We start from the raw sequence: 45,355 nt of genomic DNA on the forward strand, positions 1-45,355 counted from the left end.
ACCTCACTCATTACTGATATGAGCCAGTTATTTCTTAATACTGAGAGAATGAATTTCAGTGGTATTGAAAACTGGAATGTTAGTAATGTAAAGAATATGTGTGGAATGTTTCGTAATTGTGATCGTTTCACTTCAGATTTATCTAGGTGGAATGTCAGCAATGTAGAAAATATGGCATTTATGTTCTGCTTGTGCAATAACTTCACTTCAGATCTCTCCAAATGGGATACTAGCAATGTGAAGGATATGCAAAGTATGTTTTATCGTTGCAATAACTTCACTTCAGATTTATCTAAATGGAATGTCAGCAAGGTAGGGGATATGTCTTATATGTTCTATGATTGCTATGGCTTTAATGCTGATTTATCTAGGTGGAATGTTAGCAATGTAAGAGATATGCATAGTATGTTTTCTAATTGCTATAGCTTCAATGCTGATCTTTCTAAATGGAATGTCAGCAATGTAAAGACTATGGCTTATATGTTCTGTGATTGCAATAACTTCACTTCAGATTTATCTAAGTGGAATGTGAGTAATGCAGAGAATATGCAAGGAATGTTTTGTAATTGCGATAGTTTCACTTCTGATTTATCTAAGTGGAATGTCAGCAAGGTAGTGGATATGTCTTATATGTTCTATGAGTGCAAAAATTTCACTTCAGATTTATCTAGGTGGAATGTTGGCTATGTAGAGAATATGCGTGGAATGTTTCATCGTTGCGATAACTTCACTTCAGATTTATCTAGGTGGAATGTTGGTAATGTAAGAGATATGGCATTTATGTTCTGTGATTGCGATAACTTCACTTCAGATTTATCTAGGTGGAATGTGAGTAATACAGAGGATATGGAAAGAATGTTTTATCGTTGCGATAACTTCACTTCTGATTTATCTATGTGGAATGTTGGTAATGTAGAGAATATGCAAGAAATGTTTTCTAATTGCAATAATTTCAATACTGATCTTTCTAAATGGAATGTCAGCAAGGTAGAGAATATGCAAGAAATGTTTTTTGGTTGCAAAAATTTCACTTCGGATTTATCTAGGTGGGACACTAGCAAGGTAGGGGATACGCGTGGAATGTTTGATGATATTCCAGGATATATCAAGCCAAATTGGTGTAAATATTAAATCCTTTAAAAAGGACAGATTGAGCTTTAAGTTGAGTGCTTAGACACTTTAATGACTATTGGAAAGCAATAGATGAGTTTTCCAATAGGGAAGCTCTCTTTGTTTTCGCACATATAAAGGATAGAAAATGGGAAATAGATGTGTAATTTACAAAGAAAATGAAGAAAAAGGAATTTTTTTGCATTGGAATGGTGGTAGAGATACAGTAGAGCCAGTATTAGAAGTAGCAAAAGAATTAGGATTAAAATATGATGAAATCAAAACATTATTTAGATTTTTCGTAGAACCTGATTTTTCTGATTATTCAATATTAGACAAAGATAATGGCGATAATGGTGTTTATATCATCAATGATGATTTTAAAATAGTTGAAAGGCTTTATAACAAATACTCTGAGCAAAAATCGCACGATCCTAAAAGAATAAAACTTCTTGTAAAAGAATATTATCTTTTGACAAAAGCGATAATTGAACATATTCAAAGTAACGGTTATATAGTTAAAACAATTAAAGCGAGTATTTGTGGGAAAGAGGCTTCAATAAGGATTGATACTGAATGGGATTGTAATACAAATTCTCACAGTTATACTTTTTCGATTGAAGGAAATGTTTTTGGACAATTACCAATAAAGGACATTTCGGATAGATCTCCTATTGATATTTCGCATTTTCTTGCACATAAAATAATAAATGTTTTTTATGAAAAAACAGAAATAATAAAAAGCAAGATTAAAAAAATTCCAAAAGAACAGATCGACAAAAAAAGAATACTAGAAGAGATCATTTCTGATGAGGATTGTTTGTTTTATTGTCAGAATACAAATATTTTGTATTCAATGGTAGAAACTGCAGGAGTAATTAAAATGGTTTCTGAACAAGGTATCCACAATAATGAGATTTTTGAAAAAATAATCATAGACAAAATTGCCTATGAAAAAGATCACATTATTGTTAATGATTTAAAAGGTTTTGTTTATCTGTTTTTAATTCTAAAAAAATATTAATTTGTTAATCCGCTGTAGGTGGGAAGATTTTTGTTTTTCTGCCTACGCAGATTAACTCATAAAATCTTCCTTATTTTATTTTGAAAAATAATTAAGGAAAAATAATGAAAAAGTTAGAAAAAGTTAGAAATATATTAATTAAGGGCAATATTTACGCATTAGCACCATATGCAAAATGCCAAATTAAAGATAATACTTTATTCGTTAAAATAAATCACACTAACTATACAAAAGACTTAAGTTGTGTAGGAATTGATTGGAGATCTATGGAAAGTTTGATGGAAGATGTCGCAGAACATTTCTATTTATTACAAGAAAATGATTTCCGTTTTGATGATGATGAATTTAATGAAATATGGCGTCCTTTAGATCAATATATTAAGAGAGTTGATACACCATATTATTATAATTCCTCAGAATTAGAAAGTTATTTTGATTACATATATTCTTTGTTTAAAGAACAAATTTTGAGTATGGCTTCAAAAGAAAACTTAGCTATTTCTAGTAGGAAAGAAAAAAGTTTTTTCATTACTCCTAAAACGATTTATCCAGAAATCTCTTCTTTGAATTTCTGTAATGAAGAGGCAGAAAAGGCTTTTTTTAAAAAAATCTCTAACACTAAAGATTTAAAGAATATCATATATGATAATGCTGATACAGATGATAATACCCCATTTTTTGCTATACCGAATAATATTTTTTATCTCAATAAAAAGCAAAGAAAGGCGGTTAAAGATGTAGAAAGCTATATTGTAGATGAAAATTTTGATCTGAATGTAAGAGGATTAGTCTGTGATGTGCTAAATAATATAGGTATTGATGATCTTGATGACAGAATATTTTTATCAGAGGAAATGGTTTCTTATGTCTATAAGAATAAGAAAAAGTTTTCAAGTATTTTTAGATTAAAAGATTATTTATTAGAAAAATTGCTCCAAAAACATATTAAGTATAATAAAAAAGAACAATATGTTTATTTTGTCTGGAACGATTATAAAAAAATGATTTTTGATTTTAAAGCCGATGTTTTAGATGAGCTTAATGAAGCAGGAACTAGATTTAGAATTAGAAATTTGAAGGATTTTAATGGAAAAATAGATTTTGTTTTTGAGTTAGAATTAGCTCATACTTTGTTAGATGTTGAACAAAAAGAAAACATCTATCATTTTTCAATCAAGAAAAATTTTATAATTCCATTATTAGAAAAAGATGAATTTGATAGTTCCAGCAATTGTGATTTAATGCGTTCAGTGATTGATATTCTTCTAAGAAGAGAACGCACTAAATTAAATGGTTTTGATTATGCAATTAAACCTCATTTGAAAGAATTCTTTGTTGATGTAAAAGATTCTTACAATGCTGGAAATTGTGTTATTGGAACAGAGCAATTTATGCAAAAGTTTGGCTTAAAAGAGCAGAAAGAAATCAGAGCAGATAAGCTATTCGCTTTGGATTCAAGTAACGCTTTTGTGCGAAGAGCCATCATTGCAGCGTATCAAAAATTTAAAGAAAATGAGCAGAGTGTTTATTAAACACCATTTCATTTCGCCCCTCTGGGGTTTTTTATATTTATACCAAAGCTTATTATGGTAGGTTTTTGTATAAATATTTTTGTGTGTAGCAAAATAATACTAATCTTTTTATATGTATTATGCGTATAGATTTATACATAGTATGTGTGTAAATTAGAATATATTATGTGTTCATTATTGCATATATTATCCATTTGAAATATCTTAGTAAATGAGATAGAATACAGGAAAATAAAAGGATTGCGATGAAATACACACCAAAAACAAAAAAAGAATTAAAAACATTGTGCAATGATCTATCAATCAATCTTGGAGATATTGATACCTCACTCATTACTGATATGAGCCAGTTATTTCTTAATACTGAGAGAATGAATTTCAGTGGTATTGAAAACTGGAATGTTAGTAATGTAGAGGATATGCGTGGAATGTTCTATGGGTGCAATAGTTTCACTTCAGATCTCTCTAAGTGGGATACTAACAAGGTAATTGATATGGCATTTATGTTTTGTGATTGCAATAGTTTCAATGCTGACCTTTCCAATTGGAATGTTAGTAATGTAGAGGATATGTCTTATATGTTCTTTCATTGCAAAAACTTTACTTCAGATTTATCTAGGTGGAATGTTAGTAATGTAGAGAATATGCGTGGAATGTTTGATGATATTCCAGGATATATCAAGCCAAATTGGTGTGAATAATATTTGCAAAAGACAAAGGATTAAAAATGACACAAGAACAATTTAACGATATAAAAGACAAACTAAGAGTTTGTAGAGAAGAGAGAGGTTTAAATAAAGAAGACCAAAAGAGAAACTTTAGAGTCGATTATACAAAAGAGTTAGCTAAGTTTTTTGAGGCAGAGCGTGATAACAATCAGTATGAGATGATTAAAGCTTTATGTAATATGATAGTGGTAGCTATCAATGCAGGAGCTATTAGAAACACTTTATGTTTCAAAATCTCAAATAACTTTTTTAGCTTTGGGTTAGAGAATTCAATAAATACTATTTTTTGCACTTTTGATATTCTCGGCTACGACCCTTACAAATGCTTACTTGAAACTATCAAAGAGCTAAACTCCCGCACTGGTTCTTGGAATGAAGAAGAGGGTAAGTGGGTTGAGGATTTAGGAGCTTATACTGAGGAAGAGGCTTGGATTAAGGCAAAAAGAATAGAAAGTAAATGTGTGCTTGTATGCAGACCAAATGAAATGCTTGGAGTTCCTGAAGATACTTGGGTGTTTGAGGGAAGAGATTTAATTGAAATCAAAAAGTGGTATAAAGCAGATTATGCAAGTTGTAAATTGGAGAGTGTAAAATGAATAGTGTAGAATGTCCTTATTGTGGAGCTTATATAGATTATTCTGAATTTGACTATTTGGAAATGGAAGATGATGATTCCAGAGATTATGAATGTGGTAATTGCAACAAAGAGTTTGAATTATATTCTCATTTAGTGATGGAATATGAAGCGTATGAAAAATGAATGAATAATTAAGCAAAAAACCAAATCAAGGCTATTGTAATTTATATAGATATTTGTTTTTAAAACTAAGAGATTATATAATTGTAGTAGAGGTTGCCCTAAAGAGGTGGCTGCCTCCTTAGGGTTACCTACTTTCAAATGAAAGGAGGTAATCAAATGAAGATATTAACGGATATCTTGATAGTGATTATATTAGTTTTAATGCTAATAAGTCAAGCCTATTAAGATAAAACCTCTTAGCTCATCTCATAAGCGTGGGCTAGGAGAATATCTTCAACCTCTAGCTTATGTTTCAAAAATACTACAAAATACATACAAAATAATCATCATTATGCTTTGTAATCTACAATTAAAATGCTTATAAAAGAATATGCAATATACTCATATTTTATTACTTAATATATGTTTTAATCTAAATATATTATGCGTTATAAATTATAAATATTATTCATTTGAAAATCCATAAAATAGCCTATAAGATTACATTACAAAAAAGTTTTGATTATTAAAACTTTTTATATTTAATTAAAGGAGCAAGAATGTTACTTGATTTTTTTATCAATAATTTTAGCGTATTTTTCTATAATGAATGGGGAGTTGGGATTTATTATTGTTTTGCATTAATCCAAATATTACTTTGCATTTTTTTAATAGTATTGTTTTTCGCTTATGAAAGGTGTAAGAAAAGTAAGTATTTTATTTTTAAACATCTTATTTCGGCATTTGGTTTAATCTTTTTTGTATTCTTTACAATGTTACTGTATTCTACTGCTAGAGATAAGTCTTTAATGTATGAAAATTATTCTATAGAAAAGCTTTATTCTGAAGGACTAATTAGCAAGAAAACCTTTGATCATTTTTATCCTAAAGTTATGAAAGAGAGATTAGAGGCAGAGAAAGAAGCAGAAGCTAAGGCAAAGGAAGAGGAAGAGAGAAAAGAAAAGTGGAATAAACTAAGTGAAGAACAAAAATTAGAAAAAATCGCACAAACAAGGACAAAAGTTTTTTTGATAATTCCTTGTATGATGATGATTGTTTTTTTTGTTTATAAAATATCAGATTTTATGTGGTCTCAACATCTAGCTAATAAAATAACAAGAAAAAAAACAATAATTTCTAATATTGCTATGACATTTTTGCTTGTTATAACATTTTTACTAGCTTATTATGGATGGACATTGATCTTTCCATAGTCTCAACAGACCATTCGGGTGCTTTATTAAGCACTGACTGAGTGGTGCTCTTCAATATCATAACCTTTACCCCACTTATTTTTCATTTGAAAACATCAAAAAAATAACTTATAATTTCTAAAAATTCAAGAAGGATTAAATATGAATTTACTTGGTGCATTAACACTTGCTCCTTTTTTACAAGGTGATAATAACTATTCTAATGAGCGATCAATGACTAGGAGTCAGTTTGCAATAGAAATGGATAACATTCGCTATCAATTTTTGCAAAATATGTTAGAAGTTAAAAAAAAAGCAATTCTTTGGAAAAAAACAATCACACCAGATGAACACCCTAATAAATTATGGGAGGAATATGTATTAGAACCACCTATTTTTGATGGTGATGGCATTCGCTCCTTGATAATTCACGATAAACAGTATTTTAAAGAAGTATTAGACTATCTAAAAGAAGAAAATGCTCCAACTTCAGGTAGTTTTCCTTTTCCTAGATTTTATACAGCTGAAAAATTAGAGAGTGGAGAGATTAATTTAATTATTTTTCAAGATTCCTATGGTTACAAATGGAATGATCCTGAACGCTTTGAGGCTAAAGATCCTAATTATCTAGCTTATTTAGAGAGAAATCTCAAAGATGAGTATTGGTATGAGATTGGAATAGATACTTTTAAATTCTATAAAAAACATTTTCCAAATGATTATGAGGAATGCTATAGCACTTATGATCCATTAGAGCAAACAAGATAATCTTAGATAGGCTTTTGCCTATCCTCTTTACCGCTCCAAGTTTTTCATTCCTTGCAAGTAATTATTCGCAGCACCTTTTCCAAAATTACTATCATAAATATCTTTTTCTACTGAAAGCTTACTTCCTAAATTATTAAGAGTGTTGTATTGTTTATCAATTGTTAGTCTTAATGGGTGATTTTTTTCAATAACTTTACCCTCCTCTTCTGCTTTCTTTAATGCTTCATTTAATTTGAAATTTGACATTTTAATATCGTATGTTGTATTCTTTATGTTAGTTTCAATATCAGATAAACCTTGACCACTTCTCTTAGCAATTGCACTAGCTCTTGAAACTCCCACAGCATAAGCACTATCTGCACCAATCGCACCAAATCTTGATAATGCACTACCTACTGCACCACCTGGAGCTAAAGCCATTGCTACACCAGTTACTTGTCCTGCCATTTCAATACCAGAAGCAATATTTGCATAAGTTTCCATATTCATACCCATTTTACTTGCCACTTTAGCCATATAACTACCACCACTAGCATTTACGCCATAGCTATAGTTTCTACTCTCATTGTGAGAATAACTCACACCACTACTCATACCACCAGTGGCGTGTCCTCCTGCACCACCAGTGATATTAAAGCTATCACCATTTAGCATACCAGTGATATTTGAAGAAGAAGTTTTATAGAAGAAGTCAGATTGAGAACCACCAGCGAGTTTTGTTAATTCACCAGAGACAGATCTAATGCCAGCGTCTAATGCGATAGCTTTGTTTTGATTGATTTTATTTAGGTTAAAATCGTATCCTAAGAAGCCACTTGTTTCACCAGTTATATTCAAATTTTCTCCAGTGAGTTTTTTATATTCATCTTTACCATATTGCATTAATTTTTGCTTAGCTTGGTTGCTTAAATGCTCATAATCTCCTCTTCGTAATTTTGAAACATCATCTTGACTTAAACCTAAATTTTTAAATGTTTCTGAGTTAGCTATCGCAGATCTAATTCCTGCTTCAGTATTGCTAATATAATTTAATGTTTCCCCAGCACTTCTAGCACCCTCATTATATCCTTGTGCAATAATATTTCCTCTAGCTTCATTACTCAACACTCCACCATTGCCATAAACGCCTCTTTTGATTTCCTCATTAAAAGAAGCTAGATTTTTTGTATTATCTCTTGCCTGTTGAGAAGTATATGTGTGTTGTAGCATTGAAACAGTATCATCAAAGTTTTTTCTAGCATTGGTTGCGGTTTTGTTAATAGCTTCAATTGGAGCAGCTACAGAGCTTTGTGTAACTCTAGCAATTTTATCAATGCCATCTCCATTTCCATTGATTTCATTAAATCCTGCGGCATTACCAATAGTTTTTGCAGTTTGTAAGGAAGCATTTCCTTTTGCAACCTGCTGATAATCTCTACTTCCAAAACCACCACTAAGATCCCCAAAATTCTCTCTATTAACTTCTGCACTAGCATTGCTATCCATAATATTTTTACTTGTATTTGTAGCTGCATTATCTCTAATACCCTCTACCCCAATACGAGAAATATTTTCTCCTTGAGCTTTAGCCATACCAAGATTTTCTGCAAGTTGATGTGTGCTAGATTGTTTGATACTATCAAAATAAGCCTTGTTGTCCATACCAAGAGTTCTTTTGTTTGCATTGAAACCTGAAGAAGTAGCGGCATTAGATAAATTTTGTAAATCAGCAAGATCTTTAGCAATGCTTTTAAAGTCAGAACCAACGCTACCACCACCGCTTAAGTTATTTCCATAAGCTTCTCTCAAAGATTGACCACTTGCAATTTGGCTTTGAATACCTGCTTGTGCATTATATTGGATTGCATTCATTTCTTCATTTGTAAATCTACCTTCTTTACCAGCACCTTGCACTTGATTTGTAGAAATTCTCGCATTGTTTTCCAATCCCTGCGTATAATTTTTTCCTTGTGAAGTATTTGCAATATTACCACCTGAATCAAAAGCACCGCTAGCTACTAATCCTTTAGCACCGCCTATTTGATTTAACGCCCCACTTGTTCCTAGTGTTTTTGCCATACTTTCGCCACTAACAGAACCTAAGAAATTTCCATTTTTATCAAAAAGATTTTGTGAGTGGTTCATCTCAGCACCAAGAGTTTTGATTGAGCTTGAGGCTTGAATACCTTGAAATCTTCCACCATCATACATCATATCTAAATCTTTTTGATTGATTATGCTAGAACCAAACCCTGCGACATTGCCTGCACTTGCGATACCACTTCCAATGTATCCCCTAGAATAACTATCAATATCCCTACTTATACCCATTTTTGCAATTGCACTCTCATTATTTGCATTGATTGCGTCTATTAATGCTTTATTAGCCGCTGCATTTTCTAATCCTCTATTGACTGCATCTTGTGCTTGTGTCATTTCCCTTATTGATCCTTCCACTCCTTGTGTTCTGCCAAGAGAAGCGGTAGATTGTGCCATTCCAAAAAACATATAACCAGCACTACCTGTTAAAACTAAAGCAGGGAAGCCTAAGGCAATTATTAAGCCGACATTTGAAGCCAATTCTGCATTGGTAGCCATAAACTGATAATATTCATAATTATGGACATAATCAGTGCCTATTTTTAAAAGGTGCGTAAGAGCATTCTCTTTTGTGTAATTCAAAATAATAGAGTGTGCCAATGCTAAACCGCTTGGTATTAAAGCTACAGATAAAAAGCTAATTACATAAACTGATAGAACTTTAAATATCCTATTAAAACCGCCAAGTGCAGAGAAGAAAATCACAAAAGGAAAAGAAAATATAAAGACACAATTTATAATTGTAATTATAATAGGCATTGTTTCTAATGAGAAGAAAAATTTTGATTGATTGATGGTGTCGTGTAATTTTAAGAATGCAGAATTTGTAGCCTGATTAACAGAATCGCTAGCAATACCTGCACCCATTCCTAATGCTTTTGCAGCTATAGCCCTATCATTCATTATATCTAATTGCCCTCGCACCATATATTGCATATAAGAGCTTAGATTTCCCATATTTGCGTCTAATACCTCTTGACTTCCTGCCATTAAGCCATTATTCAAGCCATCTGAAATATTCATTTCAAATGCGTCGTTTATGTTTAATGAAGTTAGTAAATATTTTTTGTAAATATCCATTGCTGGAGAAACCGTAGGAACAAGATGGTTATTCCAATATTGATTGCAGCTCACATTCTTACCATCTACAAAAATAGTTGAAAAGAAGTCATTCCCCAATGCTTGTTGTGATCCAGGTAGTTTAGCTACCAAATTTGCTGGGCTAACATTTTTAATACTTCCTTTTCCCAATCCCAAAACATCAGGAACAGAGTCTTTAAAATTGCTCTTAAATGGTAAAAAGCAAGATTGAATGTAATTATCGTAACTTGACAAAAAAGCAGTTATCTCTGGCTCTTGCAAGTCTCTTATTGAAACCATCTTTTTTCTATCAATCAAAGAGAAATACTTGAATGCCCCTATATCTGTGTATTTTGTTCCATTGATTGGTGTAGAAGTCTCTTCAACGATTTTTACAAAACTACTAGAAAGATAATTTGTTAAACTAGCAATTATTGCTATAGAGATTGGGATATTTCCCACTGTTCTCAAATTTTGACCACCATTTGTATAGGTTTTATATAAAGATCTTCCATCAGCAATAGTCATTGTTACTTTTAAAGCTTGATTATTCATCGTGGCAAGCAATAAAACCACACCTAAAATATAAGCAGGTATTTTTGTTAAGAATATTCCATTGGGAGCAAAACCACTTCCAAAAGAAGCTTTTATAATCAAAACTACACAAAAGCATAGAATAATAATATCTACCATATTATTCCAAGCAGTGCTATGGTTAAAAATCATTCCAACGCTATCAAAAGCATCTACAGTAGATCTAATATCGTCATATACTACATAGGGGAAGCAGGTTCTCAAGAAAGTATCTGGATTACAAATACTTTCAGGAGTATAAGCTAGCAAAAAAGCACTAAAAGTAAAAAATACGAATAAAGTTTTCTTCATTTTCTCTTATCTTTTTTATTTTCAAGTATAATTGTATCAAAAAAAGATAAGCTTTTTTTGCGTGCATAAAGTCACTTCGCAAAAAAGAAAAGAAAAGGGAAAATATGAAAATTTCAAGTTTTATTAACAAAACAAGTATTCTATCTTTCACATTAGGTTCTTTTATCTCTGGTTATGCTATTTATTCTATGTATCAAAAATATTGTGATCAGATTTTATTAGAAAGCAATATTGAAATTAAGAAAATGCAAGAGGAATTAGATTCGCAAAAAAATTCTTTGCTTGAAAAAGAAAAAAATGTAGAAGCTACACTCCAAGAAAAAATCAATCAACAGCAAAATTCCTTTTCTGACAAAGATAATTTGTTAAAGGCTTATATTAAAGCCTTTAGCTTAAATGAACTATTAGATAAATTATTAGATCTAAAGTTTGAAATTGAAAAAGAATACGACAACGCAGTCAAGGAGATTGAAAACTCTTCAAGTTTTTCTAAATTAGGGAAAACTAGTGATTTTTTAGAACAAATTAAACAAGAAAATAGCGTTAAACAAAGAGGGATTGAAGATTCAATAAGAATAGTCAAAGAAATCAAAGAAAGAAGAAGCAATAACAGTATTTCACAAGAAGGCAATGAACAAAAAGCTCAAGATTTAAAAATTAATGATTAAGAAAAAATCTTATGAAATTAACACAAGAGCAAAAAAAGATCATAGAGAGTAATGCAGAAATTACCCTTATCAATGCCTTTGCAGGTTGCGGAAAAACTTCTACTCTGATAAATTTTTATAAACAACGACCGCAGAATACTTTTTTATATCTTTGCTATAACACATCTATGAAAAAAGAAGCCGATAAAAAATTCACAGGTAGTAATATAGATGTTAAGACCTTTCACTCTTTGGCATATTCTGCCATAGGACATAAATTTAAGGAAAAAATAGAAAGGAATGAGAAGCTCAGAGTTTCTAACTTGAAAGACTTTTTTCCAGAATTGGAACAATATGAAATAGATCTTTTATTAAAGTCTTTTACTTACTTTATTAACTCTAATCTTGGTGAAAATGAATTTCATAAAATTAGTTTCAATATTGGAGGTTTTTACACAAAATATCTCCAAAAACTTTGGAATCTAGTGTGCAATGAAAATAGCTCTATTCCATTTGAACAAGATTTTTACCTGAAAATTTACGAGCAATGCAATTATAAGTTAAATTACGATTATATTTTGGTAGATGAGGCTCAAGACTTAAACCCTGTAATGCTATCTTTAGTGATGAAACAAAAGGCTAGAAAAGTATTTGTGGGAGATACTTATCAAAAAATTTATGGTTTTAGAAATTGTATTGACGCACTCAGTGATTTAAAGAACTTAGAGAATGCAGAAAGTTTTTTTCTAACACAGACTTTTAGATGTCCTCAAGACATCGTTGATTTAGCAAATCAATATTTATTTTTGGCTAATTCTCAAAAGAAATTAATAACACAAAAAGAAAAAACCAATGAAACTTGGAGTGAAACAGAAAGATATACATTTATCGCAAGAAATAATTCCACTATTTTTCTCTTTTTAGCAGAAAATCCTCATCTAAAGATCCATTTTTTTGGTGGAGTAAAAAAATATAATCTAACTGATATTGCCGATATTGCTAGAGTTTTTTCAACAAACGAAAAAAGCAAGGAAAAGATTGTTAATCCTCTTTTTAAAGAGAAATTGAATACTAAAGAGAAATTATTAAATTTTATAAAAGAAAATCCTGATGAAATAGACATATCCTCAAAGTTATCTGCATTTTATATTGCAGTTTCAAATGAAATCAATATTTTTAAAGTGATTAGATCAATCCATCATTACAAAGAAAACGAGTGCGATGTGATTGTTACCACAGCACATAAATCAAAAGGTGCAGAATGGGATAGAGTAGTATTGGCTAATGATCTTTTAAAGGTTTCAATGAGAGACAAAATCCCAAGCGAAGAAATAAATCTTCTTTATGTGGCAATTACAAGAGCAAAAAGTCTTTTGAAAAACTCTGAGCCTTATGATATATTTTCTTTACTATCAGATAAGCCAAATCAAAAAGAAGTTTTAGAAGAAATTAAAAATAATATTTATCAGATTTAAGCGAGGAACTATGAATACAGAAGATAATCCGCAATACAATGAAAGAGAGGCTGAGAAAAAAGAGCAATCCGCCTACAATATCAATAATCAAAAGAAAAAACATCTAAGATTTATTATTAGGATTCTTATCTTTATAGTCATTCTTGCTTTCATTAGTTTTTGTGTAGCAGTTTGGAATAGAATGAATGCACTTTATCAAGAAAATTTAGAGTTTGCACAACAAGAGAAAGCTCAAGAGGCAACAGAAACTTCAAATTTTGATAATTTTAATTTATACAGCACAGCCACAGACGCAAAAATAGATAAATTAGAAACGAAACAAGAAGAGCTTAGCAAGCTCATAAAAGATAGCACAAATGACATCAAAAATAATTTTAAAAAGCTTGAAGACAATGTTACAAAAAATATTGAAGACATTAAGAACAAAACAGAAAAAAGGCTAGATAGGCAAGAAAAAAATATTAATGACTTCATTCAAGATCAAGAGAAAAAAAATCAAGATCATAATAAAGATATGAATAAAATTGAAGAAATAGAAAAAAAGATTGTTCAAATGTTTAATGATCTTGCATTAAAAAAATCAGACAAAAAAACAAATGATAATAAGCAAGGTGGGAAACCATCATCAGGAGATTTTACCGATACAGATCAAAATGATGAAAATGAAAGAACAGCCTCTTTTAGAATTCCTATAGAAGTAGAGGATATACCATTAGATCAAAATTCTATAGAGGAAATCAAACAAAAAACAACACATTCTATTAATATATTTGCTTCTACTGCACAAGGAATTACAATTACTGGTGGAAGTGCCACTGTTATTGGAATGGGGAGACAGCAAGATTTACCAATTCAAATCAAATTGACACAAGATATGATCGCTGCCAATGATAATACAAAGAAATCAAAAGGTTGTTATGTCTATGCTTCTGGCGTAGGAAATATGACTGATAACACAGTAAATATACGACTTACTAAAATCTCTTGTATTTTTGAAGATAAAAGCGGACAGCAATATATTGCAGAAGGACCAATAAAAGGTTGGGTTACCGATGAAAATGGAAATAATGGTATAGGTGGTATTCTTGTTACAAAAGAGCAAAAGATTTTTCAAGCTGCATTACCTCTAGCACTCTATCAATCAGGACTAGACGCATTATCAAAATTAGGCTCTACCACTTTACTTAGTGGATATAGCACTACTAGCTCTAATTTATTATCCTCTGTAAATACAGGACTAACATCAAGTGGTAATACTACGATTAATCGACTTACCACTATTTATGAGAAATACCTCCAAGCAATGAATCCAGTTGTAAATATCAAAGCAGGAAGAGTTATTAGTATTCATTTTGTAGGTGGAGAAATTCTTCAGCTTGTTCCATTTAAGGCTCAAGAGGAAGAAAGCAATGGGGTTAATATTGATAAAAAAGAATACTCTACAATGGGTGATAAATATAATTACGATGATTATGATTATATTTTTAATAAAAATAGCAAGAGAATAGACAAAGAAGCTTCTCAAGAATATTATTATGATGACGAGGAGGAATAATGAAAAAACTAACTTTTCTTTTTTTAAGCCTTTTGTTTGCTTTATTTTTTAATGCCTGTTCTATTGGAGATATGGCTACAGATTGTGATAGTAATGGTTGTAATTATAGAAGAGCTGGATTATGCACCGATGCTTTTTCATTATTAAATGAAGATCCAGATGAAATTGAAAAACGAGCTTACAAAGGGGTTAAATGCAAAGACAGATAATTTTTTTATTTATATTGTTTTTTACTGGCTGTTCTACAAAAACAATCATAGTTGATAAACAAGACTATCAGAATAGATACAAACCAGTGATTGGCACAAGAAATAACGACGCAAGAACAGCTATTGATTTTGGAATTGTGCAAAAGATATGGATTGCACCTTATAAAACATCTAATGGTTCTTTAATTGGTTCTCACGACATCTATATCTGGATTAAGCGACCTGATTTTATTCCTGGAACTGCCATACCAAGCTCAAAAATAAGAAAGGGTGTTCCTACAGAAACAAATACATTGCCATTTACTCTACATAGCGGAGAGATTGAATACAAAAATAATTTAAAAGATGATAAGACAATTTCTGATTTTGTTAATTATGAGAATAAAAACACGACAAAAAGCATAATGAAAAGAGTAAGAGAACAAGAGGAAAAAATCAATAAATCTATGATGACAAAGGAAAAAACAAAATGAAAAATATTTTTTTTACAGCCCTTTTAATTGGAAATATCTTGTTTGCAAGCGATGAGAATGTCATTGGAATGGCTGAGATTAAAGAAGCGATAGGAAAGCTAATAGAACAACAAAAAAAGCTTCAAGACAAAAATGAGGAAATTGCAGACTTATTGAATGAATTTAAAAAAGAAAAAGAGAAGCAAGATGATGAATTTAGAGCCTTTAAAAGTATATTTCTGAAAGAAAAAGAGAAGCTTATTAGCAATAACCAAAAAAATCAAGAAGCGATAAAAAAGCTTAGCAATGCAATAGAAAAAGTGCAAAAAGAGCTAGAAAAAAATGCTGATGAAATCAGGGATTTTGGACAAAAAATACCTAGAGAAATTCAAAACAAGATAGATAACATCAGGGAACTAGAAAAAACAAAAATACAAGAGGAAAAATACAGCAAAGATCCTCAATTAAAAAATGAAAAAGAAAAGATTATGCTTTTTAATAATGATGATACAAAAGAATATTTTTTAGAAAGAATAAGAAAGCTAGAAAATCAAGTGTTTGATTTAGCAGAAAAGCAAAAAAACTGCGAATGTTATATAAAAAGCGAGAATGATAAATGACTGAATATATAGTATTAGCAGTTGTAGGAGTTATTGTATTCTTTATTCTAAGAAATCCAAAAAACATAGAAAAGATTAAAAAAATATTTACAGAAATTATTTTGGATAAATTTTTATTACCAGAATTCAAACTTGACCACAATGCAATCAAGAAAAGCTCTATTCAATTATTGAAAGATACCTCTACTTTTTCTGACAAAATTTTATTGAGAAGCTATTCAAAACCAGAGAATTGTGATATAGATGATTTTGGTATCTTTTTCTTATGCACTGGTAGAATGGGCATTGGTTTTGAATTAACAATGCCTCCAGTGGCAACAAACTCAATCACAGATAATATTAGAGATACGATCCAGAGATTTGATGATATTAAGGATTTGGTAGTTGAAATTAAAACTATTTCCTCAAAAAATGTAGATTGGTTTTGTAATAATATTGAAAAAGTTTCAAAGTGTAATAGCAAGGTGGGCAATGCTGTTATTCTGAAAAAAATAAAAGAAGACCATATCAAAAAAATAAGGCGTTGGACTGATGAAGAGAGTATGAGTGAAAAAAAAGGACTAAGATTTTTTGCAAGAGATTTTAGAACTTTTATTTTTTTCTTATTTCCAAAAGGCTACTCACAAGAAAAAATCAAAGATCATTTTGGAACAATTAAATCAGCAATTCCTAATCTAACTGGTATTGAACCCCATTTATTAGTTGTGCTATATCACGAGATTTTAAAAAACAATTACACAGAAGCATTGCACGACTTACATCAACCAATTAACAAACAAATTGCAAAAGGTATCGAAGTTGATATATCTGATAGAAATGGGGTAATAAAAATTGGAAAAGAGAAATTTGCTCGTGTTCTAACAACAAATCGCTACCCAATTCACACAACAGCAACAGATATTCAAAATGCTTTTTTTGATTTTAATGGATTAAAGGAATATCCAATTACTGGTTCTTTTATGGCTTCTTTGGTATTACATTTTGAGAATGCAAAAAAATTAAAAAACCAAATATTAAAAAAAGCTACAAAGAATGTAGGTTCTATTGGTTCTTTTATGGAGAGTAAGGAGGGAGGAAAACAAGCCTCTACAAATCCTAATCTTAAAAATGTGTTAAATGAAAGCAAAGACATAATAGAATACATCAATGATGGTGAAAAAATCGCAGAAGCATTTTATTCTCTCATTATTTTTGAACCTAATCAAGATAGATTAAGAAAAACTTGCGAGAGTATTAAAAGGAGCTTTAAAAATATTAGTTACGGTGGCTGGGAGATTGAAGAAGAAACTACCCCAATAACTTCATTTATGACTTTTATTCACTCACTGCCTTTAAATTTTGATTTAACTACGAAAGATTTTATCAATCGTTACAATCTCTTTTTTTCAAGCAATATCTCTGCAGTAATGCCAATACTTGGAACTTATAAAGGTGATAATAAACCTGTATTAAAGTTTTTTAATCGCACAGGACAAGTTTGTGGTATCGATTTTTTTAGTGGTGAAAATAATTACAATGTAAATATCATAGGACAATCAGGAACTGGTAAATCATTTTTAACAAACTCTATCGTTTTGGCTTATTTACAGGCTGGAGCAAAACTAACAATCTTTGATATAGGTAAGTCTTATAAACCTCAATGTTCTTTAGTTGGTGGAGAATATATCGTTTTTGATGGCACTAAGGATATTTGTTTGAATTTCTTTACTTATGCAATTGAGGAAAAAATCTCTGTAGAAAGTTTAAAGGGAAATGATTATCTAACATTCTTGAACACCAAAGTAAATATTAGCTCTGTATCAAAAGAAGGGTATATTCATATGCTCTCTGATGATACTTTAGAGAGTTGTGTGAAAATTATTGGTGCAATGCTTAATACAGATATTCAAATAATGACTGCAGGAGTGCAAGAAGAGGTATCTTTAGCAAAAAACATTATTGCAAGTGCTCTTTCTTTGGCTTTTGTAAGAAAAGGTAAAGACGCTGGAATGATTGATGTATCAAATGCATTAACTACGCTTAAAAAAGATATAAGCAATGAAGAAACGCTAAATATCATTGATACAATTATCACTGGTATTGCACCTTATTCCAACAAAGACCAAATCTATTATAAGTATTTTAATGGTGCAAATAATATTAATATTCACTCTGATTTTACTTTAGTTGAAACAGAAGAAATTGCTGGTAAGGCAATTTATAATGTTATTTATTTAGCAATGCTTGAGAGAGTTGTGCAAGAGTGTTACTTTGATAGAAGCAAGCAAAAAATTGTTATTTTTGATGAATGTGCTCCATTATTAAGACACCAAATCGTTGCACCATATCTTGATGACGCTTCAAGAAGATTAAGAAAATATAATGCCTCTATGATTACAGTTACACAAAATCCAGAAGATTTTGAGGCAAACCCTAGAGCAAAGGCAATATGGCAAAATAGTGATTTCAAATTGTTGCTTCCAATCAAAGATGTAGGACAATACTTCCAAAATGATAGGATACTCTCAAATTTAAATGATTATCAAAAAAGCTTATTAGAAAGAACAAATTCATTTTTGCCAATTTATAGTGAAATTACTTGTTTTGCTGGGAAAATTACTGAAATTCTAAGGCTTAAAGTTACACCAATGGAATACTCTATTTTTACTTCAAAAGCAGATGAAGTTAATAAACGATTAGAATTTCAAAGGAAATATAGCCTTAGTGAAAATCAAGCAATATTATTTTATGCTTATTTCCTTGAAGGAAATTTTAGTGAGAGTGAGATTTTAGAAAAAGTAAAAAAAGAAACCACTAAAGAGGATACGACCTTTTGGACTGGAGTTTTGAGAAAAGCCATCACAAATAAAAGCGTTATTCCTTTTGCACAGCCCATCTTTAACTCCAATCAACAGATTATTAGTTATGAATTCTTTTTAAAGATTGAGGCTACCAAGCAAGATAGCCCAGAGCTTTTTGGTTTAAATCATTTTTCTGATATTGCAGTAGAACAAAAACTCTTAACAAATCTACACAAGCAATTATTTTCCAAAAGTATTAAAATTGCCAAAGAAAAAAATCTTGGTGCTGTTTCATTCAATGTCGATAATTCAGAAATCAATGAAAATTATTTTTCTTATATGGGAGAGATTTTCAAGAGTTATGATAATGGCGTGGTAATTTTAGAGATTAATAGCGGTTTTTTACGAGAGAGAAACTTAGAAAATATTGATAGCTTTATTAATGCTTCAAAAGAATATGAAAATGTGCAAATTGTTATATCTGGGGTTGATTTGGATTTAAATTTGGAAATGATACAAAGAATTAAACCAAACTCTATAAAAGTAGATGGAGAGCTAATCAAAACTGCTATTAAAAGAAAAGATCAGACTGATTTGGAGAAACTAAAATTATTTGTGCAAATTGGCAATACCTATGGAATTGGTATTGTAGCAATGCACATTGAAACTGAAGAAACTTTTACTTTTGCGAAAGATGTCGGTTTTGATTATTTTCAAGGATACTATCTTGCAAAACCTGAAAAAGCCGAAGAAATAATTCAATACTAAGTAGGAAAAAATGCTAAAAAAATTATTTGCTTCTTTTAAAGATAAAAATACTGTTGGTGGATTAGAAAAAAAGATTATTAAAAATCATAAAGACATTACTTCCATTAAAAACGAACTTTCAAAAGTAAAATTTGGAAACAAAAAATCTGTTTTGCAAGAAAAGCTAGGAAAACTCTCAAAAGAAAAAGAGAGGCTTGAAGATGAATTATTGAAATTAATAAATAAAGATTGTTTATATCTAGGACTATCCGCAGATTTTGATAATCTAAAAAATGGTTTAGAATTAAAATTAGTAAAGTGGGAAGATGTAAGTAACCATTGCCTTGTTTTAGGAACAACAAGGGTTGGTAAAACAAAGCTAATGCTAAATATTATCAAGCAAAATATCCTAAGAGGCGATAACATTATTGTATGCGACCCAAAGAATGGTATTGACTTAGAGGTTTTTAACAAAATGATAGAGTTTGCTGACAATGCCAATAGGATTGATGAGTTTTTATATGTCAATCCTTTTATGCCAAATGCTACGGAATATTTCAACCCTATCTTTAATATGTCTGATGATGAAGTTGCTTCTTTGATTTCCTCTATCCTCTATCCAGGTGAGGACTCAGATTCTAAATTTTATAGCGGACACGCAGAAACAATTCTAAAAGCACTTTTATATGCTCTAAGCTATCTTGAAATGAACACTGATCCAAAAAAAGAACTCAAAACACAAATAATAAAAGAGCAATGGCATATTTATGAAATGATTAAAACAAAGAATTTAAAGATTGATGAAAATAATTCCAAAGATGTTTTTGATAAGATCGAGACACAAATCATTAATAAAGAACTCGGAACAATTCCAATTTTTAATAGGAGCTTCTTAACCTTTAGAGATATTTTGTTTTACTTGGACAAAGAAAAAATCAAGCTCCTAAAAACTTCTTGTGAATCTATTCCACCAATAGATGAAAAGACGGCTTCATTAAGATCTCAGGTGCTTATTCAAATTGATAAATTTTTACTCTTACCAGATGAATTTAATAGCAAAATTTCATTAGCTTTGGTGAATTTCCTCTCCTCCCTTTCCATAGGAAGCTTAGGAGATATGCTATGCACGATAAAAATTAATCCAATTGCAGCAAGACTATTTAACAATGAAAAAGGATTGATTTTATTAATGCACCCAGTGCCAATGATTGCAAAAAAGACCTCAGAACACCTTGTTAAGGTTATCTTAAAATCTCTTGAAAGTATCTATGGTGGAGTATCTCTAACTGGTAGAGCTGTAAATAATAGGAGGCTATATATTCATCTTGATGAAGGTGAAAGTGCTTTATATAAGGGTGCTGAGAGTATTCTTAACAAAGGAGCTGGATTGGGACAAACTATGCTAATTTATACTCAATCAGACGCTGACTTATCTCACAAACTAGGAGAAACACTTGCAAAGGTTTCAAAAGATTCCCTCAATACCACTTTTATTTTTAAGATGAATGATGTTTCCTCTAAAGAAAAAGTTGTAGAAATGTTTGGACAAAAATACATAATGGAAAGCAATGTTATGTATAGAGAAGGGGCTAGTGCTACAAGTTTTAGCAATACAAAAAAGAATTATTTAACGACTTCAAGCATAGATAAATTAGGCGTTGGTGAATGTTTTTTTATCAATAAGGATTCTAAAAATAAGCTATTTTTACCCTTTATTTCAGGAGTTGATACTGAAAGATGTCTCGTAGTTACTGATTTGAGAGATGAGGAAAAAATAACTAAAATGCTAGTAGATTTAGAAAATAGGAACTTGGGAGTTTAAAAATGCGTCCTTTAAAAGAAAGAATACAAAAACTAATAGAAGCACTAGATACAAGATTATTAGAGAGAAAAACTCTTATTCGTATCTCGATACTAACTATTTTTTCCAAACACCATATTATGTTATATGGAGTGCCTGGCGTGGCTAAAACCTTTGCAATTAATAATATTATCAAGATTATTGACAAAGAAGTTGCTTGGCAGATTACAATGTCAAATGAAACTGGACTTGATGATTTAATTCCAGAGCCTCAAAGAGAAGCTCAAGAAGTTTTAAATGATCCTAGATGTATCCTCTCGCAAAGATTTATTTTCTTAGATGAAATGTTTAAAGGCACTCAAAACCTACTAAACGCCCTCTTGCCAATTTTAAATGAAAGGGTGTATCAATTAAGCGGTAAAAACTATCCTTTAAAGTTAAATACTGTTTTTGCTGCTAGCAATGAGATACCACAAGATGATTTTATTGAACCCTTTAGAGATAGGATATTGTTTTGGTTTGATGTTAAAAGACTAGCAGAGCAAGAAAATAAATTAAAATATTACAAAGAAGACTTTACCGCAGGAAAAGAGCTTGAAGAGATTTTTACTATCGAAGATATTGAAGAGGTTAATGAATATATAGACAAAACAAAAAGTTTAAAAATGAATGAGGAAATCGCAAAACTCTATGAAAAAATTATAGTAGAAATACTAAGAAACTCTATTTCCTTATCTGATAGAAAATCTGGAAGTGGTTTTATCATTAAAGCCTTAAAAACATCAGCTGTGTTAAATAATAGGGATAAGATAGATCATAGCGACCTCCTATTAATGAAACATTGCACCTGGACTGATTTAGATCAAAGAGTTTTAGCTTTTGAAGCAGTTGAACGCTGTATTTTTGGTTCTAAGGCGGCTATACAAAAGAATATTATCAGTTTGATACAAAATTTTAGAGATTTAACTTCAAGGACAACGCCAAAAATTGCGGACTTAATAGAACTTATCGTATTTTTAGATTTTACTAAATATGATGAAACTTTAAAAATCTTAAAAAATTACAATCAAGAAATACAAGACTTTGAGAAAAAATTAAATGAGCTTTTGACAGATAGAGAGGAAAAAGAAGCAATATTTCAAAGCTGTCTTGATAATGTATTTATTGCAGATGATGTTTATCAATGTGCTGCACCTTATAAAGAAGAAGAAGTCATTGATATGATTGATGAGCTTGTTACATTATTTGAGATAGAAAAAAACAATATTCAAAAGAAAATTGATGAATTGGATAGTTACGATAAATACCATCTTGCATTTAATCAAGCAAACTCATAAAAGGATAACAAATGAAGATTATACTTAGTTTTTTACTAGCTTTTTTTACTTTATATGCTATTGACAATAAAAACAATGTAGTTAGCAAGGGTTATAATGCTTATGAGGATATTGAAACACCTTCTCCATCAGATGTATTTCAAGATATTTTAAAAGAGTTAAAAACTCAAACAGCTATACAGAAAGAAATTTTAGAGATACTCAAAACTACCACAGGCTTACCAAAAAAAGTGGTAATAAATGGCAAAGAATGTATTGAAAATTCTAGTGCTGATTGTTTTGTTATGCCTATAACTGGGGACGCATTAAAAATACCAGTAATGAGAAAATGGATAGAAAATCCAAGTGTTGAGAATGCTTTAGAGTATTATAAATGGCAATCAAAATATCTAAATCATACTTTTAATGCAGGCTATTCTCTAAACTTCGCTTCTATGAAAATTCCAAATCCTTTTATCGGTGCTTCTCCTGTAATGCAAGGTGGAAATAATGACTCCTCATATCAGCAAAAAGAGCAGTTAGATAAAATCATTCAGAAAAATGCAAGGAATCTAACACTGCAAATCCTCTTAGGGAAAGATACTTTTGATATTGATTACACAGTTAGGATTTTTGATATATACAAAGATATTAAATCTTTAGGCGTAGATGTTAAATTTGTTTTTAAAGATCAAAAGTCTTTTAATCTCTTTAGAGAATTTCACTACAAAGCACCAAACAAGGAATACAAAAAGAATTTTGATAGCATATCTCAAAAGGACATTATTATTGATAGTGAATTTTTTGATAAGATGAAAGTCCATCTCACTCCAATTTACTTACTATCCTATATCAATGAAAACAACGACAAAAATATAAATGAGGTTATCGGTGCTGGTAGAGAAAAGCTAGATACCATAAGGAAGAAAATTCAAAACTTCTTAATTCTTTTCAATATTTCCAAACCTAGTGAATTTAATGATCAACAAAGCAGTGATATTCCTATCGACAAGAATATAAGAGAACTAGAAGAGGAAAATATTATTGAAAAAAATAGTGAAGAAGGAAAAAGAGCTAAAGATTTTAAAGAGTTGTTAGAAAAAATGAAAAAGGAGAATAATAGTGCTAAAAAAGATTTTTAATCTAATTTTTGTTTTAATTTTTGCTACATCAAATACACTTGCTGCAAGTGGTTTAGATGATTTTTGGAATAGTATGAAAGAGGGGTTCAATAACTCTAAATTCGGGCAATTTTTTAATGATAGAGGTTGGAGTAATTTTACAAATTCTACTTATAACCAAACAGGTGATAGTTATGGAGGTTCTTATATTGGTGGAAGTGGTAGTTTTAGATTCTCTGATGATCAATCTTCCTATAAACCCTGGATAGATTGGGAAGCCCCAAGTGTAGAAGCAGATTGTAATGGTTTAAAATTTAATCTAGGTTTTGCTTCATTGGTTGATTTTGATGATATTGCAGAAAATTTAGGGAATGTAGGAGGGGCAGTTATTTTTGGTATCCTTGTTGCATTGATTAATTCTCTACCTACACTAAATCAAGCATTCTCACAAATTAAGGCTCTTGTTCAATACATTCAGAACTTACTAAGAAATGCCTGTAATTTCTCTAAAAACATTGCTTCAGATCTCATTAAACAAGGACAAAATTATTTAAAAGACCAAGCAAGTCAGCCTGACGCAGGATTTGCGATGAAAACTGCCAATATTTTTGCAAATGGGCAAGACTATCTTAGCAGTGCAAACAATCTTGTAAATACAACAGTTAGTGAATATAAAACTAAATTCCTTAATGCTGTGAAGGGTAAAAATGGTGGTGCTTCAGATACTGGTAAAAAACTATCAAATGAATATGAAAGAATGGCGGAATCTTTTTACCGTGTAGGTTATTTCCCTAGTATTTTGATAAGTCAATATTTACCAGAAAATGATGTTATTGCTAAAAAAGTTGTTCCTCTTACCATAGCAGATATTAGTGTTAATGGTTCATTGGATCTATCCTCTCCAAAAACTTTCTATCTTCTTGCTGTTAATATTGTAGGAGATCCAGAGGGTATGTCAGCTAATGCATTAGCAGATCTGCAATTCTCAAAAAATGGAAAAACAATCGTTGATTTCAATAATGCAATGATTGCAAATGGTAAGGTTGATAGCTCTTATGATCAAATTAGCAATCATTTTGCAGAAGAGAAATTTGCTCAAGAAAAAGGCGATGTTAAATTATCACCTCCTACACCAAATGTTCTTGTAGGTGGAAAATCACAAACATTCTTACACGATTTGCTCTATGGCACAACAAGTAAAACCATTAAAATAGACTCTCAAAAGATTGCCTATGCACAAACAGTGTCTAAGTCAAACAAAGTCTATCAAATGTTTAGAACTCTCCAAAATCAAGGTAAATCTCAAACAGTTAAATGGGAAGGATTAGAGACTGAGAGCTTAAAAGCAATCGTATGTATTTTAAAAAGAAGCTCAAGCAATACAAGAGTAGCTAGTGTCGTTTATGAAGACGCCAATAATGTTAGTTGCAATGGAAATATATCTAATAGCTCTAGCACTAATGAAAGTTTTGCTCTAATTGCTCCTGATTGGGCGGTGAAAATTAATGAAATTGTTTTGTTTGCTTTAGATTATTTGAAAAATAAACCTACCTTCTCAGGAACAATGGACGGAGAAAGAGCAAAATCTTTAGCTATTTTACTTGCAAAGCAAAATGCTATATACTACGCCCAATTCTTGATGGACAATATTAGAAATATTTATGAAAATAACACCACTAGCATAAAATCTGAAAGCATTAAGAATAAAGATAAATTGATGAATGAACTAAGAAAATACAAAAATGACTTGGAAGAAGAGTTGGAAAAACAAATCAATTTACTAAATAATTTTGAGACTATGTATGACAATGCTGGTAAAAAGAAAAAGGCTCAATCTATCCAAAAATAAAAGGATTTGAATGAAAAAAAAGATATTGATATTTTTGTTGTTGGTATGCCAAATGCATACCAATCCATTTGATAAAATTAATCCAAATGAATTAAATGTTTCAGAGATTACAGCAGAAGATATTCAAAATTTTTTTAATTCAAACAATCTACCAATTCCACAAAAAGATATTATTGAGGCTCTTTTATATGAGATAGGTGATGATAAAAAAGGAATTGCTCAAGACTTAACTCGCTCATTAAATGCATTTTACAGAGCTTTCCAAAGTGATTTTAACCCTATTGCTAGTATGAAGCTTGGATTATATGCTTGGAGCGTGTTCAAAGATAAAAAAGATGAAAAAAATTACAGAGAAATCTCTACATTTTTTAAAAGCATTAATAAAACTCCTGATTATTTTTTTCTAAATGGTTTTGAGAAAAATATTCAAAAAGATAACTCTAAAATTGTTTTAGATAATGGATTTTTAGGAGGAGTATTCCTAGTAATGACTTCAAAATTCGATAAGGCTATTGAGATTTTTCAAAACAGAAATCTAGTTGATGAGCCAAGAGTGCAATTATGGACAGCTTTTGCATTTTTAGGATTAAATAATAAAGATTTTGCAAATCTTTTTTTAGATAAGGCTTGCAAAAATCCTCTAGCAAATCAAAATATTAAAAATTTTTGTGCAGATAAATTTAAACGCTATTAAAAATGAAAAAACTCCTCATTGCCCTACTCTTTTGTTATTTAGCCACTTCAAAAGAATGTATTATTGAATATGATGTTCTTTATACTATTGCGAGTATTGAAAGCCACCCTAAAAGAAATATTGGTTATCCATTTATTATTAGCTTTAATAATAAATCAGACTTCCAAAGAATTAAAAAAGAAAAGATACTGCAAGACCTAGACATTGAAATCCTTGATAATCGTAGTATTGATTGTAAGAGTGTAAAAACTTGTTTTACCGCTTTGAATTTATTAGTTAAACAATCAATTGAAAATCTCGATCTAGGAGCATTTCAATTTAATTATAAATATGTTGATTTTAAAGACAAAACACATTATTTTTCACTCAAACATTCCTATTACGAAGCTTGCAATATTTTAATGAAATTGGCAAAAAAATATGGTTGGAGTATGGAAACACTGGCTAAATATCACTCTTACACTCCTAAGGTTAATGAGAAATATCAAAAAATAATTGAGAGGCGTTATAATGAGATTTTGGCTACTAAATAGTTTTTTCTTTTTAAGCATTGCTAGCTGTATAGATTTTCTAGGCACATTTGGTGATACTTATGAAATCTTAGAGGAAAATGGGCAAGATTACATTGAAAGAAAAATGAGGGAAAAAGATTTTCAAAAGCAAATGTTGGAAAACGCTCAAGATCAAATTAAAAAAGCTACAAACCCTATGCACCTTTTACCTTTATGTATGAAAGATGGAGAGAAGACTATTGATTTTGAGGAGATGATACAAAATGAAGCTAGGAGAAGACAAATCGATTTAAATGATCCTGTCAATAAAGCAAAAATTGCAAGTATTTTTAGTGTTTTTAATATCCATTATCTTATTCTTGATGTTAATGATAATAGACAAGTTGCCTACGCAAGAGAAAATAATTTTAAAGAGCTAATCGTTTCTAATGGCTATGTATATGATAGCAGGCTTGAAGATTTTGTGGAAAAATCTTTTGTGCTGCCCAAGCATATGATTAAAGATTTTTCATTGCAATGCGTGCCTACAGCACTCATTTTTGATACAAAAACAAAAAAACTACTTATAAAGGAGATTGATGTTTCAAAAAGAAAATAAAATTAAGCATATTTTAGCTTTTTTTCTTTGCAGTGCTTTAGTTTTTGCTGATACAGAAATTGCTGGAGGGAACCCAGTTAAAGATGTATCCTATGAGGATTGTAAAAAAAGCACAAAACAAGATACTTGCCAATGTATTACTCTTGCCACTAGAGAAACTGTTTGTTCTATGGCTTCCATACCAGTAGAAGACGCAGCTACTCAAAATCAAAAGTTTGTTATTGGTTGGAATAAAGTTACTCTACCCTACACTGATATGCAAAAGAAAGTTTTTGAAAAATCTTTTGCCTCACTAGATAATTCTTCTTATAAAACAAATAAAGAAATGATAGCTTCAATGTATCTTGCGGAAGAAGAAAGTCTTGATACTTTTAGAACAAAAATTAGAGAGCAAATAGATTTAGATATAGGAAAAGAAAAAGACCCTACAGGTGATCCAAATGCAACAGAAACCCTAGAAGATGTAGTTAAAAGAATAAAAACAAGCAATACAAATGCTTTTTTAAAAAATATGGCTACACAATACTCTAATCAGCTAAAAGAGTTAGAGCAAAACAACGCCAATACTTCAGCTATTGATTCTGGAAATGTTATTTTAAACTTGATTATTAAGGCTGTAATGGCATTAAGTGGTATGGATATAGGAGATAGCACCAAAAAAGCAATCGAGAATTCTTATATTGGCAAAGTTAAGCTGCCTTTTTGTATTGTTAATCGCTATTATGAATTTGATTTAAATGAAGACAAGGATACAATAAAAACTCAGATACAAACAGATAACTATGATAGTGCTTTATCAGGAACTGGTTTTAATTTTGGGACTTGGAATTTACCCACTTCAAGTATGGAAAAGAAATCCTACAATGGACTTTTTAAACTTGGCACAAAAGTGAATTTACAAGGCTTACTAGAGGAAGATAGCAATGGAGAAACTTATCAAAACACAATGATTATTAATGCCTTAATTGGCAATGAACTCTCTTGGGCTACTAGTATGGTAAATCAGTCTTTTATTTATGATCAATATGCAAATGTATCAGCTACTTTACAAAATCCAGTTGTAGAAAGTGGCACTGGATTAAGAAAGGTAATGATTAATCGTGGAGATTTAAGAAATTCGGCTTTAAATATGTTTAATGCAGGGAGAAGTCTTTTAACTGAGCCTACAAGAGAGAGTTTTAAAATCAATTGCACACCTACGATTATCTCTCAAAAAGGATCTAAAGTTTTGGTGCAAGAATATGATATTCCTAGACCAGGTGATAGTTGTCAGAGTGATGAAACAGCTTATTGTCCTATCACAGAGTATAAATACTATGCTAGCAATGGACAAGAAGGAAAAAATCATAATGTGTGGCTAACAGTAAGTTTTCCAAGAGGACTTACAATGCAATGCTCTGCGACAGAGTATAGTAAAAAGGTTCAGTGTCCTGGATTTATTAGTGGAAAAAATTGCACCATTCGCTGGAGAGATTGCTATACTCTAAAAAAATACTATGATTATGCAGTTGATGGTATAAATAGCAATGATAATCGCTGTATTTACTCCAAACGATATAACAATTGGAGTGATAATAGTGATGATATGCAATATTACACAGGATTTCACGATTTAGTTTATACCAGTGAGAGTAATTGCAAGGCTACTGGAGCATTATATTAATTTGCAAAAGTAAAGAGCCTTGTATATAATTGCACTTTATTTTTAACAAAGGATTTTTTAATGAAAAAATTAACTTTAATAAGTTTAGCACTTGCTTCTTTTTTAGTAGCTCAAGAAACAAGTGATGTTATTTTAGAAGCTACCAAAGAAGAGAGCAAACCTCAAAGCCTAGAGATTAAACCTTTAACTTCTAAAAATGGATTTTTAGTAGGAGTAGAGTTAGGACTTGGTGGAGGAAGTGGAGAATTAAAAACTCAAGAAAATTACTCTATTGGAAATGTTTTTTTAAATTCAAAACCATTTATCTTTAATGGAAAAATCTTTACAGGTTATCAAAGATACTTCTCTCAAGACAATAAGATGGGATACAACGCCAAAGTTAGCTTTGGAAGTGGGTATAACATCAGAACAGACGATTACTCTCATAATGTTTTGCCTACTGGGGATATTGAAAAACTTCCATATGGCAATGAATATAATTTTAAAAACTCTTATGTGCCATTATCTTTTGGAATTGAAGCAAACTTCTTGTATGATTTTTGGGAAAAAGGAGAGCAGGTTTTAGGAGCAAGCATTGGGCTTGGATATAGCTTTGTATATGGAATAAATACAGAGATGTATATGGTGAATCAACCAGAGAGTAGAGAAATTTTTGATAAATATTTTACTGATAAAAACATCTATTATTCTTTAATCTCTCCAAAGATTGCATTGCATTACTACTATGGCAAACATCAAGTAGAATTAGGCTTTAGCTTTGATAAGGCACTAGGTGAGAGTGTGAATAAAAATAGCTATGTCAGTGCAACAGAAAATATAGACAATACTATCACCACCAAACCAAACTACTTTTACACATTCTCTTTGAGTTATGCTTATAGGTTTTAAGAAGTTTTAGGTAATTCTTAAATAACATCTTTGAATTTTAGGATTATTTACCATATTGGTTTTTAATCCTCTTAATCAAATTAAACAAATACTAATCAATTAGTAGTCGTAAATACATACAAAATAATCATCATTATGCTTTGTAATCTACAATTAAAATGCTTATAAAAGAATAAGCAATATACTCATTTTTTATTACTTAAAATATATTCTTATTTTCATATATTATGCGTTATAAATTATAAGCATTATTCATTTGAAACAACGCAAATATAGATATATAATAACATTGCAAAAAAAATAAAAGGATTGCGATGAAATACACACCAAAAACAAAAAAAGAATTAAAAACATTGTGCAATGATCTATCAATCAATCTTGGAGATATTGATACCTCACTCATTACTGATATGAGCCAGTTATTTCTTAATACTGAGAGAATGAATTTCAGTGGTATTGAAAACTGGAATGTTAGTAATGTAGAGGATATGTATAGTATGTTCTCTGATTGCAAAAACTTTACTTCTGATTTATCTAGGTGGAATGTTAGTAATGTAGAGGATATGCGTGGAATGTTCTATGGGTGCAATAGTTTCACTTCAGATCTCTCTAAGTGGGATACTAACAAGGTAATTGATATGGCATTTATGTTTTGTGATTGCAATAGTTTCAATGCTGACCTTTCCAATTGGAATGTTAGTAATGTAGAGGATATGTCTTATATGTTCTTTCATTGCAAAAACTTTACTTCAGATTTATCTAGGTGGAATGTTAGTAATGTAGAGAATATGCGTGGAATGTTTGATGATATTCCAGGATATATCAAGCCAAATTGGTGTGAATAATATTTGCAAAAGACAAAGGATTAAAAATGACACAAGAACAATTTAACGATATAAAAGACAAACTAAGAGTTTGTAGAGAAGAGAGAGGTTTAAATAAAGAAGACCAAAAGAGAAACTTTAGAGTCGATTATACAAAAGAGTTAGCTAAGTTTTTTGAGGCAGAGCGTGATAACAATCAGTATGAGATGATTAAAACTTTGTGTAATATGGTTATTGTGTGCGTGAATGCAGGAATGGATTTTTGTAAGGATAGGCTAAGGCTAAAAAGAAACGCTCATTCTTGGGGAGTTAAACTTAATTTGACAAGACCTATTGTTTGGAGTCCTTTTGAAGAGAATATTGTAGCTATTGAGTCAATGGGATACGACCCTTACAAATGCTTACTTGAAACTATCAAAGAGCTAAACACACGCACTGGTTCTTGGAATGAAGAAGAGGGTAAGTGGGTTGAGGATTTAGGAGCTTATACGATTGAGGAAGCATTAGAAAAAGCGAAAAAAATATACAGAGATAAAGATGAAAAGGTATATGACATTATAAAGGAAGAAACCGATAATATTTTTAGCATTCAATGCGAAGTAGATGAAGGATATTATGAAGAAGTTATTTTTAATATATGGTATAAAGCAGATTACAGCAAGTGCCAAAGCAATTTGCAGTAATTTAAAATAATTAAAGTGGTTTTGTTAAAAATCTATATCGTAATTTTTATACATATTATGCGTATAGATTTATACATAGTATGTGTGTAAAATACTACATATACTATGTAACAAAATAAAATCAATCACAAAAAAACCAAATCAAGGCTATTGTAATTTATATAGATATTTGTTTTTAAAACTAAGAGATTATATAATTGTAGTAGAGGTTGCCCTAAAGAGGTGGCTGCCTCCTTAGGGTTACCTACTTTCAAATGAAAGGAGGTAATCAAATGAAGATATTACAGCATATCTTGATAGTGATTATATTAGTTTTAATGCTAATAAGTCAAGCCTATTAAGATAAAACCTCTTAGCTCATCTCATAAGCGTGGGCTAGGAGAATATCTTCAACCTCTAGCTTATGTTTTAATACTGCAAAATACATACAAAATAATCATCATTATGCTTTGTAATCTACAATTAAAATGCTTATAAAAGAATATGCAATATACTCATATTTTATTACTTAATATATGTTTTAATCTAAATATATTATGCGTTATAAATTATAAATATTATTCATTTGAAAATCCAAAAAATAGCCTATAAGATTACATTACAAAAAAGATAAAAGGATTTCAAATGCCAAAGAATAAAGGTGATATAAGAAGCCACCCAGCTTATAGGATATTGTCTAATATTAAAGCCTTTTGCTATAACAAAAATATGAAACATTATAAGAATATAGGAGCTAAGGGGATTGGAGTTTGTGATGAGTGGAAAAATAGTTATGCGGCTTTTTGCAAATGGGCAGATGAAAATGGCTTTAAAAAAGGAGAATGCACTTTAGCCAGGAAAGATCTAACCAAAGATTATTCACCAGAGAATTGTTTTTTCAAAAAAAGAGAAAATAAAACAGAACGAAAAATCGTAAAGCTAGCAAATGAAAAAATGTCAGCAAGATTAGATATTGGAATTGGGCATTTCAATAGTAGAGAAGAAGCTTCAGAAGCTAGAATAAAGTATCTTTTCATTTTTGAAACAATAGTTAAAAATCTTGATGTTTTGATGAAAACTGATAAGGTTTTTGGTGATGAAGAAAAGGAAAATATTATTCAAGCAATAGAAAAAACACTTGCAAAACAAAAAGTTATTATTGCAAGAGAAATCAATAAAAAAAGCGTTGAATACTTTTTTGTGTATTCCAATGAAATATTGGATTTTGAAAGTTTTTTAATTAAGAAGTTTGATACAGAGAAAAAAGTAAAAAAGCTTTTTGAAAAAAATGACTTTTTAACAAATGCAATCGTTGAAAAACCAATTTGTGCAACAAATAAAGAGATGAGAAGAGTTATTGATAGGCACATTGCAAAAGATATTTTTACTTTTACTATTGATAAAAAGTGGGAAAAGAGTGAGAAAAAAATACATCTTAGAGGAGGAGGGCTAAAACAGTAATAAAAACTATATCAGGCTATATTTAGTATCAAAAATAAAATAATGCATAAAAAATTATATGCATAATACATATTAAATTATACATATTATTAAAATTCAACAAAAATTCTGCTTTTTAAAAAGGAGATTTTGATAGTTACCTTGTATAAAAATGTCTTTTTTTTTAAAAAAAATGCTATAATTGTGTCTTAAAGTTTTTATAACTTCACGATTTTTCGTGTTAGGGTTCTGTCATTTTGTGTATCACTATGTATTACATAGGCAAAAGCATTACCTTGCTTGTTAGAAGCAAAACTAGATCCGCCGCTTGGGCAAAATACACTGATTGTCTGGATACGACTTCTTTGTATAAGATAAGGCTCTCAGCCTTTAGTTAGAATGATAAGAATTTACTCGCAAGAGGAAAAAAGAAAAAGAATTTCCTCTCGCAAAGAGTGGATTCTTAATAGACTTTTCTCCTTTTACGAGTGAATTTTTATTCACTTGGTTCAAGTTTAGTTGGTTTTTAAAAACCTAATTGAATGCTTTTTAAGCTAGAAAGGAAAAAAGAAATGAAAAAATACACACCCAAAACAAAAGAAGAATTGCGAACATTGTGCAATGATCTATCAATCAATCTTGGAGATATTGATACCTCACTCATTACTGATATGAACAAATTGTTTTTTAATACTAAGAGAATGAATTTCAGTGGTATTGAAAACTGGAATGTTAGTAATGTAGAGGATATGGCATTTATGTTCTTTCATTGCAATAGCTTCAATGCTGATTTATCCAAATGGGATACTAGCAATGTGAAGAATATGGCATTTATGTTTTATTGTTGCAATAGCTTTACTTCTGATCTCTCCAAGTGGGATACTAGCAATGTAGAGGATATGTCTTATATGTTCTGTTGGTGCAAAAACTTCACTTCAGATCTCTCCGATTGGAATGTGAGTAATGTAAAGAATATGTATAGTATATTTTCTAATTGCAATAGCTTCACTTCAGATTTATCTAGGTGGAATGTCAGCAATGTAGAGAATATGGCATTTATGTTTTATTGTTGCAATAGCTTTACTTCAGATCTCTCCAAATGGGACACTAGTAAAGTAAAGACTATGGCTTATATGTTCCGTTGGTGCAAAAACTTCACTTCAGATCTCTCCGATTGGAATGTGAGTAATGTAAAGAATATGTATAGTATATTTTCTAATTGCAATAGCTTCACTTCAGATTTATCTAGGTGGGATACTAGTAATGTAAGAGATATGAATAGTATGTTCTATTTTTGCAATAGCTTCACTTCAGATCTCTCCAAATGGGATACTAGCAGTGTTAAAGATATGGCTTATATGTTTTCTAATTGCAAAAATTTCACTTCGGATTTATCCAAGTGGGATACTAGCAAGGTAGAGACTATGCGTGAAATGTTTTCTAATTGCAATAGCTTCAATGCTGATTTATCCAAATGGGATACTAGCAAGGTAGAGAATATGCGTGGAATGTTTGATGATATTCCAGGATATATCAAGCCAAATTGGTGTGAATAATAAATCCTTTAAAAAGGACAGATTGAGCTTTAAGTTGAGTGCTTAGACACTTTAATGACTATTGGAAAGCAATAGATGAGTTTTCCAATAGGGAAGCTCTCTTTGTTTTCGCACATATAAAGGATAGAAAATGGAAAATTTAGAAAAAATATTAAATGATTATGTCGTTGCTACGCTAAAAAGTAATAATTGTATAGATTACAAGGATTCTTTTGAAGTGCAATCTTTTATTAGGACTGCTTTGAAATATCAATTAGATCCTTATTTAAAGGATATATATTTGATACCAACAAAAAAATATAGAAATGTGAATGGAAATAATGTGTTTGACGGATACACTTTTCAATCTATCGTTAGCTATCATAAATATGTTGAGGCAGCCCAAAACACTGGATTATTAAACGGTATCTCTAGTGAGTATTTTTTTGTAAATAATCAGCTAGAAAAAATCGTCGTAACAATCCATAAAAAAGGTTGTGAAAAACCATTCCTACATACTGTTTATTTGGACGAATATGTTCTTGATACTAAGATTTGGAGAACAAAGCCTAAAACAATGCTAAACAAGATTGCTCTTGTTCAAGCACTAAGAATAGCATTTCAAATTCGGTTGCCATACATTTTTGAGGAAATCGAAAACTGCGATAATCCTAATGCGAGCGTTGATACAACCCCCATTGAAAAAGTTAATTTTTATGATTTTGAAAAATACTTTAATTCCATAGGAATAGGATTAAAGCTTGTTGGCAATTTTGTTGTTGCCTATGGCATTGGAGATAAAAATCTTTATACACAATCACATATTTTGAAAAGTAATAACTTTGTATTTGACAAAGAAGTTGGTATTTGGAAAAAACACAAGGAAAATTTTTCTTTTGAAGCAAAAACTATAAAAACGGTTCAAAGTCCTAGCATTGCTTTTATCAAAGATGGTTTGGAAAAAAACAAGATCGATTTTGACTTCAAAGTCATTAAAGGAATTGGTTATTTTTCTGTTCCATTGAAAGATAATGAGTTAGACAAAGAACAAAGAAAGTTTTTAGATGATTGTTGCTTTCATTTTTATGAAAATAAGTCTTTGTTTGGTTTAAAAATTGAAGGAGCGGCATAATGGAATATCAAACCTTATATCAAGGTGCTGAGGCTAGTATTGCTCTATTGCAAAAATATGGTTTTAATTTTCATAAAATAGGATCAAGATATTTTTTTGCATTACGAGATGAAAGAACACCATCAGCTACAATTAATCAGAATGGTTCTATTCACGATTTTGGAAGTGGTTTTCACGGAAGCGTATATGATGTTTTAGAAATATCAAATAAGCTACCATCTGGTATGAGTAAGGGCGAAGCTCTGAAATTTGTTAGAGAAGAACTGTTTTCACTTATTGGAGTAGATTTAAAAATTTATAACTTCTCAGAAACTAAGAATAATGCGAATAATTCAAAAAAGATACTTGATTTAGAATGGTTCAAAAAAACCTTTTTAAGTGAAAATCTTTTTAAAGAAGAAGCTTATCTTAGGCTATTGAAAAAAACAATCACAAGCACCAATGATATGGAAAAAATCTTTGAAACTGCAAAAAAGTTTCATATTGGATACTCAAAGCCTTTTGGCAATGATGAATACGATAGATTGGTTATGCCAATTTTAGATTTTGAAAATAATATTGTTACGCTGTGGAAATATAACCCTTTTGCCCCTAGTGAAAAGAAACTTCTTTTTTTAAAAGGAAGAAATCGAGGAGCGTTTAATACTCAAGCACTCAAAGAAACAAATGAGCAAATAGTTCTTGTTTGTGAGGGTGAGAAAGATGTGTTGAATGCTTATGCTAGAAATTTAGTTGCAGTTACACCTGGTGGAGCTACATCTACTTTTAAAGAAGAGGTTTTACCTCTTTTTAAGGACAAGAGAGTTTTATGTATCGGAGACTATGATGATGCTGGAATGAATTTTAACTTCAGAAATGCGTTGTTATTGCGGAAATATACAAAAAAAGTTTCAGTAGCAAATTGGAATTGCAGTGTTTCAAAAGAAATGCTTTTTAAAGGTTTTGACCTTAGCAATTACTTTGAGATGAAAAAAGGCGTTGCCTAAAAATATAAAAAATTAAAAAAAATCAAGGAGATTAACAATGTTTAACAAGGTAATTTTATTAGGAAATTTGACAAAAGATGTGGAATTAAAGCATTTGCCAAGTGGTATGGCTACTTGTATTATTAGTGTTGCGACAAATCGTAAAACAAAAAAACAAGATGGCAGTATTCACGAGGAAACTTGCTTTATTGATTGTAAGCTTTTTGGAAGATATGCAGAAATTGCAAAACAATATTTGATGAAAGGCTCAAGACTTCATTTGGAAGGCAGACTTACTTATGAAACTTGGACAGATCAACAGGGAGTAAAAAAATCAAAACATATTATCGTTTGTGAAAGTTTAAGGCTTATTGATAAGATAGCTCAAAACTCTACACAGCAAACACCACAGAATAATCAAGGTGTTATGCAAGGGCAAATGCCTCCAATCGATATTAATGAAGATGAAATTCCTTTCTAATCTTATATCAAACTTCTAAAAAAATTATATTGCTTCAGCCCGAGTTGGGAAGATTATATGAAATAACTTCCCAGCAGGGTAGTTATCTCTATTCTTCCTTATTTAATTCAATCAGAAATTTAAATAAAGGAAAAAAAATGAAAACAATTTTATTAAGTGCAGAAAATATTTTAGGTGGTTTATTTCAATTATTCTCTAAAGAAGATATGGAGAAAAAGTTTTTTGAAAAGACGCTTGTTTTTGAAGACAAAGATTATCAGGGTAACCAAGTTATTTTGAGAATTAATGCTTTCAATCGTCCTTGCTTAGAGCAAATCGATAAAACAACAAATGAAAAATATTCTGTTCAGTTTTTTGGAGAAAACAGAACAGAAATCTTTGCAGAGGCTTTATCCGAGTTTTTATTATGGCTAAAAGATTTTTCTCTTAGAGAAAATGAGTTAAAAGAAGACGGAAATGTTGGAATTTATCCTTTGATTGAAGAGGAAAAACATAGTATTAAAGAAACACTTTTTTAAGGGGAACAAATGAAACTAACACTAGAAAATAATTTTGAAGAAATTTTTGCTCAAGGATTAAAAAAACATTCAGAAGAACAAACTCTAAAAACACTTGGAGACAGAAGTCTGTATGTAGGAAGTAGCGATGTTGGTAATTGCTTGAAAAAAGTATGTTTTTCTAAAGTTTATGGAGAAGAACATAATACCAATCAGTTACTTATCTTTGAGAGAGGGCACTTGGCAGAAACAATTATAAAAAATATTCTTTTATCTCAGAAAATTGAATTTGAGGAGCAAAAGACAATAAAAGGAGAAGATGAATTTAATTTCATCAAAACCCATATTGATTTTTATATTCCTGATGAAGATTTACTTATAGAGGTAAAAAGCTCAAACACACTTCCTGATAATCCATATAACTCTTGGATACAACAAGTTCAGTTACAAATGGGTATTGGCAAAATTTCAAAAGCAAAAATTATTTGCTTTGATTTAAATAGTGGAAAATATAAGGTTTTTGAAAATATTCTTTTTAATGACTTTATATTCCAGAAGTGTCTTGAGAGAGCTAGTAAAATTTATAATTTTCTGCAAAATAAAGAGGAAATGCCAAATGGTGAAATTACACAGCTTTGTGCATATTGTCCATTTAGAGATAGATGTAGCGAGTTTTGTAGTCAGAAAGCAGTTGTAGATAAAAGTATGATTGATTCTATTATTGATTTGAAAAACAAAGAAGCTGATAAAAAAGCTTTGGAGGAACAAATCAAACATCAGAAAAAGATTGTGCTTGATTTTTGCAATAATGCAGATGTTAAGAAAATCGTTGAAAAAGATCTAAGTTTGACTGTGTGTAATTATCCTGGCAGAGAAACAATTGATATAGAAAAAGCAAAAAAAATACTTCCTCAGAAGCTTTTAGACATCTTGGTTAAAAAAGGTGAAGCTACTCAGTTTTTGAGAATATCTTAGTATTTATGCTTAAAAGGAAAAAATATGGAAAAAATGCAAATAAAAAAATTAATTATGATTGCTTTAGGTTTTGAGGAAAGCGTTGAGCGAGAAATCCAAAACATCAATGGAGAAATATCGTTTATGAGAAGTGCTTCTGATAATAAAGATAGTTTTAATAGTTATTTGGAGCAAAAAAAAGGCAGTGTCTTTTCAAAAATTGCTTATGCAAATGAATTGTTAAGTGAATTGAAAGAAGAAATTGATCTTATTGCTCAAAAAACTAGCTTTAACAATGTAACCGAAGAAACAAAGCAATCAACCGAACAAGATAATGAAGAAAAATATAGTCTTTCTGCATTTTTTAGTTTTGAAAACAAAAACAAAAATGAAGAAATGGTTAATCTATTCAGGCAGAAACTCTCGGAGTTTGGCTTTTTTGATGTTAATATCAATATCACAGAGCAAAAAGAACAAGATAATGAAGAAGTTTTTCTTTTTGAAGCTTGTGCCGTTTATGAGTTTTCATATAGAAAGGATAAATTGACAGACTATGAAAAAGATATGAGAAAAAAATTAAGTGAGAATTTTAAATCTTTTAAAGATCTAAAAATTTTCTAAATTTGTTAATCCGCTGTAGGTGGGAAGATTTTTGTTTTTCTGCCTACGCAGATTAACTCATAAAATCTTCCTTATTTTATTTTGAAAAATAATTAAGGAAAAATAATGTTTAATTTAGAAAAAATAATAAATAACATCAGAGATTTTGATGATAACTTTGGAATTGCAAGAGAACATATTGAAACAAAGTCATTATCTGATTTTGTTAATAATAATTCTCAAGTGATTTACTCAGAACTACAAAAAGCTCTGAATACCAGTTTTTCTGGTTTAGAAAATCCTGAGAAGTATAGAAGAATTGCTGAAGTTTTAAAATCCCTAGATATTGTCCCATATCCGAGACAAGCTAGACTAATTGCTGCAGCTATTGAACACTTCTCAAGAGAAAAAAATCTTCTTATTTCCTCTGAAATGGGAACAGGTAAAACTTTGATGTCTATATCTATTGTTTTTACTTATATGTATTTACATAGAAAATCTGGCAATATTGCTTTACTTTGCCCAAATCACTTAAAAAAGAAGTGGGAAGATGAGATTAATAAGATTTTTGGAAAAAGCTTTAAAAATATTGAAGTGATTCAAGTAAAAAATGGTGCAGAGATTTTAAAGTTTAAAGGAAAAGAAAATAAAAACACCATTAGGTTTTTTTATCTTTTCTAAAGAAACTGCTAAATTGGGTTACCTATTGAGCGAACCTATGCCACCAAAAGTTGATATTACTGCATTCTCTGCTGAAGATAAAACCCCTATATCTTGTAAATGTCGCTATTGTGGCACTGCATATTCTTTTGAGGAATTGGAAAAGAATAGGCTTAAAATCAAAAGCAGAGTTTTTGACAAAATATGCAAACATTCAAAAATAACCCCTATTGAAAATTTTAAGGCTGAAAATTTAACTTGCCAAAAATGTTTATTGCAAGAGAATGCAAAAAAATCAAATTATAGTTTTAAGCACTCTTTGCAAAATAAAGGTTTTTTAAAGACCTCTTCTGCAAGAAAAGTAAGTTTTGCTAGAGCAGTGAAACAGCTACCAAAAGGATTTTTTGAATTCTTCATAGCTGATGAAGTGCATCAAATGAAAGGCGATACTGGTATTGGAGAAGCATTTGCAAGAATATCTATTCATTCTAAAAGAACAATAGGCTTAACTGGAACTCTACTAAATGGCTATGCTTCAAGCTTATTTTACATTTTGTATAGACTTTTTCCTCATTTGATGAAAAAACATATCAAAATTGATTATAAAAATGGAGTTAGCAAATTTGTAGATAGATTCGGTGGTTATGAATATGCTATGAAAAAAGCTGAAAAAGACGAAACTGCTAAGGGTAAAATTGTTAAGAAAAGTGAGAATTTAATTAAAGCTTCTGAAAGAGCTGTTATCAATCCGATAATGATTAAAATTCTTTTAGGATATATTTTGTTTTTGAGAATTGATGAGATGAATATTCCTTTGCCTGATTATTCTGAAAGCATAATTACTGTCCCACTTGAATCTGAAATATCCAGACCTTATGGTAATTTCATTGGTGAAATGCTTGACGCCATAATTATTGGAAAAAGCTCACTGCTTGGTGCTTTTTGTAATTATGGACTTTCTATACCAGATAATCCATCAAAAATGGTTGAATATTGCTGTAAAGATGGAGAAACTTTTTATTATTATCCAATAGTAGATGAAAACTACATAACCAATAAAGAAAAAGAATTGATAAAAATTACTAAAGAAGAGCTGTCCCAATCAAGGAAGGTTTTGATTTACTGCACTTTTGTTGAAAATCTAGGTAGATTAGAAAGCATATTGAGCAAAGATGAAAACTTTTCAGGACAAACAATTAAGGTATTATCTAGTGATGTTCCATCTGAAAACAGAGAAGAATGGATTAAGAAAAATCCTTGCGATGTGTTAATTACAAATCCTAAACTTGTTGAAACTGGTTTAGATCTTTTGGAGTATCCAACCATCATCTTTTACCAAACTGGTTATGAAACTTCTGTTTTAAAACAAGCTAGTAGAAGATCTTGGAGGATAGGGCAGAAAAATGAATGTAAAGTTTATTTTTTGACCTACGCAGATACTGCACAGCACAAGTCAATTAGATTAATGTCTAAAAAAATTAAAGCTGCTAATGATTTAGAGGGGAGATTATCCACTGCTGAGGATTTAGCTTCTTTAGAAGAAGAAAATAATTTACAAAAAGCTCTTGTAGAAGCTCTTTTGAAAAAAGATAGCGTAGAGTCTGGAGATGATGTTTCTAAATGGACTTTTACTCCTCGTGAGTTAGATAATTTTGAAAGATTTTTTCAAGATGAAGTTAAGAAAATATCTCTTGATTACGAATTCTTAATGAAAAAAGAGAAAGATGATGATAAAAAAGCTGATGAAAATATCCAAGAAATCTCTTTGGTTAGAACTACTCATAAAGAAGAAATATACACAGAAATGGAATCTTTATTTAAAGATGAAAAATCTGAAGATGAAAGTATGAAGTATGTTAGGACTATCGAGGTAATGGATAGAAAAACAAAAAACACATATGCACAATTAGTGTTTGATTTTTAATAAGGATAAAAAATGGAAAATATAGAAAGAAAAAAATTAGGGCAAGTTGTTTATGATAAAACTTCGGCAATGCTATTAGATTACCTAAAGGTAAAAGGAAAAATTGTATTTCTACAAATTTTTGGACAAAGTCAAGTTGTTAGAAGAATTTCAAGAAAGATACAAGTTTCCTCTACTAAGGGTAAAAATAGTGAGGTTCAGTTTTTCTTTAACACAGAAACAGGAGAAAGCACCTATGGTGTTTTTGATGTAGGCTCTAGTGGATTTTTTTGTAAAGATGTAGATCTTAATATCTATCAAAATCACTCTGCTTTTCTGTTGGCAAAAACTGCAGATATGGAAAATATGAATTCCATATTCTTTTACAGAGAAAAAAATGATTTTGAAGCTTTTAAAGAATGGATTTTTCAATTACCTATTCCTATTCCAAAGGAAGATGATTTTTTGTTTGTTTTAAAACAAATTCTCACAGAGTTTAATCTCATTTCTTTTTATAGCTCTTTTTACAAACAAGTTTCTGCAATTTATGCAGAAGAAAAGTTATTTAATAATAAGTTTGCGTGTTTGAGAAATTGCATTGAGCAAATTTTGAAAAACTAATTTACCCCCAATATACAGGGACATTAAAAAATCCCTGTGGGGTGCTTTTTTTGTCCTTGATATTGAAAAAAATAAAAAATATAAAGGATAAAAAATGGCAAGATTAGAATCAGATTTGAAGTTAGGATATTATCCAACTCAATTAAAAACACTAGAAAAAATTTTTGATAAATTAATTTTTACACAAAATGAAGAAGATAAAATCAAGGTATTAGATCCTTGTTGTGGAGAAGGAAATGCTTTAGAGCTAATTGGTAAAAAGCTGAATGCAGATACCTATGGTATTGAATTGCACGAAGGAAGAGCAAAGGAAGCTATGCAAAGAGTAAAATTTTTGCTAAGTGGCTCTGCACTTGAGGCAATTATTAGCGGAAAGGCTTTTGAGTTTATTTACTTAAATCCACCCTATGGAACTTATTTCTTAGATGGAAAAGAGAAAAAGCTGGAAGAAAGCTTTATTGAGCGATTTTCTAGTTTCCTTGCGGTTGATGGCTATATGTTATTGGCTATTAGCAAGAATTCTTTATCTTCAAAAACTTGTTTTCCTCTACTATCTAGCATAATCAAAAACTCTTTAAGGGTTGAAGATGTGTTTTTTGATGAAGACAATGAGGATTACAAAAATTATGGACAATACTTCATTTTGTTCAAAAAAACTATAAAAAGCAAAGAAAAAGTTAGTGATCTTATCACTGCTGAAAAGCTTTTTGCAGAAATTAATTTTAGAAATGCAAAAAATATTGACACTATTGAAAAAACCTACAAACTAAAACCATCAGGAAATAAACTTTATAGATTTATTTCTTATGATGGTTTAAAAGATTGGCAGCTAGACGCAAATTTAAAACAGAATGAATACAAAACCAAAGAAGTATTAAATGAGCTTACAAAAGAAAACAACTCTTTGCTCAATACTACGAGTATTGAAAATCCAAACGATGGACAGACAATAATTCTAATGCTTTCAGGTTTATTGGACAATCCAATTAACAATGTTCTGATTAAAGGAGAAACTGCTAAGAAAAAAGTTTGTGGTGATGAAAAAGCTTCAGATTGTTATTTATCCACTCTCTTTGCTTTTGATATTCAAGAAAAAAAATACTTTGAGCTTATATAAAGGAGTTTTTATGAAAGTTAAAAAGGGTTTTTATATTGATATTTTCAGCAGAGTTATGAGAAAACTAAATAGCAGCAACGAAAAAAACTTTAACTTTTTGAAAGAAAATGTTTTTTTTGACAAAAGAAGACATTATTACTCGGTTAAAGATGTTTTTGGCAATAAGCTGGAGTATAACTTAAGAAACAATACTATTTCTTTACAATTCAAGCAATATATAAGTAAATATGGCGAGAAGATGGATAGAGAAATTGTATATGATGTTATGGGTGAAGATAACTATAAAAAAATTAATTTAGTAGTTAATGGGGATTATTTAGATGGTATCGACAAAGAAAAAGTGCTTGGAGATTAAAACCTTTCGAGTTAATAAAGCCAATGTTGATGTCAAACAAATAATGCCAACTAAGCATTTTTTAGAAAAGTGTTCTGAAAGAGGCATTAATCTTCTACCACTAACAAATATAAATAAGAATGTTAATAATTTAAAGATAGGCACTAGAGGCTTGTTTTGCTATGAAAATTTTATTTATGTTGTAGATAGAGTTTCTCATTCAAAAGCTATGCTTATTACAGCCTATCATATGAGAGATAGCCAAGAAAAAAGATTTTTTGCTGACTGATTAGCAATTCTTTTTCCCTCCTTTGGAGGCTTTTTTGAGATTTTGTGTTTCAAAGTTTCAAAAAAACCACTAAAGATTTTTCTCATTTGATTTTCACTAATAATGAATTTACAATTAAGAAAAATTTTACAAAAGGAAAAAAATGTCAAAAGTTAGAATGTCTCATAATCCTGATTATGAAATTTTTATTTCCGAGTTAAGGAATTTTGCTATGAGTTTTTTACTGCCAGAAAATTTTTCTGGTTTTACAGATTTTGTTTTTAGTGGAAAAAAACAAGTTTGTTATTTTTACTTCCAAGAAAAAGGGAAAGAAGAAATACGCACAGAAGAGATACCACTATCAAGCTTGTTTAATCCGCCAGAAAGTAATAATATGGTAAAGGCAAGTGGCTTAGATATGCTTTTTAAAGAAATAGCAAGAATAACTAATTTTAGATTCTTAAAGTTAGAAAATCCTATCGAAAAAAGAGGTTTTGATAGTGATCTTGCTTATTTGCTTCCTGATGAATTTTTATCAAAAATGCCTAGAGGCAAACTATCTGATGGAGCTATGGATATGTTTTGTGATATTTGCAATACAGAATATGGCAAAACAATGAGTTTTTTCTTTCATAGCGATACTTTGATAGCACAGCCAAAAATTATTTCTTTGGAAGCTTTTTACTTAGGTTTTGCGAATAACAATGAATGCAATGTCTTTATAAAAGATAACAAAAATGAAAGAGAAAATATGAGCAATTCTTTATTATCGTTGTATCTTTTTTACAAGGAAGATACAAATTTGATACCTTAGGTAAAGAAAGGGGATTTTCTTTCTTAAAAAGAAAGATAAAAGCCTTAAGAAAAAAAAGATAAGAAACCTAAGGTATCTCACATCAATTAAGAAGTGAATTGTAATTATAACAAAAAAAGGAATAATATGAAAATATACTCAATAATCCTGATTATGGTGTCTTTTCTAGGAGCTACAGAAGAAAAAAATACAGCAGATGAAGTGTTTTTTGTATTTTTAGGAATTATCGCTATATTTGTTTTTTTATTTGCCACTAGCTTTAAAAAACATAAAAAAGAAGAATTAAAAAAATATATAAAAAGAAATAGTGTTAATCAAAAAGGGCAAATACAACCAAAAAACAACGAGGAATTAGCGATTTGGTTGAGAGATTTTGCTGGAAATTGCAAAAATATTGATACATCTTTAATCACTGATCTCACTGGTTTTTTTATTCCTTTTTCCAAAGAACCAAATGAATTTTTTGAGGGGATTTCTGACTGG

43 protein-coding genes are annotated in these 45,355 nt (G+C 30.1%); 42 read left to right on the forward strand and 1 reads right to left on the reverse strand.

Annotated features, from left to right (window positions below; genetic code table 11):
- From CQA57_RS05655 to CQA57_RS05685, 8 genes are all read left to right on the forward strand, one after another.
- On the forward strand, positions 1 to 1,131 hold a 1,131-nt coding region (locus tag CQA57_RS05655), incomplete at its 5' end, for a BspA family leucine-rich repeat surface protein (RefSeq protein ID WP_115579262.1).
- A 127-nt stretch (positions 1,132 to 1,258) separates the two neighbouring features.
- Positions 1,259 to 2,134 carry a hypothetical protein gene (locus CQA57_RS05660; RefSeq protein WP_115579263.1) on the forward strand — a complete coding sequence of 292 codons (876 nt, stop codon included), beginning with the start codon at positions 1,259 to 1,261 and terminating at the stop codon, positions 2,132 to 2,134.
- A gap of 104 nt (positions 2,135 to 2,238) precedes the next feature.
- A complete protein-coding gene (locus CQA57_RS05665) occupies positions 2,239 to 3,666 on the forward strand; it encodes a hypothetical protein (protein WP_115579264.1) in 1,428 nt (475 codons plus the stop codon).
- A 245-nt stretch (positions 3,667 to 3,911) separates the two neighbouring features.
- Positions 3,912 to 4,367, forward strand: coding sequence for a BspA family leucine-rich repeat surface protein (locus CQA57_RS05670; protein ID WP_115579265.1), 456 nt, complete (start codon positions 3,912 to 3,914; stop codon positions 4,365 to 4,367).
- Between the two features lie 26 nt (positions 4,368 to 4,393).
- Complete coding sequence (locus CQA57_RS05675; RefSeq protein WP_115579266.1) at positions 4,394 to 4,990, forward strand: hypothetical protein; 597 nt, start codon at positions 4,394 to 4,396, stop codon at positions 4,988 to 4,990.
- Positions 4,987 to 5,154 carry a hypothetical protein gene (locus CQA57_RS08155; RefSeq protein ID WP_170126835.1) on the forward strand — a complete coding sequence of 56 codons (168 nt, stop codon included), beginning with the start codon at positions 4,987 to 4,989 and terminating at the stop codon, positions 5,152 to 5,154. The genes CQA57_RS05675 and CQA57_RS08155 overlap by 4 nt, the downstream gene beginning before the upstream one ends.
- A 539-nt stretch (positions 5,155 to 5,693) precedes the next feature.
- Positions 5,694 to 6,347, forward strand: coding sequence for a hypothetical protein (locus tag CQA57_RS05680; RefSeq protein WP_115579267.1), 654 nt, complete (start codon positions 5,694 to 5,696; stop codon positions 6,345 to 6,347).
- A 141-nt stretch (positions 6,348 to 6,488) separates the two neighbouring features.
- On the forward strand, positions 6,489 to 7,094 hold the full coding sequence (locus CQA57_RS05685; protein WP_115579268.1) for a hypothetical protein: 606 nt from the start codon (positions 6,489 to 6,491) through the stop codon (positions 7,092 to 7,094).
- Between the two features lie 27 nt (positions 7,095 to 7,121).
- On the opposite strand, the gene CQA57_RS05690 is transcribed toward CQA57_RS05685, so the two are convergent.
- Entirely contained in the window at positions 7,122 to 11,138 is a 4,017-nt protein-coding gene (locus tag CQA57_RS05690; RefSeq protein WP_115579269.1) for a conjugal transfer protein TraG N-terminal domain-containing protein, read from the reverse strand.
- A 104-nt stretch (positions 11,139 to 11,242) separates the two neighbouring features.
- On the opposite strand from CQA57_RS05690, the gene CQA57_RS05695 reads away from it, so the two are divergent.
- From CQA57_RS05695 to CQA57_RS05860, 34 genes are all read left to right on the forward strand, one after another.
- Entirely contained in the window at positions 11,243 to 11,806 is a 564-nt protein-coding gene (locus CQA57_RS05695; protein WP_115579270.1) for a hypothetical protein, read from the forward strand.
- A gap of 11 nt (positions 11,807 to 11,817) precedes the next feature.
- On the forward strand, positions 11,818 to 13,260 hold the full coding sequence (locus CQA57_RS05700) for a UvrD-helicase domain-containing protein (RefSeq protein ID WP_115579271.1): 1,443 nt from the start codon (positions 11,818 to 11,820) through the stop codon (positions 13,258 to 13,260).
- A 10-nt stretch (positions 13,261 to 13,270) separates the two neighbouring features.
- Entirely contained in the window at positions 13,271 to 14,815 is a 1,545-nt protein-coding gene (locus CQA57_RS05705) for a TrbI/VirB10 family protein (protein ID WP_115579272.1), read from the forward strand.
- Positions 14,815 to 15,024 carry a hypothetical protein gene (locus CQA57_RS05710; RefSeq protein ID WP_115579273.1) on the forward strand — a complete coding sequence of 70 codons (210 nt, stop codon included), beginning with the start codon at positions 14,815 to 14,817 and terminating at the stop codon, positions 15,022 to 15,024. Before CQA57_RS05705 ends, CQA57_RS05710 begins: the two co-directional genes overlap by 1 nt.
- Positions 15,009 to 15,497, forward strand: a complete 489-nt coding sequence (locus CQA57_RS05715; RefSeq protein WP_115579274.1) for a hypothetical protein — start codon at positions 15,009 to 15,011, stop codon at positions 15,495 to 15,497. The genes CQA57_RS05710 and CQA57_RS05715 overlap by 16 nt, the downstream gene beginning before the upstream one ends.
- The gene (locus CQA57_RS05720; RefSeq protein ID WP_115579275.1) at positions 15,494 to 16,096 is read left to right on the forward strand and encodes a hypothetical protein; all 603 of its coding nucleotides are present in this window, start codon (positions 15,494 to 15,496) and stop codon (positions 16,094 to 16,096) included. Before CQA57_RS05715 ends, CQA57_RS05720 begins: the two co-directional genes overlap by 4 nt.
- The gene (locus CQA57_RS05725; RefSeq protein ID WP_115579276.1) at positions 16,093 to 19,644 is read left to right on the forward strand and encodes a TraG/VirB4 family ATPase; all 3,552 of its coding nucleotides are present in this window, start codon (positions 16,093 to 16,095) and stop codon (positions 19,642 to 19,644) included. The genes CQA57_RS05720 and CQA57_RS05725 overlap by 4 nt, the downstream gene beginning before the upstream one ends.
- A gap of 10 nt (positions 19,645 to 19,654) precedes the next feature.
- The gene (locus CQA57_RS05730; protein WP_115579277.1) at positions 19,655 to 21,445 is read left to right on the forward strand and encodes a type IV secretory system conjugative DNA transfer family protein; all 1,791 of its coding nucleotides are present in this window, start codon (positions 19,655 to 19,657) and stop codon (positions 21,443 to 21,445) included.
- Positions 21,446 to 21,447: 2 nt separating this feature from the next.
- Positions 21,448 to 22,761 carry an AAA family ATPase gene (locus CQA57_RS05735; RefSeq protein WP_115579278.1) on the forward strand — a complete coding sequence of 438 codons (1,314 nt, stop codon included), beginning with the start codon at positions 21,448 to 21,450 and terminating at the stop codon, positions 22,759 to 22,761.
- Positions 22,762 to 22,772: 11 nt separating this feature from the next.
- On the forward strand, positions 22,773 to 23,882 hold the full coding sequence (locus tag CQA57_RS05740) for a hypothetical protein (RefSeq protein WP_115579279.1): 1,110 nt from the start codon (positions 22,773 to 22,775) through the stop codon (positions 23,880 to 23,882).
- The gene (locus tag CQA57_RS05745; protein WP_115579280.1) at positions 23,863 to 25,710 is read left to right on the forward strand and encodes a conjugal transfer protein TraH; all 1,848 of its coding nucleotides are present in this window, start codon (positions 23,863 to 23,865) and stop codon (positions 25,708 to 25,710) included. The genes CQA57_RS05740 and CQA57_RS05745 overlap by 20 nt, the downstream gene beginning before the upstream one ends.
- 10 nt (positions 25,711 to 25,720) lie before the next feature.
- The gene (locus tag CQA57_RS05750; protein WP_115579281.1) at positions 25,721 to 26,404 is read left to right on the forward strand and encodes a hypothetical protein; all 684 of its coding nucleotides are present in this window, start codon (positions 25,721 to 25,723) and stop codon (positions 26,402 to 26,404) included.
- Positions 26,405 to 26,406: 2 nt separating this feature from the next.
- On the forward strand, positions 26,407 to 26,937 hold the full coding sequence (locus CQA57_RS05755) for a lysozyme family protein (RefSeq protein WP_115579282.1): 531 nt from the start codon (positions 26,407 to 26,409) through the stop codon (positions 26,935 to 26,937).
- Positions 26,915 to 27,514: a hypothetical protein gene (locus CQA57_RS05760; RefSeq protein WP_115579283.1), complete on the forward strand. Its 600-nt coding sequence runs from the start codon at positions 26,915 to 26,917 to the stop codon at positions 27,512 to 27,514. The genes CQA57_RS05755 and CQA57_RS05760 overlap by 23 nt, the downstream gene beginning before the upstream one ends.
- Positions 27,495 to 29,177 (forward strand): hypothetical protein, encoded by a 1,683-nt coding sequence (locus CQA57_RS05765; protein WP_115579284.1) that lies wholly within the window; start codon positions 27,495 to 27,497, stop codon positions 29,175 to 29,177. The genes CQA57_RS05760 and CQA57_RS05765 overlap by 20 nt, the downstream gene beginning before the upstream one ends.
- A 60-nt stretch (positions 29,178 to 29,237) precedes the next feature.
- Positions 29,238 to 30,065: a hypothetical protein gene (locus CQA57_RS05770; RefSeq protein ID WP_115579285.1), complete on the forward strand. Its 828-nt coding sequence runs from the start codon at positions 29,238 to 29,240 to the stop codon at positions 30,063 to 30,065.
- Positions 30,066 to 30,379: 314 nt separating this feature from the next.
- Positions 30,380 to 30,910, forward strand: coding sequence for a BspA family leucine-rich repeat surface protein (locus CQA57_RS05775; RefSeq protein ID WP_115579286.1), 531 nt, complete (start codon positions 30,380 to 30,382; stop codon positions 30,908 to 30,910).
- Positions 30,911 to 30,936: 26 nt separating this feature from the next.
- On the forward strand, positions 30,937 to 31,572 hold the full coding sequence (locus tag CQA57_RS05780) for a hypothetical protein (RefSeq protein ID WP_115579287.1): 636 nt from the start codon (positions 30,937 to 30,939) through the stop codon (positions 31,570 to 31,572).
- 624 nt (positions 31,573 to 32,196) lie between these two features.
- Positions 32,197 to 33,012, forward strand: a complete 816-nt coding sequence (locus CQA57_RS05785) for a hypothetical protein (protein ID WP_115579288.1) — start codon at positions 32,197 to 32,199, stop codon at positions 33,010 to 33,012.
- Between the two features lie 551 nt (positions 33,013 to 33,563).
- On the forward strand, positions 33,564 to 34,547 hold the full coding sequence (locus CQA57_RS05790; protein WP_170126836.1) for a BspA family leucine-rich repeat surface protein: 984 nt from the start codon (positions 33,564 to 33,566) through the stop codon (positions 34,545 to 34,547).
- A gap of 130 nt (positions 34,548 to 34,677) precedes the next feature.
- Positions 34,678 to 35,658: a recombinase RecT gene (locus CQA57_RS05795; protein ID WP_115579290.1), complete on the forward strand. Its 981-nt coding sequence runs from the start codon at positions 34,678 to 34,680 to the stop codon at positions 35,656 to 35,658.
- On the forward strand, positions 35,658 to 36,644 hold the full coding sequence (locus tag CQA57_RS05800) for a hypothetical protein (RefSeq protein WP_115579291.1): 987 nt from the start codon (positions 35,658 to 35,660) through the stop codon (positions 36,642 to 36,644). The genes CQA57_RS05795 and CQA57_RS05800 overlap by 1 nt, the downstream gene beginning before the upstream one ends.
- Before the next feature lie 37 nt (positions 36,645 to 36,681).
- Entirely contained in the window at positions 36,682 to 37,104 is a 423-nt protein-coding gene (gene ssb / locus CQA57_RS05805) for a single-stranded DNA-binding protein (RefSeq protein WP_115579292.1), read from the forward strand.
- Between the two features lie 137 nt (positions 37,105 to 37,241).
- Positions 37,242 to 37,622, forward strand: coding sequence for a hypothetical protein (locus CQA57_RS05810; RefSeq protein WP_115579293.1), 381 nt, complete (start codon positions 37,242 to 37,244; stop codon positions 37,620 to 37,622).
- A 9-nt stretch (positions 37,623 to 37,631) separates the two neighbouring features.
- Entirely contained in the window at positions 37,632 to 38,576 is a 945-nt protein-coding gene (locus tag CQA57_RS05815; RefSeq protein WP_115579294.1) for a PD-(D/E)XK nuclease family protein, read from the forward strand.
- 24 nt (positions 38,577 to 38,600) lie between these two features.
- Positions 38,601 to 39,176 carry a hypothetical protein gene (locus CQA57_RS05820; protein WP_115579295.1) on the forward strand — a complete coding sequence of 192 codons (576 nt, stop codon included), beginning with the start codon at positions 38,601 to 38,603 and terminating at the stop codon, positions 39,174 to 39,176.
- Between the two features lie 105 nt (positions 39,177 to 39,281).
- A complete protein-coding gene (locus CQA57_RS05825) occupies positions 39,282 to 39,836 on the forward strand; it encodes a DEAD/DEAH box helicase family protein (RefSeq protein ID WP_115579296.1) in 555 nt (184 codons plus the stop codon).
- Positions 39,837 to 39,849: 13 nt separating this feature from the next.
- On the forward strand, positions 39,850 to 41,739 hold the full coding sequence (locus CQA57_RS05830) for a helicase-related protein (RefSeq protein ID WP_147288355.1): 1,890 nt from the start codon (positions 39,850 to 39,852) through the stop codon (positions 41,737 to 41,739).
- Between the two features lie 12 nt (positions 41,740 to 41,751).
- Positions 41,752 to 42,339 carry a hypothetical protein gene (locus CQA57_RS05835; RefSeq protein ID WP_115579298.1) on the forward strand — a complete coding sequence of 196 codons (588 nt, stop codon included), beginning with the start codon at positions 41,752 to 41,754 and terminating at the stop codon, positions 42,337 to 42,339.
- Between the two features lie 94 nt (positions 42,340 to 42,433).
- Entirely contained in the window at positions 42,434 to 43,456 is a 1,023-nt protein-coding gene (locus CQA57_RS05840) for a DUF6094 domain-containing protein (protein WP_115579299.1), read from the forward strand.
- Between the two features lie 10 nt (positions 43,457 to 43,466).
- Positions 43,467 to 43,811 (forward strand): hypothetical protein, encoded by a 345-nt coding sequence (locus CQA57_RS05845; RefSeq protein WP_147288356.1) that lies wholly within the window; start codon positions 43,467 to 43,469, stop codon positions 43,809 to 43,811.
- Positions 43,801 to 44,079: a hypothetical protein gene (locus tag CQA57_RS05850; RefSeq protein WP_115579301.1), complete on the forward strand. Its 279-nt coding sequence runs from the start codon at positions 43,801 to 43,803 to the stop codon at positions 44,077 to 44,079. The genes CQA57_RS05845 and CQA57_RS05850 overlap by 11 nt, the downstream gene beginning before the upstream one ends.
- A 142-nt stretch (positions 44,080 to 44,221) precedes the next feature.
- Positions 44,222 to 44,872 carry a hypothetical protein gene (locus tag CQA57_RS05855; RefSeq protein ID WP_115579302.1) on the forward strand — a complete coding sequence of 217 codons (651 nt, stop codon included), beginning with the start codon at positions 44,222 to 44,224 and terminating at the stop codon, positions 44,870 to 44,872.
- Positions 44,873 to 44,998: 126 nt separating this feature from the next.
- Positions 44,999 to 45,355, forward strand: a 357-nt coding sequence (locus tag CQA57_RS05860) for a hypothetical protein (RefSeq protein WP_147288357.1), incomplete at its 3' end; no start/stop codon positions are given.

Origin of the sequence: Helicobacter anseris (assembly GCF_003364335.1) — a bacterium.
Taxonomy (GTDB): Bacteria; Campylobacterota; Campylobacteria; order Campylobacterales; family Helicobacteraceae; genus Helicobacter_H; species Helicobacter_H anseris.

Bases quoted from the DNA above. Each gene is read 5' to 3' on its own strand.
- CQA57_RS05660 (WP_115579263.1), top strand. From the start codon at position 1,259: ATGGGAAATAGATGTGTAATTTACAAAGAAAATGAAGAAAAAGGAATT.
- CQA57_RS05665 (WP_115579264.1), top strand. From the start codon at position 2,239: ATGAAAAAGTTAGAAAAAGTTAGAAATATATTAATTAAGGGCAATATT.
- CQA57_RS05670 (WP_115579265.1), top strand. From the start codon at position 3,912: ATGAAATACACACCAAAAACAAAAAAAGAATTAAAAACATTGTGCAAT.
- CQA57_RS05675 (WP_115579266.1), top strand. From the start codon at position 4,394: ATGACACAAGAACAATTTAACGATATAAAAGACAAACTAAGAGTTTGT.
- CQA57_RS08155 (WP_170126835.1), top strand. From the start codon at position 4,987: ATGAATAGTGTAGAATGTCCTTATTGTGGAGCTTATATAGATTATTCT.
- CQA57_RS05680 (WP_115579267.1), top strand. From the start codon at position 5,694: ATGTTACTTGATTTTTTTATCAATAATTTTAGCGTATTTTTCTATAAT.
- CQA57_RS05685 (WP_115579268.1), top strand. From the start codon at position 6,489: ATGAATTTACTTGGTGCATTAACACTTGCTCCTTTTTTACAAGGTGAT.
- CQA57_RS05690 (WP_115579269.1), bottom strand. From the start codon at position 11,138: ATGAAGAAAACTTTATTCGTATTTTTTACTTTTAGTGCTTTTTTGCTA.
- CQA57_RS05695 (WP_115579270.1), top strand. From the start codon at position 11,243: ATGAAAATTTCAAGTTTTATTAACAAAACAAGTATTCTATCTTTCACA.
- CQA57_RS05700 (WP_115579271.1), top strand. From the start codon at position 11,818: ATGAAATTAACACAAGAGCAAAAAAAGATCATAGAGAGTAATGCAGAA.
- CQA57_RS05705 (WP_115579272.1), top strand. From the start codon at position 13,271: ATGAATACAGAAGATAATCCGCAATACAATGAAAGAGAGGCTGAGAAA.
- CQA57_RS05710 (WP_115579273.1), top strand. From the start codon at position 14,815: ATGAAAAAACTAACTTTTCTTTTTTTAAGCCTTTTGTTTGCTTTATTT.
- CQA57_RS05715 (WP_115579274.1), top strand. From the start codon at position 15,009: ATGCAAAGACAGATAATTTTTTTATTTATATTGTTTTTTACTGGCTGT.
- CQA57_RS05720 (WP_115579275.1), top strand. From the start codon at position 15,494: ATGAAAAATATTTTTTTTACAGCCCTTTTAATTGGAAATATCTTGTTT.
- CQA57_RS05725 (WP_115579276.1), top strand. From the start codon at position 16,093: ATGACTGAATATATAGTATTAGCAGTTGTAGGAGTTATTGTATTCTTT.
- CQA57_RS05730 (WP_115579277.1), top strand. From the start codon at position 19,655: ATGCTAAAAAAATTATTTGCTTCTTTTAAAGATAAAAATACTGTTGGT.
- CQA57_RS05735 (WP_115579278.1), top strand. From the start codon at position 21,448: ATGCGTCCTTTAAAAGAAAGAATACAAAAACTAATAGAAGCACTAGAT.
- CQA57_RS05740 (WP_115579279.1), top strand. From the start codon at position 22,773: ATGAAGATTATACTTAGTTTTTTACTAGCTTTTTTTACTTTATATGCT.
- CQA57_RS05750 (WP_115579281.1), top strand. From the start codon at position 25,721: ATGAAAAAAAAGATATTGATATTTTTGTTGTTGGTATGCCAAATGCAT.
- CQA57_RS05755 (WP_115579282.1), top strand. From the start codon at position 26,407: ATGAAAAAACTCCTCATTGCCCTACTCTTTTGTTATTTAGCCACTTCA.
- CQA57_RS05760 (WP_115579283.1), top strand. From the start codon at position 26,915: ATGAGATTTTGGCTACTAAATAGTTTTTTCTTTTTAAGCATTGCTAGC.
- CQA57_RS05765 (WP_115579284.1), top strand. From the start codon at position 27,495: ATGTTTCAAAAAGAAAATAAAATTAAGCATATTTTAGCTTTTTTTCTT.
- CQA57_RS05770 (WP_115579285.1), top strand. From the start codon at position 29,238: ATGAAAAAATTAACTTTAATAAGTTTAGCACTTGCTTCTTTTTTAGTA.
- CQA57_RS05775 (WP_115579286.1), top strand. From the start codon at position 30,380: ATGAAATACACACCAAAAACAAAAAAAGAATTAAAAACATTGTGCAAT.
- CQA57_RS05780 (WP_115579287.1), top strand. From the start codon at position 30,937: ATGACACAAGAACAATTTAACGATATAAAAGACAAACTAAGAGTTTGT.
- CQA57_RS05785 (WP_115579288.1), top strand. From the start codon at position 32,197: ATGCCAAAGAATAAAGGTGATATAAGAAGCCACCCAGCTTATAGGATA.
- CQA57_RS05790 (WP_170126836.1), top strand. From the start codon at position 33,564: ATGAAAAAATACACACCCAAAACAAAAGAAGAATTGCGAACATTGTGC.
- CQA57_RS05795 (WP_115579290.1), top strand. From the start codon at position 34,678: ATGGAAAATTTAGAAAAAATATTAAATGATTATGTCGTTGCTACGCTA.
- CQA57_RS05800 (WP_115579291.1), top strand. From the start codon at position 35,658: ATGGAATATCAAACCTTATATCAAGGTGCTGAGGCTAGTATTGCTCTA.
- ssb (WP_115579292.1), top strand. From the start codon at position 36,682: ATGTTTAACAAGGTAATTTTATTAGGAAATTTGACAAAAGATGTGGAA.
- CQA57_RS05810 (WP_115579293.1), top strand. From the start codon at position 37,242: ATGAAAACAATTTTATTAAGTGCAGAAAATATTTTAGGTGGTTTATTT.
- CQA57_RS05815 (WP_115579294.1), top strand. From the start codon at position 37,632: ATGAAACTAACACTAGAAAATAATTTTGAAGAAATTTTTGCTCAAGGA.
- CQA57_RS05820 (WP_115579295.1), top strand. From the start codon at position 38,601: ATGGAAAAAATGCAAATAAAAAAATTAATTATGATTGCTTTAGGTTTT.
- CQA57_RS05825 (WP_115579296.1), top strand. From the start codon at position 39,282: ATGTTTAATTTAGAAAAAATAATAAATAACATCAGAGATTTTGATGAT.
- CQA57_RS05835 (WP_115579298.1), top strand. From the start codon at position 41,752: ATGGAAAATATAGAAAGAAAAAAATTAGGGCAAGTTGTTTATGATAAA.
- CQA57_RS05840 (WP_115579299.1), top strand. From the start codon at position 42,434: ATGGCAAGATTAGAATCAGATTTGAAGTTAGGATATTATCCAACTCAA.
- CQA57_RS05845 (WP_147288356.1), top strand. From the start codon at position 43,467: ATGAAAGTTAAAAAGGGTTTTTATATTGATATTTTCAGCAGAGTTATG.
- CQA57_RS05855 (WP_115579302.1), top strand. From the start codon at position 44,222: ATGTCAAAAGTTAGAATGTCTCATAATCCTGATTATGAAATTTTTATT.